Source organism: Pseudoalteromonas rubra (genome assembly GCF_000967655.1).
In the GTDB taxonomy this organism is placed as follows: Bacteria; Pseudomonadota; Gammaproteobacteria; order Enterobacterales; family Alteromonadaceae; genus Pseudoalteromonas; species Pseudoalteromonas rubra_A.
This window is the reverse complement of the sequence record NZ_JXYA01000026.1, coordinates 1-57,671: the sequence shown is the minus strand read 5'-3', so window position 1 is coordinate 57,671 and position 57,671 is coordinate 1. Positions and strand designations below refer to the sequence as shown.

Here is a 57,671-nt window from a genome sequence, read left to right as displayed (position 1 = left end):
TACCTCTCAAGCTGGCCAGCCGGGGCCAGAAGTTAAGTCGCAGACCAAAGCGTTACTCGATGCCTATGATCTCGATAGCCTCTCGCAAATGGACATTATTCTGTCCTGTCAGGGCGGAGACTACACTAAGTCAGTTTATAACGGGCTAAGAGAAACTGGATGGAATGGCTATTGGATTGATGCGGCGTCTGCACTGAGAATGTCATCAGACAGCATCATTGTTCTGGATCCGGTAAATAAAGATGTCATTGAGCAGGGGTTAGAGCAGGGGGTTAAGACCTTTGTGGGCGGTAATTGTACTGTGTCATTGATGCTGCTCGCACTGGGCGGTTTGTTTGAGCAAGACCTGATTGAATGGGTTAGCCCCATGACTTACCAGGCTGCATCGGGCGCCGGTGCGCGAAATATGAAAGAACTCATTGCTCAGATGGGCGATATCCATGATTGTGCAAAAACCCAGCTTGATGACCCGGGAGCTGCAATTTTAGAAATTGATAAGCTGGTTGCACAAAAACTGCAATCAGACAGCTTACCAACCGATCAGTTCGGCGTGCCGCTGGCTGGCAGTCTGATCCCCTGGATAGACGTGCCTATGGAAAGTGGCCAGAGTAAAGAAGAATGGAAAGCCCAGGTTGAAGCGAACAAAATCCTTGGTTCAAGTAAACAGCCCATTCCGGTCGACGGGATCTGTGTAAGGATCGGCGCAATGCGTTGTCATGCGCAGGCCTTAACTATTAAGTTAAGAGAAGATGTTTCCGTTGAGAAGATTGAGGAAATATTAGAAGCACACAACGAATGGGTTACGGTTATTCCAAACGACCGAAAAATCACTGAGCAAGAGCTTACACCAGTCAAGGTTACTGGCACTTTGAACATTCCAATTGGCAGAATACGTAAACTCACCATGGGCCCGGAATATATCAGTGCATTCACCGTAGGAGATCAGCTGCTTTGGGGCGCGGCCGAGCCACTGCGCCGTATGCTTAGGATCATAGTTGAGCAATAAGCTTTGCTTAAGCAACACATCCCAGAATAAACAAAGCACGCACTCGAACAGCGTGCTTTGTTTATCTAAAGGTCACGTTAAAGCTTGAACTAAGAACGATTACACAGATAATAGTCATACGACCACCTACATAACAGCACTACAAGCAACATCCTATAATTTATATTATGTTAAATGGTGTGTTGTTCTAATCTCACACTTCTGATGGGCTTACCTATTGCTGGTTTCATATGCCCGTTTTTGCCACCTTTACCCGTCGTATCAATAAACCGTTTGCTTAGTGCCCAGGTTATATCTTGGCTGGTCTTTTGGTAGTACTTAAGATATGCCTAAACCTCGTTGTTTCACCAAGCTTCCTTCAGTGGTCTTTTTGTGTTTCTTTGTCGGGTCTGGGTAAGGCTTTTCAAGTTTGTATGTTCTTGTAATTCGCTGGTTCTGAGCACTTGCCATAACTGTCGTTTCAAAAAGACCGATACTAACCAGTATCGGTCTTTACTGTTTTGTGAAACAAGATTTGTTTACCGCCACTGAGTACACAAACGGAATTAAACTTGAAAGAATGCATATACCTATTTAGTATATGTATATTCCTGTATGCTATATAATAAATTAGGTATAGTTATAAACAAACTTTAAACTAGAGAGAGCTATGACCAGCGTATTCAAGTTTCGAGCAGCGACAGAAGACCACGACATTGACGCATTAGTGCAAGGGTATTTATGGTTTTCTAAACTAAAGAACCTTAACGACCCGTTTGAAGGAGCTTATTATCTGAACCATCAAGTCTCTAAGGGTTTACTGTTCAAGTACCATGCGAACGCATTAGCTAAAAGGCCCTTACGGTCTATATCTCCAGACGACGAAGTCGTTGAAATGTATATAGACAAGGAAGTAGGAAGTCCTGGAGGTTATGAGCAATGGCTTAAGCAGCTCACAATGAAAGAAATTGATGAAGAGCTTTCAAAATTACGCGATGTTTATAGTATCTTTAGCTGTTCTTTGTCAAAAGAAGATCATCCCGTCTGGCCAGCTCCATTAAACAATATGTCTATGTGGGGTTATTATGCAAATGGGCTGAAAGGCTTTTGCATAGAATATCATTTGGATACTCTGGTGGAGAGTCTCAACCAAAAGTATGGTTGTTTTGATAAAGCCCCTGTCAACTATGTGGAACAGGATAACGCGCCAGAAATCTGCTTGGAAGACGTATTGGTAGATGCTATAGAAGGCACGTCCCACACGCATAGGAGCCTTCTCACTGCTATGACGACCAAATGCAAAAACCCGTGGGATCAGGAAAATGAGTTACGGATTGTGGGTGAATGTCTAGACGGGAAGTATTTTCATTCTTTAGCAGCTATCAAAGCTATATATGTTGGTTCTAAAATGGAGAGCGTGAAACTAAAAAGACTTGTCAAATTCGCTAAAGAAAACACCATACCTATAGTTCGAGTGCACAATGCTCTCCATAACAAACGATACGGATTTGGCTATGAAGAACTGAACCAAGTAGTGGCCTAGCGAATGTTACTACCGAGCGTTACAAAACTAGAACTGTTCACGGTTTTAATTAGCTTACAAGAGCCGTAAAACATGAACAAACCTAAAACATCATACAAGTTTTATTAGCGCATATATTAAGGGTTAAGCAATGACAAACGGTGCAAATCACGAAGATAAACAGGGAAGAGATTGCCTGGCTTATATAATCATAGGTTTATTCGTTCTTGCCGCGATTATTACCGTAGGTGTGTATGTTAGCACCTTTGGATTTGATTTAAAAAATCGTGACTTTGAACTATGGGAAAGTGTGGCTGTTTATCTTAACAACATACTCTCTCCTATCCTATTATCAGCAACTGCATTTTTAGTTTATAAAACCTGGACTACTAGCAAGACCGAGCTGTTCGAAACTAAGGCTCTAATCAAGAAGCAAGTGGATCAGCAAAGAAGTTCATTTCAATATGATCTCGTGATGAATAAGGTAACAGAGCTTAAATCCTTAACTCAAAAAAAAGTTTCTGATGAACTCGCAACAGAAATTGCGTTTGCGTTTGATAAGAAGCTTTGTTCTCTTGAGCCACATAAGCGGAATGAAATGATTAACCAGCTCTTCGATGCAAATAAGATCCCATATGACTTAGTGGCGGTCAAATTGAAGGAAGTTCCTTTCGATGATGTACCTTTGAACATGGAAATACGAACTAGAGTATTCTCTTTGTTTCATCACCTTATTAAAAGGCCAAAGTGGAGTGACGTTCTGGATGCACAGAATGCGTATATGATAAAGCATAGAGACTTTTTTATCCAACTAGTTAGACACCCTGGTCAGTTTGATGTAGCAGTGCAATTAGCTCTTTGGAACCGGTCAATCGACCCAATAGCAGATAAGAACATGTTGGAAAGGTCTATTTATCTTAACATTAATAGTATAAGAAGAAACTTACTCTCATTAGATAAAGCGATTCTCGATTTGGTGGTCGATGAAGTTAAAGACCATTTTACAACCCAAGAATTAACAAACTTGGTGCACTACTTCATAGATGAAGAAAATATTTCAGAAACACTGAAAATGTTAAATTTAGAAAACTCATAACATCTTCAATACTGTTAAACGTTTTACACCTAAAACCCTACTCCATAATTTTGTACTCGCTGCCACAGCAACCGACGAGCGATGAAAAGCTAAGGAGCAATTGCTGCTACCAAAACCTTGTATATTCAGGTAAGGCCAGAACGCGCCAGAGGTCTATGACAGTGAAGGCACGTACTGGGAGTTTGAACTCGAACTAACCAACGTCCGTGAGGACAACGCATTGGTGCTGGATGCGTTCTTGGCCAAACTGCGTTGTTAGCTTGGCAAGTTTGCTATGCAAGACTTCAAATCTAGAAAAAGAGCTGCTATTGACCGAACTTGTTACAACCCAAACTTATCGCTTGTATCACCAACATTACCACCAAAAACAATCCATTAACCTTCTTTTAGGCACGCCTGCCCTGCTTCTCCAAAAAAACAATTATGCAAAATGTTAAATTATACTGTATACAATATAATTTCATTGGTGTAAGTTACATCTAGCTTTTGTATCGGATGAAAATCCACCAGCGATCAGTTGTTCCACGCTAGGAGACTGATAGTAATGGATTTTGATGTGGCCTGGGCAAAGCTCAAAGGTACTTGGTGTACCAATAATAATAACACTACAAGTTAACTCGGCTGTGAGCAGCACGCGCTTATCAACAAAGCTTGTTAACAAATAAATAAACAACAGGAGAGCATCTATGCCTTTTGCTAAACGTGCGTTGGCAAAACTATTTGCCAGAAAATCACTGTGTCGGGCGAGCGCGATTGTACTGACTACACTGTCATCTGGCGCGGTTTTAGCCGGACAATCCCTGGAGTCAAACCAGCTTATGTCGAGCGACTCACTGCTGTTAAGTACAGCATCGGCCAGCCACAAACATGCTGGGCAGATCTGTGGTACTGACCACAATTCACAGGACTGGTCGGCTATTCAAAAAGAGAATGCTCGGCAACGCTCTTTGAGTTCCAGTTTTGCAACGCACATTATGTCTGAGCTTGCGAGTCAGGATGACCTGGCGGCAGAGAATGGCAATGGTGTTCCGGGACGGTACTATATTCCGGTCGTGGTGCATATATATGGTGACAGGTACAACTGTGAGTCAGGGACCTATTGCTTAACCGAACAAAAAGTGATTGATGGTTTGAACAAATCAAACCAGGATTTTCTGGGGTTGATCACTGATGACGGCCCTATCGCGCCGGAGTTTCAGGCGATTCGCGAAAATCTGAATATTGAATTTGTGCTTGCCAAAAAAGATCCAAATGGTCAGCCTACCAATGGTATTGTGCGCCATCCGCAAAAAGCAGGCTACGGTAAAGGCAGTGGTGTTGATGACCAGATTGCCGCAGACGCCTGGGATAACTTTAAGTACATGAACATCTATATTCAGCAAGACCTGTACGATGATGGTTCAACCAATAATTCGGGTGTTGCCTGGTATCCTCAGCTAAGCATGTCGCAAAATGGGCTATCGCGCGTTGTTTATAATGGCGACTATGTGGGTGCCAACACCAGTGAAAATTTCCGCTCTGTGTTAACCCACGAGTTCGGCCACTGGCTTAACCTGCCCCACACCTTTGACGGCGATGTCTGTACTATTCATTCTGAAGCGTTTTGTAACGCCACCGGTGATGGCTCGTGTGATACGCCACAAATGAGTAGCAGCATTTTACAAAACAATGCCAAAAACTGCCTGGGCCAGCCAACAAACACAGAAAACTTTATGCACTACTCTGATAACTATGCCATGTTCACCAGTGATCAGGTAGAAAGAATGACCGCTGCCCTGCATGGTCCGGCACGTGCCACGCTTTGGTCAAACGCCAACCTTATCGCCGTTGGCCTTGAAGAATATACCAGCAATGCGGATCACCCCTGGGATGGCACATCTGGCGCGGTATTGCCACCGAAGGGCGACGTTATTCAGTCGTTTACTAATCTGTCGGGTCAAAAAGGCGAAGTAGATAACTATGAGATCTCGGTGCCTGAAGGTACTCAGGCCGTTGCCTTTTATCTGGACGGTTACGATGAAGACCCGGACATGTATGTATCCAAAGGCAAAGCCCCGGTTAAAAATGGCGATAACTGGGAGGCCGACTTTATTTCGTTTAGAAGCGCAGGTTCACCAGAGCTGGTCACGATTTCTGCGCCTTCAAACACTGAGTCGTATCATACGGCCATCGATGCCTTTAGTGCCTATTCTAATGCGACTTTGAGTGTGATCTCTGGCACAGACGATACGCTGTGTGCGGGTTGTGAGCGGGTATTTTTAGCTGAGATCACGGACCTTGAGTCAGCTAAAGGCGCTGAACCCAAGACCTATCAGTTTAGCGTACCTTCTGATGCATTACGCACGGTTGCCGTTATACCGGGCGGATATCAGGGCGATCCCGATGCTTACGTGAGCATGAATTCGGTGCCTACATCGGACAACCACGACTGTGGTCCGTTCAGTGCGCCAAGACACAGTGAGTACTGCGAATTCAATGCAGGCGGCGGTGAACTGAACGTTATGATTGATCCTTTCCTTGAATATAGCGGGGCGTCATTGGTTGTTTATTACGAACGAGCCGCAGACTCACAGCTGCCCGTTGCCCAGGCGAATGGCCCTTACAGCGCTGTGCTGGCAGGCTCAATTCAGTTTAGCAGCAGCGGCTCAAACGATTCCAATGGCAGCATAGTGAGTTACTTCTGGGAGTTTGGCGATGGCAATACCTCTACGGCTGCAAACCCGGTCCATACTTATCAAAATGCCGGCGTTTACACTGTAAAACTCAGCGTAACAGACAATGACGGTAATATTGCCAGTGACACGGCGATTGCTGAAATAAAAGCAGAGCGTATTGCTCCCATAGCACGAGCTAATGGCCCCTACTCTGCAAGGCTCGGTAATGCAGTTAGCTTCAGTAGCGCAGGCTCTGAGGATACGGATGGCAATATTGTCAGCTACTTATGGCAATTTGGCGATGGCAATACGAGTACCGAAGCTAACCCGGTTCATAGTTATTCAGAAGCGGGAGACTATATTGCGTCACTTGAGGTTACTGATAACGACGGGCTGCGTCATAGTGCACAAGCTACAGTCACGATTAACACACTCGAATATTGTACCACCAGCGGTAATACTAAGTATGAGTGGATTGCGAACGTACAAAGTGGCGCATTCAGCAACCCTTCTCAGGCGAACGGCTACAGCGATTTCTCGGCTCAGACTATCAAACTGAATGAAGGAGAAAATCAGTTTACATTTACGCCGGGCGGAAACTACACCGAACACTGGGTGGCCTGGATTGACTTTAATAACAACGGTCAGTTTGAAGAGTCTGAACAGGTTATGTCTGATGTTTCTGGTAAAGGTGCTGTGACGGGGACAATCAATGTGCCCGACAATATGGCTGGCACTCAAGCGAGACTGCGTATTGCGATGAAGTATAACGGCGCGCCATCAAGTGCCTGTGGCTCGATTGGTGATGGCGAAGTTGAAGATTATACTGTAGAAATCGTCAAGCAAGATAATGTCGGCACAGTGCCCAACGCGTGTGCTACGCAGCAGCCTATCAGCGGCGGCCGGCTGGAGCCTGGCAAGGCCCAGTGTCTGGGTGGAGATGGCACCTTATGGCTGTCGATTGGTGATATCACCTCTACTCAAAATGTGGCGATAACAACGGCACACGGCAGTAGCAATTTGCACATACTTTACAAAAACGGTGGCTGGCCAAGCGATAATGACAAGGATGCCGAGTCAAACTCAGGCTCTACTACTGAATGCATTCAAATTGCGGCCGGAGCTGATTACTGGTCTTATTTGAAGATCTCAGGTAATGCAGAAAACACCAGTATTGTTGTAGATTTTGATGCCCAGCAATGTCGTGAACATGAATAAGTTACGTGAAAGCACAAAGCAGCATCTAAAATAGATGCTGCTTTGTGCTCATTACGCGCTTTAAGTCTGTTCAGGTTTGTTTTTGGTATAAGCAAACTCCATTCAGAGTTTTTAGCAAGATAGTAAAAAAGGATTGGAAAATAAGCCACATAACTAAGCTTACCTGACGCATAACAGCGCAAACCTTGTTTTCATTGATGCTCATTCTGTACAGATTAAAGGCTCAGGCAGCCTATTTAGTCTAATATTTTATCACTAGCTGTTTACATTCATTTACATGAAAAATATATCATAACAACCTTCCAAAATATGAATTAATTATTACAAATCAACATTTTGTGTGAATTTTGTTCAAGCCTTATGCTCAAATCAATATGTTATATAAGCAAAAGTAATTTAAACAATGGGTAACTCGGTGTTTACATTTCAAGTGCCTTCTGTACGGAATCATGGACGGAAGGAACAACAACTAATCTAGGGAAAAACTATTATGACAACTAATAATCTAAAAATCGGCGCTATCGCACTGGCTATTTCAGGCATGTTTGGCGCATCTAATGCAATGGCAAACAGCGTTGAAGCCATCAATAACGGATTAAACGTGGCGCAACTTAGCCAAAAGATCCAAGGTCAAAACACTGCAGGTACTCAGTTTATCATTAAATACAAGGACAACAGCAATCAGCTTATGTCTGTTTCAGAGGCTGACATGTCCCCTGCTATGATGAACTCACGCGCTCAGAGCTTTGTTAAAAACTTCAAAAGTAATAATAAATCTTCACTTAAAACAAGCTATGTACGCCAAATGGCGCTGAGAAACCATCACGTCATGCGCGTCGACAAAAAGCTGACTGCGGCAGAAGCGCAAACTCTGATGCAGGAAATGGCGGCAACCGGCAACATCGAGTACATCGAAATTGACCAAATGCTACAGCCATTCGCAACGCCAAACGACCCGCGCTATTCAGATCAGTGGCATTACTTTGAGAGCGCGGGCGGTATTAACGCACCAGCAGCCTGGGACAAAGCAACAGGTAGCGGCGTAGTCGTCGCAGTACTTGATACCGGTTATCGCCCTCATGCGGATTTGAATTCGAACATTCTGCCAGGCTACGACATGATCTCTAATCTGTCTGTCGCAAACGATGGCAATGGTCGCGACAGCGATGCACGTGACCCGGGTGATGCTGTTTCCAGAAATGAGTGTGGTTACACGCATAGTGCGCAAAACTCAAGCTGGCATGGTACACACGTAGCGGGCACGGTTGCGGCCGTTTCTAACAATGGCGAAGGTGTTGCCGGTGTTGCATACGATGCGAAAGTGGTCCCTGTGCGTGTACTTGGTAAATGTGGTGGTCTGACTTCGGATATCGCAGACGGTATCATCTGGGCATCAGGTGGTCCAGTATCAGGCGTGCCTTCAAACGCAAACCCGGCTGACGTAATTAACATGAGCTTAGGTGGCAGCGGCGCATGTAGCTCAACTACTCAGAGCGCGATTAACACGGCGCGTGCTAACGGTACAACCATTGTAATTGCAGCAGGTAACGACAACGATAACTCTGCAAACTACAATCCGGGTAACTGCTCCGGTATCATCAATGTTGCTTCTGTAGGTCGTAACGGCGGCCGTGCTTACTACTCAAACTACGGTTCAAACATCGACGTAGCAGCACCAGGTGGCGCACAAAGTTTTGCAAATGATCCGGAAGGTATTTTGTCAACTTACAACTCTGGCAGCAACGGACCTTCAAGTGACAGCTATGCCTATTCACAAGGTACGTCAATGGCGGCACCTCATGTTGCAGGTGTAGCGGCACTTATCAAGCAAGCTAAACCTTCAGCGTCACCCGATGAAGTAGAAAGTATTCTGAAGAGTACTACTCGTAGCTTCCCTGCAACTTGTTCAAGCTGTGGTACTGGCATCGTCGATGCTTCAGCTGCGGTTGATGCTGCATTGAATGGGACAGGTAGCAACGAACTACAAAATGGCGTCGCAAAGACAAGCTTGAGTGGTGGTACAGGTAGCGAAACATTTTATACATTTAACGTTGCCAGTGGCGTGAGCAAAGTAACCTTTACTATGAGTGGTGGCTCAGGCGATGCTGACTTATATGTACGTATAGGCGCCAAACCTACCAGTACAGTATTCAATTGCCGTCCTTATAAAAACGGCAATAACGAAGAATGTACATTCAACAGCCCTTCGGCAGGTACTTACCACATCATGTTGCAAGGTTACAGTTCATATAGCGGTGTAAGCCTTAAAGCGCAAACTAACTAAGGTATAACTTTAAGCTGTATTGTTTACAAGCAACTTAAAGTGACAATGAACCAACCGGGGCAACACGATTTTGATTCAAAAGGTGTTGCCCTGTATCTAAAATTCTAAAGTTATGGTTTGACAAGCGTAATGTCTCACTTGGTTTTTCACAAAAAATGCAGACTAACGCTATAAACTGATTTTGCATCACCCTTGTGTCAGAAAACTAAAAATTACTGTGAAATAAAGTTTAGTTTTACCGGTCTTCTAGGGACACTGACTATTTTGGGAAAACGATGTCTCACTCAACTAACCATAAAATAATTACCTATATCCTGGCTGTAACCCTGATTGTTATCGGCAGCTCTTTTATCCTTGGCGGACACACCCGTTATATTGAAAATGCATTTGGCTTTTACTCAATGACAGGTATGTATTCGTCTAAAAGCCTGGGGTTATTTTGGGGAGGGTTCTGTTTGCTGACCGGAATAACGCTGGCAGCCGCGCCCTATCTCTCAGCGCTTCGCAGACCTCAGTTTGGCCTGCTCATACTGCTGAGTGCCATTATGCTTTTAACCTTATTTGATTCTGGCCGTTGGATAGCTGAGCATGGCGGATTTCCCGTTATTGGTTCTGGTCAGGGTATCATCAAGTATTTTGCACTTTTGCCACTGGCATTTTATCTGTGTTTTGGAACTCGCTTCACTGAGCGTACACATGCACTGATGAATTATATTCCAGTCGCTATTGTGTTGTTCTGGATAGGTGGTATGAAATTTCTCGAGCTAGAAGCCAAAGCAATAGTCCCTTTGGTTGAGACTTCGCCGTTTATGTCCTGGCTATATACCTTGTTTAGCGTACAAACGGCGTCTGACTTGATTGGTATATACGACCTTGTTTTTGCGATTCTACTCGGTGTCGGGATCTGGCTTAGAAAGCGCTATATAGTACTTTTGGGAATAGCAGCTACCGGTGCTGTGTTCATTATGACCCAGACATTTTTGTTTTCGGCTCAGGGCGGTTTCGCCGATACAACCTTAATAGATGGCTTGGGCCTATTTATCATCAAGGACTTATGGTTTATCTGTAACCTGTTCATCATTTTTGAGTACGCCAGAGGATGCGAGGATACCGCTGCAGAGAAATAACGGCTGAGATTGACGTGTTTTCTCGCTTTACTGAAGTCTGGCCGTTGCATTCTAAGGGTGCATAGGTCAGAATAAACCACTGTTTAAATAATCAGTGTTATACACCTTATGACGCCACTCGTTGATACACTAAAGCAACTCAGGTACTTAGTTGCGCACCTTGAAGATAACACGCTTGCGACTGAATACCCTGATATCGCGCAATTTATGCAGGATGAGGTCTTCGAACCGCAAAAGTGCAAAGATGAATTGGCGTTCCTTTATCAGTTTTTGTATGTGTATGGACGCAAATCGGAGGCCACGTTTAACCGGTTTCGCAATGAAATAGAGCGCTTTTATCTTTGGGCCTGGTGTGTCCAAAAAACATCTGTGTTCGAGTTAAAACGCGAAGACATAGAGGCGTATGTTGAGTTTGTTGTAGAAACAAGCGATGACTGGGTGGCCGCCTCTGTACAATGGCGATTTAAAGACAGTAATGGCTTCAGACGTGTGAACCCTAACTGGCGCCCCTTTGTTCATAAGGCTAATGGGGTTAGTCAGCAAACACTAGCATCTATGTTCACAGCCTTAAATGTGTTTTATAAATTCGCAATATTAGAGGAAAAAACCTTCGCCAATTTTGTGCCTGTGGTGAAAAAGAATTGCCCCTACCTGGTTGTTCAATCCCAAATTAAACTGCCAGATACGTTAAGTGACTTGCAGTGGGAATACGTTTTTGGCGTAACTAAAGACCGTTGTGAGAAGGACCCCAAACTTGAGCGAAACTTGTTTACCCTCGCCTGTTTAAAAGGTCTTTACTTACGGATTTCGGAGCTTTCCGACAGACCACAGTGGGCACCTGTTATGAGCCATTTCTGGCAAGATCAGGACGGGTTTTGGTTTTTGCGCATTATGGGTAAGGGAAATAAACTGCGCGACGTGACATTAAGCGAGGACTTTATTGACTATCTGAAGCGTTATCGCCTCAGTCGCGGGCTGACGTCCCTGCCCCGGGTTGATGAACCACACCCCATCATTCACAAATTACGAGGCAGCGGCGGAATGAATGTCAGACAGATACGCCGTATTGTTCAGGAAAGTTTCGATCTGGCCATTAAAAAACTCAATGAAGATGGCTTTGTGGAAGAATCCGAAAACTTGCAGGCTGCGACATCACACTGGTTAAGGCACACCGGTGCAACACACGATGCACAGCATAGACCGTTAAAACATTTATCTGAAGATCTGGGCCACTCAAAAATCGCGACGACCGATCAGATATATATTCAAACAAACATCAAAGAACGAGCCAAATCAGGGATCAAGAGAAAACTTTAAGGAGTCACTTGAAGTTTTCAAGCTCAAAGAACACATCATACAAAATAGGCGTGAACAGTCAGGTCGGCGATGGAGTTTTTTAGTAGCTAAGTTAGTCACCAGGCAGATATAAGAGCGGTAAGTTATGAGAACAGAAACTTTTTCAAACAATGCGAGAATGCACTTCAAAAGTGGCTTTTTAGACATGTAAGCAAATTAGACTCCAGAGAGTCACCTGAAGGTTTGATTACTACATGTGAATTTAGGCTTTAATATTTATAACAAGTGCTTAACTGGCGCTGGGGGTGGCCCAATTATGAGGCCTCCCAATTTGATGTATCAAGCGCACCAGCTTGGTGAGCAACAGTTGATTGCTATCGAGCTTTAAGCATAGTATATTTAATTTTACTTTCGGTAATTTTATATATGTGTCCGTCATTAACTATCGAAGATATTATTGATATTAGAATGATGTATCTCTAATCGATTATTCAGATGCGTATTAATTGAAACATTGTCAAATTCGCTATTATATATTTTGGTCTTATGGCCAAGTTTGACCACCCTTCTGAATGTACAATTGTAACAAGTAGCCATAGCTTGAATTGTTGTATTTTCAAAAGTCGCATTTCTGAAAACAGTATCGCTACCTACATTTAGCTACCTGCCTGCCCCTGAAATACTCGTATAGTTACCGCCAAATACAGTCAGCACATTACGAGAGATCCTGGAAAATGCTCCTTACCAAGTTCATAAGGGAACTCTGTAAGAAAACTAACAAAGAACACATCTTACAATTTTAACAAACAATGGCCAACTTAGCATCTGTGGCAGCAGTCAACAAAATATTACCAGAAGAATCCCGGAATTGGGCGAATAAGTAGTTATGTTAAATTGAGTATTTTTAGGGGTGGTTAGATGAGTTGTAGGGAATTGTAAAGCAGCGACGCGAAAATACGTCGCTGCAGACTTATCTAAATATTTTTAGCAATGAACTCAATCGGGTGCATTGGCTTTTGATCTTCGTAACGCTTCACCTGGCAGCGGCATGAAAAGCCGGTCGCCAAGATAGTTTCACTGGCCATATTTTTAGTATGGTGCTGCCAAGACATTTCATACAGGTTTCTTGAATTCTCCTGATGATCCGTTTCGTGTCCATACGTTCCAGCCATGCCGCAACACCCTGTCGCTGGCGTATTCAATTCTATTCCTAGGTTACTGAATATCTGGCTCCAGACATTTTTGCTTTGCGGCATCGCACTGGTTTCAGTACAGTGACTCAGTAACTTAACCGACTCGTGGCTTTCTATCCGCCCTATCGAGTTCCAGTCTTGTGTTGCGAGCCATTCATGCGCAAGCTGAACCTGAAAATCTAGTTGATCTTTATTAAGTATTTTGAGGTATTCGTCTCTGTAGCAAAGTACTAACGAGGCATCCAAACCAACCATCGGTCTCTCATAACTCGCGATGCGAGAAAGAAATTCATTGGCCGAAGATGCTGTGGATTTAAATTCCTTCAGAAAGCCTTTCACATGTTGTGCTTTACCATTAGGTACAAATGGCAATAATATCGGCTTGTTACCTAGTTTGCTGATCAGAGTGATAAACGATTCAACCAACTCTGCTTCATAGTAACTGGTAAAGGGATCCTGCACGATAAAAACAATATCGGACATTTCTTCTTTAGATAGCTTTGCAAATTGAGCTTCGTCATACATCTGTGCACTGTTAACTCGTGAAGCTAACGCCGGCACACTGAGCTTTGGTGTATCAACGTAGCCAACAATATTTTTCAAAGCTGATTTGACCGGTGGAAGATTAACGAAAAAGTTGGTTAATCTTGGTACCTTGGCCATCAGGGGAGTTGTTTTCTCGACGCCAGCTACAAGGTGATCCTTTAGCGGCCGGTTGTATTTGCTATAGTAAAGATTCAAAAATCTCGCCCGAAAACTCGGTACGTCAACCTTGATTGGACATGCCGTAGTACACGCTTTACAAGCCAGACACTCGTCCATTGACTCTTTCACTTCGTTCGAAAAATCATAAAAGCCTTTTTGCTTTTTCTGCGTATTTCTAAAACGTTCCCACCAGGTGGTATCATTTTCTTTTTCTATGAGTGTTTTTTCCGTTGCCAACAGATCAACGCCCTGCTCTTCTTGCAAACGGAACCATTCGCGTATTAAAGAAGCGCGTCCTTTCGGTGAGTGACGGCGATCTTTTGTCACTTTGTATGAAGGACACATTGGTGAGTCTTGGTCGTAGTTAAAGCACAATCCATTACCATTACAATTCATCGCGTTTTCAAAACTCTCGCGTACTTGAATATTGATCGACTTATCAAACCAAGCGCGTTTTTGGTCATCCACACTGACAAGACTATCTGCACTTTCTAGCGGCGTACAAATTTTTCCAGGATTAAGGCGGTTGCTTTTGTCGAATATGGTTTTTATTTTTCTGAGTTCAGTAAAAAGTGCATCACCAAAAAATGCTGGGCCGTATTCACTACGATAGCCTTTACCATGTTCGCCCCACATTAAGCCGCGATACTTAGCCGTAAGCGCAACCACCTGATCTGAAATTTCTCTCAGTAACTTTTCCTGTTCTGGGTCACACATATCCAAGGCCGGACGAACATGTAGTACGCCTGCATCAACGTGACCGAACATACCGTAGTGCAATCCTTTACTGTCTAACAACTCACGGAACTCTAATATAAAGTCTGCTAAATTTTCTGGCGGTACTGCGGTATCTTCGGCAAACGCCAGCGGCTTTTGCTTGCCTTTTGTATTGCCCAGCAGACCGACGGCCTTTTTCCGCATCGCGTATATTTTCAGAATATCTGACTTGTCATTGGTGAGCTGGTATCCTACGACGCCGGCTTCTTTGTTTGCTATCAGCTGGTCAAGCTGATCACATAGCGACGTGACTTTACCTTCAATTTCTTCCGGGGTTTCACTATTGAACTCAACCATGTTGAGTCCCTGAACATCAACGCCCGGAACATCTGGGATTAAGTCCGATACTGAATGCCAGATAACATCTTGTTTTGCCAGGTTAAGAACTTTACTGTCGACCGTTTCTACAGATGTCGCATTGGCCGCGACTAAAAATGGAGAATTTCTGAGTGCCGATTCAAACGAGTCGTATTTTATATTTATGAGGGTTTTAAATGGTTGGATACGAGTAACGTTTAACTTCGCTTCTGTCACTATGCCTAAAGAGCCTTCCGAACCTGTGATCACTCTGCTCAGATCAAAGGTTGTCATGTCGTTGTCGAAGACATTTTCCAGATCGTAACCCGTCAGGAATCGATTCAGTCTTGGGAATTTTTCAAGCACCAGCGCACGATTGTCTCTGCAACTGTTTAATACAACATTATAAATTTCGCCAACTCGATTGGTTTGTTCGGCAAGGACTTGTGCTTTTTCTAACTCAAGTTTGCAGGTGTTTAGTTCCGTGCCATCCACAAGAATGGTTTTTAATTCAAGAACATGATCGCTAGTTTTTCCATAGACAAGTGACCCTTGGCCAGAGGCATCCGTATTGATCATTCCGCCTATCGTTGCACGGTTACTGGTAGACAGATCGGGAGCAAAAAAGTAACCATAGGGTCTTAAAAAATCATTAAGCTGATCTTTTATCACGCCGGCTTGTACTCTGACCCAGCCTTCTTCTTCATTGATTTCGATGATTTCACGCATGTAGCGTGATAAATCCACAACAATACCGGGAGTCAGTGACTGACCATTTGTACCAGTTCCGCCACCTCGTGGGCCAAAACTTAAAGACAGAAATGGATCCAGAGATGCAACCTGCATTGCTACCTGAACATCTTTGGAGCATTTTGGATAAATAACAGCCTGAGGGATCTCTTGGTAAATACTGTTATCTGTAGCCGTAACTATTCGGGTAGCATAGCTTGTGTCGGTATCTCCACTAAACCCCTGACCGGTAATCTTTTTTATATAGTCGTTTAGTAACGTGTTGGCAGAATCCTGCTGGGTAATTTCGGCAATCATGACGGTAATAAATTATTGCTTTGTGGTTATTGTACCATGTTGAGTGGCATTACAAATCCGGAATTTTTCGTTTTGTTACATTTTGAAAAAGCTTAGGAACCGAATTTAGAGTAGGCTTTATATGAAACGATAAAAGTGAGATACGTATGAAGAAGACTTTATTAAACCTGACAGCTGTGATGTGTGCCTTATTGGCTCTGGTGTTTATCGTTGTGCCTGGTCCTTCCGTTATTTTCTTGCTTGGCGGATTACTTTGCTTATCTGTTAATTATTCCTGGGCAAGAAATTGGTTAAGGAAAACGCAGACTGCATTCAAAAATATGTGCGTTAAACTCGACCATCGTCTTCGTTAGTGGAGCATTAAAAAAGGCCTGTTAAAACAGGCCTTTTATATATCTTAGGTTGCCTTATGCTTTGTTTTGCTCAGCAAGGTATAACCATGTTTCCAGAACTGTATCTGGGTTGAGCGATACTGAATCAATGCCTTGCTCTACTAGCCAAGCTGCAAAATCTTCATGGTCCGAAGGACCCTGACCACAAATACCAACATATTTGCCTTTTGCTTTAGCGGTTTGAATTGCCATTGATAGTAGCTTTTTAATAGCCGGGTTACGTTCATCAAACAGGTGCGCGATCAGACCTGAGTCACGGTCAAGACCTAGAGTAAGCTGAGTGAGATCGTTTGAGCCGATTGAGAAGCCATCAAAATACTCAAGGAATTCATCTGCCAACAGTGCGTTTGAAGGAAGCTCACACATCATGATGACTTTCAGTCCATTTTCACCACGCTTAAGACCGTGTTCTTCAAGCAATTGGATTACTTGTGCGGCTTCTTCAAGAGTGCGCACAAATGGGATCATAATCTCAACGTTTTCCAGACCCATTTGGTTACGCACGCGTTTGATTGCTTCACACTCAAGCGCAAAACACTCGCGGAAATCTTCTGAAATGTAACGAGAAGCGCCACGGAAACCAATCATTGGGTTCTCTTCTTCCGGCTCGTACTGCTGGCCGCCTACTAGGTTGGCATATTCGTTTGACTTGAAGTCAGACATACGAACGATAACACGTTCTGGTGCAAATGCCGCACCCAGAGTTGAAATACCTTCAACCAGCTTTGCAATATAGAATTCTACCGGAGATTCATAACCGGCGATGATTTCTTTTATTTCAGCTTGCAGCTCAGCAGATTGCGTGTCGAAGTTAATCAGTGCTTTTGGATGCACACCAATCATGCGGTTGATAATGAATTCAAGGCGCGCAAGTCCGATGCCGGCATGAGGTAGTTTAGCAAAATCAAATGCGCGATCCGGGTTACCCACGTTCATCATGATTTTCATTGGAATTTCAGGCATTGAATCAATGCGCGATGAAATTACTTCAAAATCAAGTTTACCCTGGTAGATATAACCTGTGTCACCCTCTGCGCAAGAAACAGTGACTTCATCACCATGTTTGATGGTATCTGTTGCATTACCACAGCCAACTACCGCTGGAATACCCAGTTCGCGTGCGATGATTGCAGCGTGACAAGTACGACCACCACGGTTAGTAACGATAGCAGCAGCACGTTTCATGATAGGCTCCCAGTCTGGGTCTGTCATGTCGGTAACCAGAATGTCGCCCTGCTCTACTTTATCCATTTCGTCGATGGAGTTAAGTACGCGTACTACACCGCTGCCAATTTTGTGGCCAATTGCACGGCCTTCGCATACGATGCCTGACTTTTCTTTAAGCTGGTAACGCTCCATAACGTTAGCATCTTCGTTTGAGCGAACGGTTTCTGGACGCGCTTGTACAATGTACAGCTTGCCATCGTTACCATCTTTGGCCCATTCGATGTCCATTGGGCGGCCATAGTGTTTTTCGATGATAACGGCTTGTTTGGCTAGTTCCTGTACTTCGCTGTCTGTGATAGAGAATTTGTTAGACAGCTCAGGTTCCATATCAACGATCTCAACTTGCTTGCCGTGAGATTCATCGCTTGAATAAACCATTTGAATGGCTTTGGAGCCGATGTTACGTCTTACAACTGCTGGTAAGCCTTTAGCCAGTGTTGGCTTGTGAACGTAAAATTCGTCTGGGTTAACAGCACCCTGAACGACCATTTCACCAAGACCATAGCTTGAGGTAACAAATACTACGTCTTCGAAACCTGATTCGGTATCGATAGTAAACATAACGCCTGAAGAAGCCTTATCAGAGCGAACCATGCGCTGAATGCCGGCTGACAGTGCAACACCACGATGGTCATAGCCCTGGTGAACTCGATATGAAATCGCACGGTCGTTGAACAAAGACGCAAATACATGCTTGATGGCAACCATCACAGCATCTATCCCTTTTACGTTCAGGAACGTTTCTTGTTGTCCTGCAAATGAGGCGTCTGGCATATCTTCTGCTGTGGCGGATGAACGCACTGCGAAGGAGACATCGTTGTTGTCATCACCATGAAGTGATGCATAGGCGTCGCGAATTGCTTGGTCTAATTCTGGCTGGAAAGGTGTGTCAATAACCCACTGGCGGATTTGGGCGCCGACTTTGGCTAGTTCGTTGACGTCGTCAACATCGAGGGAATCGAGAATAGTGTGAATTTTCTCATTTAGGCCTGATTGCTCGAGGAATTCATTAAAGGCGTCTGCCGTTGTTGCGAATCCACCGGGTACTTGTACACCTGCATTGGCAAGGTTAGATATCATTTCACCCAGAGAAGCATTTTTACCACCAACTCTAGGTACGTCTTGCATACCTAATTCTTGATACCAGAGAACGTAGTCTTGCACGGAACTGTCTCCAAAAACAAATTGTATTTAATGTGAGAGAAAAATTGACCTTCCTATAGGTCGAAGGCATTCTACAACTTAAAGCATAGCGACGTAAACCGCGACGCGAAAAAATACTAAAAAAGTAATTTAAAGGTTAAAATGAGAACTGCATTTTATATATCAGACGGGACGGCGATTACATCAGAAGTATTCGGCCACGCGACTTTATCTATGTTTCCTGTGGATTTTAATCATAAAACAATACCATTTGTTGAAACAGTCGATAAGGCACAAAAAATCAAAGAGTTAATTAACTCAACAGCAAAGTCTAGCGGCGAAAAACCGCTGGTTTTTTTCACTTTTGTGAATCCTGTTTTGTCAGATATTATCTTGTCGTCTGATGGTGTTTGCTACGACTTTTTATCCTATTCGAGCGAAATCGTAAAAAGGGAGTTAAAAGTTGCACCTGTGCCAAAAGTACACAGAACGCACAGCATTCATGAGGCAACATATGATTTCAGGATTGATGCAGTTAACTATGCGCTGGCCAATGACGATGGCGCGAATGTAAAGGACTATGAAAAAGCCGATATCATTTTGGTTGGCGTAAGTCGCAGCGGCAAGACACCAACCAGTTTATACCTGGCGCTACAATATGGCATTAAGGCGGCAAATTACCCAATGACAGAAGATGACCTTGAAAAAGGTGCGTTACCTAAATGTTTATTGCCCTTTAAGCATAAAATTTTTGGCTTAACGATAGACCCAGAACGCTTGTCAGCTATCAGACAAGAGCGTATGGCAAATTCGCGGTATGCATCTATCCGCCAGTGTAGAATTGAAGTTCGTGAAGTCGAAATGTTGTTTAAGAAAAATAAGATAGCGTATTTAAATTCTACTAAATTTTCAGTCGAAGAAATATCGGCAAAAATAATTTCAGAAACGGATCTGGAAAGGCGTAAATATTAAAAAAGGCCCTGTCAGGGCCTCTTACTTTTTATTCTAGACTCGATTTCTCGCGTCTTTTAGCAGATCGGCAACCAGGAAGCCCAGCTCTAGTACCTGATCAGCGTTTAAGCGTGGGTCGCATTGCGTACGATAGCGTTGTGCTAAGTCCTCATCTGACAAGCCATAGGCACCACCAATACATTCGGTGACGTGCTGACCCGTCATTTCAAGGTGAACGCCACCTGGGTAAGAACCTTCGGCCTTGTGAACGGCAAAAAACTGGCTAATTTCGCGCAAAATGTTATTGAAACTACGTGTTTTATATCCCGTGCTGGCTTTTTCAGTATTACCGTGCATCGGGTCAGAGCTCCAAACTACTTTGCGGCCTTCTTCTTGCACTTTTCTCACAAGCGCAGGTAGCTTTTCAGGTAGAACATCGGCACCCATTCGCGTGATCAAAGTAAGTCGACCCGGGATATTGTCTGGGTTTAATGCGTCAATTAGCTGGATCAGTTCGTCAGGCTTCATGCCTGGACCAACCTTTACGCCAATTGGGTTTTTAATCCCTCTGAAAAACTCAATGTGAGCATGATCCAACTGTCTTGTACGCTCACCAATCCAAACAAAGTGCGCTGAACAATCGTACCAGTCTCCACTAAGGTGGTCACGGCGAGTGAGCGCTTGCTCATAGCCTAATAACAGAGCTTCATGGGATGTATAAAGGTGTGTTTCTTTCAGGCTTGGTGCCACCGTAGAATCAATACCACATACTTCCATAAACTCTAGTGCTTCCTGGATACGGTTAGCCAGTTGCTGGAACTTTTCTTTCATTGGGTTCGCTGCAACAAAGCTCATATTCCAGCGACTCACCTGATGCAAATCAGCTAAGCCACCCTGAGCAAATGCGCGCAGTAAATTAAGTGTTGAAGCACTGTGATGATAAGCTGTCAGCAATCGCTTAGGATCTGGTATACGTGCCTCTTCCGTAAACTCAAAACTGTTTACAATATCCCCTCGGTACGAAGGCAAGGCGACACCGTTAATGGTTTCGAAGTTTGATGAACGAGGTTTGGCATACTGTCCAGCCATTCTCGCGATTTTAACTACCGGGCATTTGCCGCCATAAGTAAGTACAACGGCCATTTGCAGTAAGGTTTTAAATGTATCTCTGATACTGGTTGCACTAAAGTCGGCAAAAGATTCTGCGCAATCGCCACCCTGAAGCAAGAAGGCTTTACCTTCACATACATCAGCAAGGCTTTTGTAAAGACTTCTGGTCTCTTCTGCAAAAACTAAAGGCGGTGCTGCATTAATTTGCTTTTCGACTGTTTCCAGTTCTAGTTTATCCGGGTATTCAGGTTGCTGAACTATCGGGTGATCTCTCCAGCTATCTGGACTCCAAGGCTTCATGTTTTTTCCTCATTCCTCATTAGTTACCTCAAAGGCAAGGTACCTTATAGACGCACTAGCTTCAAGGATATTTCGAAGAATTTAAAGGATAATTCAATGAAAGGGAACACATCATACTATACATCATTTTCATATTTACCTCAGCATCTTATTTTAATTTACGAAAAATAGCTTACAAACAACTAAGATTTTGGGTGCAGGTAATTTCAAGGAGACACATCCTGCTGTAGCGGGAGATAAGGTAACTTACTCAGAAATTGCATTATGTTAAATGTGCGGTAAACCTATAGAACAATGATTCTCTACCTCAATTGTCTTGTGGTTAACGATTAGCACTGTGCTTAATTCCTTTATTTAGGTCTGCTATTCCACACATCGAAGAACTTACACAGTTTTGATTATTCTCCCATAACTTACTCCTAAGATTACTTCCGTAACATCGTGCTTTCGGTTTTTGCGCTGATACTTTGGAAAGCAAAGCTGCACAATTTTATGTAGCACTTTCATCATCTCTTCGGTATGCTGCTGGTTAATACCCTTTAGCGGCGTATCCGATACATTATTTTTGCGCCAATGAAAATTGGCGCTAGCTCATACACTTTCTGCTCCGTTCTCACCTGGCTGTAAGGACATATTGTTTGAGGCCACTACTAAATGCTTTTTTTCTTAGGCTCTTGCTCAATTGCCCTGGTATCTTTCGTGCCAACTGCTTTATGAGCTGTTCTTCCTACGCAATGGACTGGCCTGAGTAAGTAGCCCTGAACTTTTGGAGCAGTTTATTAGGGTTTTGGGCAACTCAAGATTTGTTGCGTAATTACGTCAAAGATTATATGTAGCTTTCGCCATGTCAGGCGCTTAATCGCACCCTGTTTTCTGGCCAACTAGATGCAATTACGTATGCAGTCAAAACAATTGTCAATCAAGACAGCGGACTAAGATAAATGCCGGTTTGGTATTACGCTTTCCTAAGCAATTACAAGTTTTTTGCTCTAACCCGAATGTATTCATTGATCACTAACAAACGCAATTTTAGCTTGAAGAGAAAAGAGAAATACAACTCGCAAAGTCAGGCAGGTTTCAACCGCCCTTTAGAAACATAAGTTGGGGTTCGTATCTAACGAATATGACTTTGTGATAACCGCGTCGGTTAGAGTTAGTATTTTTCAAAATTACGTCTCTGTGCCTACTTTTGAGATCTGATAATACAAGGCTAAGTTCGCTCTATTATTTAAATAAACAACACCTGATCGGAAAGGTTGATACAATTTTCTGACTCACCGCTCTTGCTTTGGTGACCTTAACTCACCAATATACGAATGGGCTTTATCGTTTTTTAAGCCTTGTTTTTTAGTGGTTGAGCAAACTGCTCTCCATAGTTACAATTGTGCATGAGAATAAAACTTAGCTTAGTCACAACATTGTTTGTGGTTTTTTACAGAGTAGAAATTTTAAAACCTTCTTTTATTCCATCTATGAGTCAGAGCGAAAATATTAGAAACAAATGCTTATTTTTAATCCACTGGCTCATAAAAATGTCACAGGACAATAGTTGTCTTTCAAATTCTGATGAGTGAGCACCATTGAAACACTTCTCTCTTAATTAATTACATAATACTTTTATAAGGCTTAAGCACTTAGGAAGTAATGCGGAAATTTTAGAAAGTCACTTTCTGAGAGAATACTTATAACAATTTCACCTTAACAGCCATTACTAATCCTACCCTTTACAGAGTACTCTTCATCCTAACTGTATAAAAGTGAACGCTCATTCACTTGCATTAAAGCGGAAACTTAATTAAAATAAAAGGAACACATCATACTTTTAAATGAATATCATTAAATCTTCAGCTACAGGTTTTCTATATCAAAAAGCTGACAGTCGATCATTTATTAATTTTTAAACTAATAACATGTATAATGACAACTTATGTAACACTGGTTTTGCGCTATGAAAAACAAACTTTCAATACGTTCTCATTTTGATTATCTATTTGACCAGGTATCTCTGTTATGTGAAGAAATCAAGAACGCTGACATAACAAAGGCGTACTACTATAAACTTCCTCCAGTCCAGAAAAAAGATGAGCTTTCAGCGCCAGAAAATATCCATGTAGAAAAAATTACCGGTGATTTGGCTTTGGCTAACTGTATTGCTTCATACAAAGACCTTTTCATTGAAAAAAAAGAAAGCGGAAAAGTATTAACCAGACACCCCGGTATCATTCTCGTTAATGACCCCAATGATGAGTTGAAAAACAGGCTTGTCGAAGTAAATCTCGCGAAAGAAGCATTTAAAGAACTTGTTCTCGAAATTGCAAATAATGACGCTCGATTTGAAGCCGTTCATAGCGCAGTACCTGGTCTGGTTACTCTCGCCGCATATAGAAAGATCCATTTTGAACACTCTATTCCATACTCTGTTCGTTTTACATGGATGACTAAACACTCAACTAAATCACTTTCAAAGAAAGCGGCCTTAGAAATACTCCAAAGGTCTTCTCAGTACACAAACCCAAGAGCAATTGACCAGCAAAGTTGGCAAACACTACTAGAGCAAGAGAAAATCCGAGTTTCAAGTTTACCATCAACTTCGAAGCTAAGAATAAGAAGACCAACTAGGGTAAGTCCAGAAGTGAATGTCCGTTTTAGTGCTAAAAATAGATATCATGTGAGTGGCGCACTTCCTTTTGTGTTATTAAATCCACAGGAGGAGACTAAAATAGGTGAGCTTAAAAATTATATGCGAGACGATAGTGACCCAAGGAAAAAAGAGTACAACTATCTAATTGAAAGAATCTATCTCGAAGAAGCTGAAAACTGACCAAAAGAGATATAGGCCGAATGACAGTTGAGTTAGGATTCACGGATTAAAAACCATTACTTTACTCTGTGATTTTCTTTCTGTCGATGGACATCGATATTTATGTATAAAAAAGTGCTTTCTTTTACTAAGCCCCATTTACATATTATTCTATCTCTTGCTAGTTTAAAAACGAACCCAACAACCGACTCGAATCATATAGTTCTAATTCAACCATGATTCTAAGTTTTTGCCCATATGAATACCCCGCCTGAATCTACACCAATAAAACAATGTAGATTCAGATAGCCGGGATGCTCTTACGATAAGACACTGTCATTTGGTTTATACCCAAAAAAGGCCAACTTAGGAACACATCATTAATCAGTAAGAAGTACTCTAAACTACGTGCGAAAACAAAGCTACTGGACTGCAACTGTAAAAGAAGCTAATCAATCGTCCAAGGTAGCTATCATCAAAACATAGAAATAGCCACTAGATACTCATTAGCATCCCTACAACAAGAACACATCATAAATATGACAAAATCGCAATCCATGCAGAGCGCACTCTACTGAGTCATCATCTTTCAAAGCTCCTTCGTGTTTCTCGCTTTATCAGATCTGCAATCCTGTGAGCAAGTCATTACATAACCAAACAGAGAACACATCATAAATATAAGTTAATCAATGACTTCCAAGTCGACATAAAAATAACTCTCTCACGTCAATGTTTTTCAAGAACATACCCTTTCTTTTGAATCAGCTGATCGGCAACCCTAGCAACAAGTCACTACTGAATTCTATACGACCATCATCCAAACTAAGAACACATCATTGAACTGGATAAAAATGTATCTCCTTGAGATTAGATGTACTCAAAAACTTGGTTGTTTGGCAGCTTGTTTTTGACATACAAAATGTTTGCCGAGGGAAGCAATAAATTGACTTTCTGTACGATGTGTTCTCATTTATTAAATTCTTCGAAATATCCTTCCTGTATAACCCAAATTCACTCAACAACTTTTCTTCCAAGTTTTTACATTCCTTTTAATCAATTTGATCAGTAACACTGGCAGCAAGTCACTACTGAATTCTTTGCGGCCATCACACCATTAAAGAACACATCATTAACTAGTGAAATCGTACTAATCTCAGTCCGTGCAACACTCATCCGACTCATGACCTTTCGAAACTCCTCCCTATCTTCTGCTTTAGCAGATCCGCAAATCACCAGTAAGTTCCGTAAGATCATCATCCATCGCAAGAACACATCATTAAAATAGTGAAATCAAAGTAATCTCGGTTTGTCTAACATGCACTCATCCGACTCATGGACTTTCAAAATCCCTTTCTGTCTTCCGCTTAAGCTAATCTACAAGTTACCACCAACTTCTGAACGACCACCACCCAAATTAAGAACTCATCATTAGAATAAAATAATCTCAATCCGAGCAAACTGTACTCATCCAAGTCATAGCCTTTCGAAACTATTCCCGGCCTTTGTTTAAGCAGATCAACAAGTCACCAAAGAGTTTATACGACCATCACCCAACTCAAGAACACATCATTAATATAGTAGCATCGAAGTGATTTCAATTAGTGAAAATGGACACATCCGGATCAAGGCCTTTCAAGGTTCCTTCTGATCTGCACATCACCCCCATGATTTTTACGACCGCCACCCAAATTAAGAACACATCATTAAATTGAGCAACCTAGATAATTCAAATTTATTCAAAGATATTGTTGTCCCGACTCTAGCACTCAAGGAGGTGCCCCTCGTTTTGACTGAGCTGTGCGATAACCCTGGCACACGTCACCACCCAATTCTATATGACCACCACCCGGTAAAGAACACATCATTTAAAAATGATAAACCTAAATAACCCAGATGCATACAAAAATATCGTTATTCACTTTGTTGCCTTACAAATAGATACCTTTTAGTTTGATTGGGCTGATCGATAACCTTGCCACTCAGTTTTATATTGCACATCACCACCATGCTTTTTACGACTGCCACCCAAGATAAGAACACATCATTAAAATATCTAAACCTAAATAACCCAGATGCATACAAAAATATCGTTATCCACTTTGTTGCCTTACAAATAGATACCCTTTAGTTTGATTGGGCTGATCGATAACCTTGCCACTCAGTTTTATACTGCACATCACCACCATGTTTTTACGACTGCCACGCAAGATAAGAACACATCATTTAAATGGTAAAACCGCAATTACCTCAATCTATGAAAAATGTACTTGTTCCAGTCATCACCTATAAAAACTCCTTCCTGGCACCCGCTTGATAAGATCAGCAATTCTGCAAGCAAGTCAGTACACAGCTCATTTAGAACACATCATTAAATTGAGCAACCTAGATAATTCAAATTTATACAAAGATATTGTTGTCCCGACTCTAGCACTCAAGGAGGTGCCCCTCGTTTTGATTGAGCTGTGCGATAACCCTGGCACACGTCACCACCCAATTCTATATGAGCACCACCCGGTAAGGAACACATCATTTAAAAATGATAAACCTAAATATCCCAGATCCATACAAAAATATCGTTATCCACTTTGTTGCCTTACAAAGAGATACCCTTTTGTGGATTGGGCTGATCGATAACCCTGCCACTCAGTTTTATACTAACCATCCCCAGTTCGAGAACACACCATTTAAATGGTAAAACCGCATATACCTCAGTCCATAAAAATGTACTTATTCCAGTCATCATCTATAGAAACTCCTTCCTGGCACCCGCTTGCTCAGCAATTCTGCAAGCAAGTCAGTGCACAGCTCATAAAGAACACATCATTAATATAGTAGCATCGAAGTGATCTCAATTCGTGAAAATAGACACATCCGGATCAAGGCCTTTCACGGTTCCTGCCTGCCTTCAGCTGCGCGATAAGCCTGGCACGCGTCACCACTCAATTCTATATGACCACCACCCAGTCAAGAACACATCATTAATTTGAAGGTATATCTAGAATCTCAACCAATGCAAAAACCAACTCATCCAGATCTAAGCCTTTCATAGAATCTACTCGTCGCCTTATTCATCGAGTCATCACACAATTCTTAAAGAACACATCATAAAAAATTTGATAAAACAATATTGCAGCAATAGATGTATAACTATAAAAGTAGTCACCGATTTTACATAATCGGTGATTACTTATTGAAAACTAGCAGTTAAAGTAATTCGTTTCCTAAGAGCGTTGATACACGCTCTCGTTAGGCAGGTTTAAGTCGATGTGTTATTTCTTTACGATTTCTTCAAGCGTATCTTCATCAATTATTTCGGCATTTTCCACAATACGCTTACCACCCTGTATTTCAATGCGCTTATTATGTTTATTTAATGCTAATATTTCATCACAGAACTGTGCAGACGGGTGCATTTCATACACATAATCGATAATTTTCCCGCTCTTATCATCTTTTACATTGGAAATATGATACTCAGAGATAGCCCCTTTTTCGATCAGGTCTTTCATCGTTGTTGTCATATCTCTTCTTAATGCTTTCAACTTATTGTCGGTTATTTCATCATCAGGATAAATAGAACCATATTTTTCCATGATAGATAGTAAGCGAAAATGATAAGTTTTACCTGGCGCAGCATATCTCCACAAGTGGTACAAGCGAAGCATCATCCAACGGGATAAACCACGTTTCAATTCTTGTGCACTGTTGAAGTAGTAGCCTTTGTACTCCAAGTTATCGATCATGTTATGAACAAAAGCATTAAGGCAAGCAACACATTTAACGTTACCACCCTGGCCTTTTTTCCCGCTGAAGTGTAATGAAGATAAGAAGTTCATATTAGACTCATAAAAAGAGTCGTCTATATCCGTGCTTTTCGTATCTGTAGCGCGATATTTAAATGATAACTTTGAGCCTTGAAGCGCCTCTAAAGATTCTTTAATTTGTGGGTAAGGCATTGATTGGCCAACAGCTTTTAGCTCCTGAGCCAACTCATTCATAGAAAAAATTACGGCATATTGAATACCGGACTTAAAATTAATTTTTACTATCTTACCCTTTGAGGCTAACCGAATAAGTGCGCGCTCTACTTTTTCTTCTCTGTCTGATGGCCAGACCAAAAACTCAGCCTCTTCACCATCCTTTTTGCTGCTCACAACTGCTGGCGTAATTTTTAGTTCGCCATCGTATACAATTCCATCAACTTTTTCAGAAATTCTTCTCGAAATGATGGTTTTCTTTGGCGCTTCTTCTAGCGGTAACTTTTTATAGCCAGAACGAACAAACCGTCCCCAAAGGTCATAATGATTAAAGGTATTAGAGTAGGCTCTTAAACCATGAGTCGCACTTTCGAGTGAAACACGAACATCTTTGTTGTCTGTAAACAATGCTAAGCTTTCATTGTCGGTTGCACTTTCGACACCATGGATCTGACCTCTAAGGGAATCAGGTAAATTATCAACGGAGATGTTTACCTTGCGGCTCATTTTATTACTTCCAGAATTTTGTGACAGTTAATGACAACACATTCACGATCAAAAGTTAATTGTTTAAGTTAGTAAAAAACTGATCTGGACTAAAAAACACGGAGAGATCACATTTTTACTAACAAGTGCACTTTTCTAGATCAATATTATACCAACTGACTAAGAAAATCGCTGTACAATAGCAAATAGGAGCGCGGATTTCCGGCAGTTATCACTCGTGGCACTAGTTATTGTGGATAAACAGAGATCTTGCTAGTAAGGATCCGATCCATTCCAAGTAGAGATCAGATCTATACCAATTAGATCACCTCTTAAAATTTAAAAAAGTGTATAACTACATGAAATTACTTAGTAAAATATGGATCCACAGGCATGCAAAAGTGGATAAGGCTGTGCATAAACTGTGGCTAATAAAAGTTCTGAAGATGGCGTAGGTAAAAACCCGATCCGCGAGTACAGAAGGATCTGATCTAAACCAAGTATTTTATTGATCCAAAATATTTAGCAATATTCAATTAAAACATTAGCTTAGGCATAATAAGTTTACCCTTAGCCTTTAATACCTATAGATCTAACCATTTCTAAACTTATTTATTTATACCTTAGGCAAAGTGCAATGTATGATGTCTTTGTTTTTTTATGTTTACTGCCAAAGTAATGGACATTATAATAATAGGCATCATTTGAAGGAAATAACGTATGTCTATCAATAGCAATGCGCTCTCAACCTACCGGCTGCTTAAAGCAACAGCTGAGGTAGCAGAAAAATCACTTGAAGGCCGAATTCAGCATTATCGCGCACACCTGAAAAGTGAGGATAAAGAACTTCGCACTTATACGCAAAAAGCAGCAGCAGACTTATTGGGTGTAAATAATAGAACCCTTAAACGACGACATGATCAAGGTGACTTTGATCATTTAGCTATCCAAAAAGGTGCTAACGGTCATTATGCCTATACTTTGGCCAATATCTTCTCTATGGCTGAAATTTTAGGGATCAATGCAGATCACAGAAAGCCATCTGATAAACTTCAGGTTATCGTGATCAACAGCCTCAAAGGTGGATGTGGTAAAACGACCAGTCTGGTAAACATTGCTGCAGCGCTGGCTACAACAAATATTAAAAGATATCGAATTGGGATCATTGATTTGGATCCACAAGGATCATCATCAAGCTTCTTTCCTTCACAAGATCCTGAGCCGATCACGGTTGGCGATCTAATGCGTGATTGTATTGAACTTGATGAAGGTGAAACATGGGAGCAACTCGTATCAGATGCCTTCAGAGAAACACATATTCCTAATATCCGGGTATTGCCCTCGGGTATGGATGATTTCTATTTTGAGCACGAAACAGCAACTGAATTAAAAGAGTCATCAAGCTATGCGCAAACACGGCACTATCATAAGCTGAAAGAGAAGGTCATAGACCCAGTTTCAGAGCAGTTCGACATTATCCTGATAGATACCGCGCCTTCGCTTAATTTTATGTTCTACAACGCACTGATGGCGTCTACGGCTATGTTGATCCCAGTCCATCCGGAAGCGGTAGACTTTGACGCAAATAACAAGTATCTCAAACGCTTGGGTGAGATCTATCATACAGTCGCTGCGCTTGGCCATGAAGGCTGGGATTTCATGCAGTTCCTGGTGACCAATTACGTCAAAGGCAACCATTCACAGCGCGATATAGTTAAAGATGTTCGCAGTGCTTTTGGTCGTCAGGTTATGAGTTACCCGATTAACCATAGCTCCGCAATTACGGCAAGTTCATCATCATTCAATACGATTTTCGATCAGAAGACATCGGATTCACTCGCCAGTCGAGAGTCTCTCATTAAGTCGCAGGAAAACATTAAAGATGTTGTCGATGAGCTCGAAATGTTGATCCGTTCAAATTGGCCTTCAACGCAGTCATCACTCGATCAGTAAGCAGGTAAAGAATTTCATGGCTAGAAAACGTAAAAACGACACACGCATAGATCCATTTGCAACTCCCGTTGAAGGAAGCAGTCTGGATGATCTTTTAGATCAGGCTAAAGTTGGTGATGTGGTGACCATGCCTGCACCAAGCGATCCAAACAGAATGATCACCTTGATCTGTAAGGTGATCAAGCATAATGAAATTTCGCAAGTCACAAAGGTCTATGGTGACAACAGACGCGATCAAACATTACTCAATGAGCGCTCAGTTGCTGATATTCTTCCAGCTATTGAAGTGGACAAACGCAACCTTCACCCAGCGTTGTGTTGGGATAAAGGCGCAGTACACGAGGTACTGTCAGGCTCCAGACGCAGAAAAGCCTGTTTGCTCGCACACGCTGATTATGTGATTTTAACCTCTGCAGATTTTACGGACGAAGATGCTAAAGTACTCTCTGTATCGTCAGATCAATACATTGCACCGAGCTTGTGGGAGCAAGGCAAAGCGTTTTCACAAACTAAGCAAGCACTTATCAGCCAAGGTAAAAAAGGCTCTTATCGTGAAATTGCAGCCATTGAAGGCTTATCACACACCGCTATCGCAGACTCTTTAAAAGCGTATGAGCACATTCCACTTGAAGTGGTGAGTTTGTATCCAACCGCAAATCATCTGGGCCGGGAAGCAGCTAAAAAGCTCATCACAGCCATTCAGGAACACAGTGAAGCATTTAAACAAAAAGTCGCACAATACAATGCTGATAAACTAACATCAGAACCAGTCAGCGATGAAAAGCGAGCCGTGTTGTTGACCAATTATCTGACTACATTCGCAAAGGCTGAGTCCAGAAACGTTGCATTACTTGAAAACGACTATGTGAAGGTACAAAAAAACATTAAAAGCGGAGCCATCACAGTAAAAATTGATGATCGCGTGATCACTGAGAAACGCCTTGAGCAATTAGAGAAATTACTCGCAAGTTTCAATTAAGCATAACGGCCGGATTTCCCGGCCGTTTTTCGTACTTTATCGACTCACTTGTCATCCAACCAGTCACTTTTTCCCGATTTATCGCCATTTGCCCCTTTAGCTCAAATACGTAATTTCATATACTGCTCTTTTACGTCTTTTTTATTGTAAACGAATGTCTTCGCAGTTATCTAAAGAGCAACTTCTAGCACTATTTGAGGAAATTAAGCAGGAACAGTCGACTCAGTTCCCATTGTCAGAGCGGTTCCTCAAACAGTATTTCAATGCTGCCTTGTTAAGCAAGGCCAAACAGTATTTGCATGACGAGCAGATCAGCTTTTTGGATCATTCCGACGATTTTACAAAAATTGACGCCCAGGTAATGGGCAATTTTGGTAATACCTTTACTCAGCATATCAAAATTGAGCAAGTCAAAGGCACGCCTTCCGTTGAGGCGCAGTGTACCTGCTCAAACAACCCTAAGTGTCGCCATATTGCCGCGGTACTGCTGAAACTCAAAATTGATCACTCGGGTGGGTTTGGCGAGTCTTATCTGGTCAACGATTGGTTTAATGAGCTTGCTCAGTTACAGCAAGCCAATGACCTGGATGTGACTAACGTACTGCTGTTCGTGCTCGAATTACGCGGCAACGAGTTATTGGTTAACCCAAAAACCACCCCACAAAAGCCCGATGGTATCTATCCGCTTGGACGCGCTCTGACCGAGCATCAACTAAATAGTCAGGTGCCGCCCAAGGACATACTGGAAAGCGATTTCAGGCTGTTCTCCTGGATCCGCTCGCAAAATACGCCTGGTCACTTTGAGCTTTCCGGAAGCTGGGGATTTTCGGCATTGCAGCAACTGGTTCAGAGTAAACGCTGCTTCTACCAAAGCAGTCGCAAGCCGCTTACTTTTGGACACAAGCAACACCTTGAGTTTAATTGGCAAAAAGAGCGTGACGAATACCGCTTAACCAGCCATTTAACGGGCGTAGAGCAATGGCAACTGATCAAAACAGATCCGCCGGTGTATCTTGATACCGAGAACATGATCCTGGGTCGCATTGAATCTGAGTTAAGTGCGCAGGAAATTGCCCATTTACACACCATGCCTTTGATCAACGCCTCAAAGATCGAAGCCGTGATCAAACGTTTTCAGGATGTATTTGCCGACAATATCGTGCCGCCACCTCAGGGGCATGAGCATCTGGTTAACAAGGACAAACTGGTCGCTAAACTGAGTATTGAGCCCGGCTCGCCGCTGAAGCTGGCATTGTCCTTACTCGATAAGGAAGGCCGATATTCAAAAGCGAAGCAACTAAACCGCTGTGAAAAAATGCTTAACGGACTTGGATTCTCCGCGCAGCAAAATCACTTTGTACTCCCCCACGACGATGATGTTACCTATCACTGGTTTAACAGCGAAGTCCGCCCTTACTTACAGAGCAAGCTCTGGCAAGTCGACGAGCTGCAAGGCGGTCGTCCGGTGTTAACACCTAAGGTAACGCTGGTACTGAAACGAGATAAAAAACACCATGTGATTGGCCGCGTCATGTTTGATGACAAGCTGGTCACTCTGGACTGGGATAAAGTGCCTTCTCATGAGGTTAACTCATTGGCCAATGTCTATCAGTACATCAACATTGCAGAGCAGTTTTATGCCATCCCTAAGGCCGTTTATGATGAACTGTTGCAGCTGAAAGCCAGGTTTAGCTATTATCTTTCCAGCTCGCAATTTAAGTTCCCGCTTTCTTATGCCAGCAAGTTGTTTGAACTGACTGCGATTGAGAGCGTCTCTGATGATGCTCGCCTGCTTGACTACCTGGATGAGCTGAGCAGACCTGAGCCGACTGGCACTGCGGTCACATCGGGAGAGAGTGAGCATTTTACCCTGCGTGATTATCAGGTGCATGGCGTTGACTGGCTAAGGTTTTTGAATCGTCATCAGCTGGGTGGGATCCTCGCCGACGATATGGGCCTGGGAAAAACCCTGCAGGTGATTGCTTACTTTATCTCTCAGCATAACACCCTGGTGACAAAACCTTCTTTGATAGTGTGCCCGACCAGTTTGGTTGGTAACTGGCAGAACGAATTCCGTCGTTTTGCACCGCATTTGCCTTTATTAACTGTGCATGGTGCGCAGCGTGATAAACAGCTCAATCAGGTTGCCAATGCGCGTTTTATTATTACCACTTATCCGTTGCTGAAACGCGATTTGGCGCACTATTCAGAACTTGAGTTTGACTCTATTGTGCTCGATGAAGCGCAGTACATCAAAAATGAAACCGCGCAAATTTCCAAGTGCGTAAAACAACTATCCGCCGAGTTTAAGCTGTGTCTCAGCGGCACGCCTGTTGAGAATAACCTCTTAGAGCTTAAATCTCTGCTCGATTTTGTGATGCCAGATGTTCTTGGCACCAAGCAGCAGTTTAAACACTACTTTCAGCAGCCCATTGAAAAAGAAAACGATACTCGTCGCGCCAAAGAGCTCCAGTCTTTGATTGCGCCTTTTATTCTGCGTCGTACTAAGTCCGAAGTCGTTCGGGAATTGCCGGCGAAAACCGAGTTGGTGAAAAAGCTTGAATTCAGTGGGGCTCAGGCAGATATGTATCATCAGGTGCAGGCCAAGATTGAATCTAACCTGGTTGATTTGTTCAAAGAGCAAGGCGTGGAGCGAAGCAAGCTGGCATTTCTTGATGCACTGTTAAAGCTGCGCCAGATCTGTTGCCACCCAAGCCTGGTCGACAAAACACAGGCATTTAACAGTGCCAAATTTGACTGGCTTTCAAGCCACCTGCCTAACTTCCTCAAAGAAGGTCGTAAGGTGATTATTTTCAGTCAGTTCACCAGTGTGCTGGATATGATAGCCAGTCACTGTGATGGCTTAGACATTCCATTCACTATGCTGACCGGGCAAACCAGGCAGCGAGATAAAGTGATTTCGCGGTTTACTGAAGGCGAAGTGGATGTTTTTCTGATCAGCCTAAAAGCGGGTGGAACCGGCCTAAACCTGACTCAGGCAGATACCGTGATCCACTTTGATCCCTGGTGGAATCCGGCGGTTGAGAATCAGGCAACCGACAGAGCGTATCGAATAGGCCAGGACAAGCCTGTATTTGTCTATAAGCTGATCATTGCCAACTCCATAGAGCAAAAAGTCTTTCAGATGCAAAAAGACAAACAGGCGCTGGTTGACGCCCTGTTCGCTGATGCGGGCGTGAATTTAACCCAGTTCAATGAAGCACAAATGCTCGAAATGATAAAAAACTAATTTTTTTCTGAACTTTTCACAACACCCGGGGGTCTATCATTATGCTTGTTGTTAACGCCCAGTTTGTAGTAAGCATATTGTTGATTTCCCCCTATTAAATACAAGTATTGTATCGAGCCGGTTCCCAGTGAACCGGCTTTTTTTTGTGCGTTTTTAAGCTGTTCCATATTTGATCCACAATGTTCGACTTTAATAGCTATATTGGCGAATTAGGAAGCAATGGACTCAAGGGGCGAGCTATGTTGTGCTACGAAAATGCAATTTCACAGTTAAACTTTATTGAACCTCAGTCACAGTGTGATTATGATCTACTGAACGAGGTCGCCAGTTCAGAAGATCTGGCAAGCATTCTGACCATGCTGCTGTTCGATGAAACATTATCGGATAAACTAAAAGGTCAGGTTAAAAAGCAGCTTTCACAACTTAAGGCTAAATCGAGAGGCTAAATGACATCTAAGCACCATATTCTTATCGTTGAGGATGATTACGATATTGCAGAGCAGGTAATGCTGTTTTTCAAGGCTTCTGGATTCGATATTTCTCATATTGCGGATGGTGCTTTGGTGGTCGACTGGGTCAGAGAAAACAAACCCGAGGCCATTTTGATGGACATCATGCTGCCAAATCAGGACGGTGTAGAGTGTATGCGCCAGATCCGAGAGTTCTCTATGGTGCCAATTGTGATGCTGACGGCAAAGGTCTCAGAGGCCGACCGCTTAAAAGGCCTAGAGTTTGGAGCCGATGATTACGTCTGTAAGCCATTCAGTGCTGCTGAGCTGGTGATGCGCATCAAAGCCATCTTACGTCGCTGTCAGGCGGCGCCCAGCGCGTCTCAGGAGGCTCCAATAGTCGTTGATGTTGAGCAACTGATTGTGGCTATCAAGGGGCAGACCCTGTCTCTGACCAAAGTTGAGTTCGACGTATTTGCCATGTTGTACCAGGCGCCAAACCGGGTTTTTTCACGCCAGCAGATCCTTGATCATATTCAGCCAGATAACTTTGATATTTCCGACCGCGTTATCGACAGCCACATTAAGAACATCCGTAAAAAAATTAAACAAATCGATTGCTCGCCCAAAATTGTAGAATCGGTTTACGGTGCGGGCTATCGTTTTAACGAGCAACAGCTCGACGCATAAGAGACGGCGCATTAGCGCCGCGACATCACCGCAATAAACCCGAAGAAAAGCACAATATAATAGGCATTTAGGCTATGTAATTGATATTATCTAAACATAGCAACAGCAAGAGAATGCCTATGTTTTGGTCCAGTTTAGCCTCCCTTTCTCCCACACATATTTTGACCCTGCTCAGTGCCGGTGCTGTGTTATCTTCCTGCATCTTTGCTCCGCTGTATTTACTGTTTCGGCAAAAAAACCACACTGCCCAGGCACAACTGACGATGCAAAACGAGCAACTGCAAAACCAGCTGACACAGCGGGATGATGAGCTTAAACAGGCCCAGGCCCAACACTGGCAGCTACATGGCGATTGCCAACAGCTGCAGGCCAGGCTTGCGGAAAAGCAACGCCAAACCAGTGAGTTGCAGGATCGCTGGCAAAAAGCGGAAGACATGGCTCAGGACACACAGGCTTATGCGCATCGCCTGGAGCTGGAACTAACCGATGTGAAAACCACGCTGACGCAGAAGCAGCAATCTTTTGATGCGCAACTGGCACAGCTGGAGCAATCAAAATCTATTTTGAAGCAGGAGTTTGAAAACCTCGCGACACAAATCTTTGAGGATAAAAGTGAAAAGTTTGCCCGTCACAGTCAGGATAAAATTTCTCAGCTGCTACAACCGGTGCAGGGCGAGCTCAAGGGTTTTCGGGATAAAATGGAAGCCATTCACAGTGAAGAGTTAAAGCAACGGGCAGCGCTGCGCACCGAGTTATTGCATTTGCAGGCCAATAACCAGGCCATCACCGAGCAGGCGCATAAGCTGACAAACGCGTTGCAGGGCCAGAAGAAAACCCAGGGCAACTGGGGTGAACTGATGCTGGAAAATGTGCTCGATAGCGCGGGCTTACGTCCCGGTAATGACTATCAGCGAGAGGTGAGTTTTTCGACCGACGAAGGTAAATATCGCCCCGATGTTATTGTTTACCTGCCTCAGGAGCGCCATTTGGTGGTAGACGCAAAAACTTCACTAAACGCCTATACCCGATATGTAAACGCCGAGCAGGATAGCGAGGCCAATCAAGCCATTGTCGCGCATGTCGAGGCCGTTAAAGCCCGGGTGAAAGAGCTGGGAGACAAATCGTATGAACGTTTGCCTGGATTAAATTCTCCCGAAGTGGTGATCATGTTTATTCCGGTCGAATCTGCATTCGTTGAAGCCATTAAATATGCACCCGATTTATATCAGTACGCCCTTGAGAACAAAGTCTTAATTGCAACGCCCACTACCCTGCTGACCAGCCTGAATATCGTGAAACAGTTGTGGCGATTTGAAGAGCAAAGCAAACACAGCAAAGAGCTGGCGCTGCGAGCGGAGAAGTTCTACAGCAAGCTGAATGCATTTTTACATAGTTTGGAAGGTGTGGGAAAACAACTGGATAAGGCTCGGGAAGGGTACGATAAAGCAATGGCTCAGCTCTACAGTGGCAAAGGCAATTTAATTAAACAAGCCTCGGAGTTTAAAGAATTGGGCGTTTCTGTAACTCGCGAGTTACCGAGTGAACTAACCGAAAAGGCAAAACTTGAATTAGAGTAAGGGGCAACCTCTAACGCGAATATTTCTGCAGGACGAATATTCGTGGTTGTTTCCTGCAGCAGGTAATACCTTTTGGAGTCGCAATACTCATTGTTGAGTTTGCGACTCTTTACTTTGCAACCTAACGATCTTTGTACATTTCATTGGCTTTAAAGGCTTCAACTTCCAGTGGGGAGTTGTTATAGCCATACTCGGCCAGATCAGAAAAGTGCTGCGTCACCATGGCTTGCAGGCTAGAACGCTCAATCTGCAGGACGTGAACAAGTTCATGTGCCAGCTTAGGCGTAGTGAGTTCAAACCCGTGGCGAACATAGATGGAATAGCCAAATACCTGGGCGTTATTGATAATGCCTTCTCCCACAAAACCAAGTGCCTCGCCCAGTGTTTTCAAGGCAAAATTGTCATGAGGAAAAGGGACTTCATCGACATAGACTATTCTCACTTTTTCCGGTGATTGTATACCTATCTCTTTTGCAATCGCTAAGTGTTTTGTATCCAGGGGCTTGCCAATCTGACGACCTTGCATATCAGTTTCTTCAGCCCAGCTAATATATTGGGGCAAAAGTACAGAAGATATCAGTGTCTGATGAAAGAAAACGATACCCAGGGTAGCGGCAAACGTGATGGACAGGAGTATTTTTATTATTTTCATTGTTGGTCACTCATTTATTTTATTGATTTTCCTTAGTTGGTAAAACAGGCAGGAAGCTGATAAGCAGATTGATAATACACTACTAAGCAGCGATTATCATTTTTAATAAAGCGCAGCTAACTTGATGATTATTTAGACGAGGCGTTGTAAACGAATGGCTGACAATAAAAAAAGGGGCCATCAGGCCCCTTTTTATTGTCGTATGATCAGCTGTTACACAGGGCGTACTTGCCTCTGCGTGGCATGTCTGTATACAAGTAAATATACATATCGTTATTTTGCACATCCTGCCAGACACGATTGCTAGCAGCCGGGCATAATGAGTTACGAATATATTCTTTCACTTCATAATCAGACATTGCCAGTTTGGTCGGGATCTGAATAAACACATTCAGCTCACCATTTTTAAAATCAATGTTGTTGAATTTCCAGCTGCCCATCATGAACTGCTTAGAAAAATAGCGCGTAATGCGTTTTTGGGCGCTCGAATCAATTGCTGCAATTTGCACCTGTTCAGATGAGCTATCAACAAAGTAGGTCCACGCAGCTGAAAGTATGATAAAGCCGCCTAACAACATAGACCAGATTGGTAATGTGGTTTTTACTGTCGTATTTTGCTTTTTCTGACGATGTCTGGATTCAACAATTTTTACCCATTCATTGTGTTTCATAGTTCGCTGTGTCATAGACCATTCCTCCCGTGTATATGGCTTATTAAAACCAATCATTGTGGAAAGAAAATGGAGGCGATTGTGTATCGTGCCTGATCGGAGCAGTTATTAGCCGATTTTTATTGAGGTCGGATCTGTAAAAGTTAGAATAATTTAATCGCGTGTTTTGGCTGTTAATTACCCAGTTTGACTTGAATATGTTCTGTTTAAAAAGGTGCGATTCGTTTGACCGAATAAAAGGCGGTTAAAGTGCCCGACAATATGCCTGGCACTTGCTGTACTAACTGTGTGATACCGTTTGTGGTACTTTTGCTGCAGGTGTTGTTGAAGCGGCAAATAGTGTCACCCGAACCGACAGCCCGCCTAACCTGCTATCTCTAAGTTCAATGTCACCAGACATGGATTCGACCAGGCTTTTACACAGTGATAGCCCCAGGCCTGAGCCACCGGTTGCCCGGCTTCGTGAGCTTTCTACCCGGTACAAACGTTCAAATAGACGTGGTTTTTCGTTGTCCGACACGCCCGGTGATGAGTCTTCCAGCTGAATGATCAACCCCTCACTGTTTTGTCGGATCTTGAGTTTTACCTGGCCTGGTTTGTCGGTATACAGGCAGGCGTTTTTTGCCAGGTTGTCTATGACCCTGTCCAGTTTGGGTTTATCGATTAATACACTGGCATTGGTGGGGATCGAAATGTCGGCACTAAAGTGTAGCTCATTGCTTTGCACCATACGTTTGATGTCGTAGCAATAACTGTCAGCCAGTGTACGGGTACAGTAAGGCTGATTATTGACTACCATAGCCTGGTTATCGGCCTGAGACAGTTGATAAACGTCCGAGATCAGATGATTAAGCTGGGATATTTTTTCATTGATCTTGCTGTAGGCCAGGGTGTCGTCGTCCAGCAGGTTATATTCTAATGCTTCAATGTGCAGCTTAAGTACACTCAATGGTGTTCTCAGTTCATGAGAAATATCGGCCAGCATCTGATCTTTTTGTTTGAGGTTTTGCTGGTAAAGGTTGGCTTTCAGGCGTGCGGTTCTGTTTTTACTGAACAAGATATAGCTGATCAGAATACCCAGCAGCAGGCAAGTCAGGGCTACAAACAGCCACATGCGCTGCATCAGTTGTGCATTGCGCAACTGGCTTTCTGTTAGCTTACGGTGATGCTCTGAGTCATCTATGCGTTGCTGTTGCATCACTGTGTCTATGGTACGCTTGTGCGTCAGCGCCTGCTCTGAGTTGGCTTTTTCTATATTCTGTGCAAAAAAGGTGTTGGCCTTGCTTAGCGCTTCGTAGGCTTCCTGATGATTGCCTTGTTGAAAGTCATATTTGGCTTTGAGGTTATAATACACCTGAGACATGTGAGAGTTCTCGTCGTCTTCTGCCATAAAGCGTGTTAGCCACTCATAGTGGGGCTGCGCCAGTTCAGGTTTTTGTTGATACAAATAAGCACGGGCCATAATGACGTGGGCATAGAAACGCTGTATCTGGTTATCAGTTTGAGCGGCGTAGTGCATCGAGAGTTTGGCATGCTCCTCGGCCTTTGCTCCTTTTTCCAGCTTAAGATAGGCCTGGCTGATCAGCTTGTGGGCTCGCGCCAGGCCAACATTAGCCGGAATTTGTTCAAGCAGCTCAATGGCCTCGGTGGTTTTCTCAACCGCCTGTAAGTAGTTTTTGCGTTTGAATGTGACCTGAGCCAGCCTCAGGGCGGTGCCGGCAATATTGTTCAGTTCACCCGACTTCTTATCGGCGATCAGCGCTTTAGTAAAAAAGAACTCGGCCTGCTCCAGGTCGTTGAAGCGCATGGCCATATCGCCCAGATTATAAAAGTTGTTGGCGACTACTCCATGAAGCTGGCTGTCTTTAAGTGCATCCCTGGCTTTAAGCTGAAACTGCATGGCCATCGCCATTTCATTTTTGGTGTCATACAAGGTGCCGAGGTTGGAATAACTTTGACCTATAAAGTCATTATTATTCAGTGCTTTAGCGGTCTTTAAAGCGTGCCTGTAGTTGTCTTCAGCGTCATCCAGCTTGCCCATGCGGCGGTAATTTATCCCCAGCTCCTTATAAAGGCGGTACTGGTTGTTGGTATCCAGCTGAAATTGCTTGGTTAGTCTGTCTAACGCATTAATAGCTTGCTGATGATTACCCTGCTTGCGATAGATTAGTGCTTCAACAAAGCGTGCGTCTAGCTGCTTTTTTAGGTCGTCATGGCTATAAAATGGGGTCAGGCCACTGAGTGCTTGCTCGTAATTGCCCGACAACTCGAGCTTCTTGATTTCATGTAGTGTTAACGTCGAGTTGGTTGCCTGCGCATTAACAGTAACTATACTGAGTAACGCAAAAGCAGATGGGAGCAGTATTTTTTTCATAATTTTTTCGTGGCACATCAGACTTTTTTCAGAGTATGCAATAATTGTGGTGCAATTATGGAGCTGTAAAGGGGGTTTACAGCTTACTGAGTTGGTAAAATGATGGTTTGTAAGGCTACCTAGTTAGTAAAATTCTGTTTTATCCGCTGCTGACTTAGTAAAATTTTGGTTTATTGACTTCGGAGTTAGTAAAAATGTGGCCTGAGCCGTGTTTATTATTGCAACTAGTCGAATTTTCAAGCCAATAGCAGGCGGATTTTTCCGAATTTTAAGCCAAAATCTTATGGTCGTCCTCCTTTTTTGCCGTTTACGCCCTTTTCTGTCATTAAAAGCGCCTCAGCTGATAAAATCCTGATCTGACATTCGCAGGCGGGTAAAATCGTGATCCGGTGCTAATCTGGTTGAGATTAAGGAGGCCGAGCCTGTCGGGTCTGGCAGCAGGCCATCGACTTTGTAGATTGGAATATGTGTTGGCGGTAATGTGCTGGTAAAAAACTGATCTAAAAAGGGCCCGCAGGCCCTTGTAGATGTAGGAACTTTATGACAATTAAAATTGGTTCATGGTGTTGGCTTCACCACCTGCTTTCAGCGCGTTTTCACCACTGAAATACTCTTTATGTGTATCACCAATGTTGGAGCCGGCCAGGTCCTGGTGCTTCACGGAAGCCTGCTCGCGGCGAATTTCTTGTCTCTGAACATCACGTACGTAGGCAAGCATACCCAGGTCGCCAAAGTAACCTTCCGCCAGAATATCTGTGCTCAGCGCAGCTGTGTGATAAGTCGGCAAGGTGATTAGGTGGTGGAAAATACCCGCCTGAGCTGCACCATCACGCTGGAAGGTACGTACTTTAGCATCGGCTTCTGCTGCCAGCTCTGATTGATCCAGCTCTGGAGACATCAGCGCTTTAGGATCTTGAGTTGGATCTGGGTAGGTCGACAGATCTTTGCCCTGCGCCTGCCACTCTGCATATACCTGCTCACGGAACTTCAGCGTCCAGTTAAATGACGGTGAGTTGTTATATACCAGCTTGGCATTGGGCACCTGCTCACGGACTCGGTTCACCAGTTCTGCTATTTGCTCTACATTGGGCTTTTCAGTTTCAATCCACAACAGATCGGCGCCTGATTGCAAGCTGGTGACACAATCAAGTACAACGCGGTCCTTTTCAGTGCCTTCTCTGAACTGATACAGGCCATTATCAAGGCGCACAGGCTTGCACAGCTCACCATTTTGTTTAATGACCATGTCACCTTCATTCAGATCCGCAGCGCCAGAGATAACGGTGGTGTCGAGGAATGCATTGTATTGGCTGGCCAAATCGCCAGGCGTTTTAGAGACCGGGATTTTCTGCGTCAGGCTGGCACCAAGAGAGTCGGTACGGGCGACAATAATGCCATCTTCTACGCCCAGTTCCAGGAATGCATAACGCACCGCATTGATCTTGGCTAAAAAGTCTTCATGAGGCACGGTCACTTTACCGGCCTGGTGACCACACTGCTTGGCGTCCGATACCTGGTTTTCAATCTGAATGGCGCACGCACCCGCTTCAATCATTTGTTTTGCCAGCAGGTAGGTGGCTTCTTCGTTACCAAAACCGGCATCAATGTCGGCAATGATGGGCACAACGTGAGTTTCGAAGTTATCTATTTGTGCTGTGATTGCCTGTACGTCACCACCCTGTGCTTTGGCCTCATCCAGTGCCTTATAAAGGTGATCAAGCTCTCGTGCATCTGCTTGTTTTAAGAAGGTGTAGATCTCTTCAATCAGCTTAGGCACGGCGGTTTTTTCGTGCATGCTTTGATCCGGTAGTGGTCCAAATTCAGAGCGAAGCGCGGCAACCATCCAGCCACTCAGGTACACGTAAGAGCGTTTGGTGGTCTTATTATGGCGCTTAATGGCCATCATCATTTGCTGAGCAGTGAAACCGTGCCAGCAACCCAGCGACTGCGTATACTGGCTGCTGTCGGCATCGTACGCAGCCATATCTTCACGCATTACCTTCGCGGTGTATTTGGCAATATCCAGACCCGTTTTAAAGCGGTTTTGTAAATGCATTCTGGTTGCAAATTCAGGGTTGATCCCCTGCCAGGTATTGCCCTGAGACTGGCACAATGTAGTAAAACGATCAATTTGAGAGGTATAACTGCTCATAACAAAATTCCTTCGAACGGGTTTAAGCTAACTGGTTTATGTTTGTCTGCCAGAGAGCGAGTGTGAGAGTGCTGCCTGGCGCTTAAATAAACACTAGACCGACCAGTGTAATTTTTTAAATTTATAGTTGTTATTGCCAGTATATTTATTGTGAATGGGTAAAGGGGTTTGTTTTTAGTGAAATTGGCTTATTTTAAAGTGACCCGTTCAAACCCGATCAAGGATCACTCACATGAGTTCTCACATTTTACAGGCCGGATTGCGTATCGATACCCGCCTGTTTGACTTTGTCGATCAGGAGCTGCTGCCTGGCACCCAAATTAACGCAGACGACTTCTGGTCTGGTTTTTCTAATATTATCCACACTCTCACACCTAAAAACCGGGCGCTGCTTGCCAGGCGCGATCTATTACAAAAACAAATTGATGACTACCACTTAGCGAATCCGAGCTGGGATGCTGAAAAGTATCGGACATTTTTAACCGAAATAGGTTATCTGGTGCCCGATGTTGCTGCGCAGCCTATCACCACCGAGCAGGTTGAGCCTGAAATAGCCCGTATTGCGGGTCCACAGTTAGTGGTGCCGGTTAGTAATGCGCGATTCGCGCTAAACGCAGCCAATGCGCGCTGGGGCTCGCTTTATGATGCACTTTATGGCACCGACGTGTTGCCAGAAGAAGACGGCGCTGAGCGCGCAAGCGGTGGTTATAATCCGGTGCGGGGCTTTAAAGTGATGGCCTATGCGCGCCAGCTACTGGACCGTATTTTGCCGCCGGCACACGGCTCTCATATCGAAAGCACCAATTATGCGGTGGTTCAGGGTGAACTGATCATCACGCTTAACGATTCAAGTCAGGTTAAACTGGCGGAACCCGCGCAGTTTGCCGGATATAACGGACAGCCACAGAGCCCGTCGGCGTTACTGTTTAAACACCATGATCTACATTTTGAGATCCTGATTGATCCCCAGGATCCGATCGGCCAGGCAGACAAGGCCGGGATCAAAGACGTGATCCTGGAATCCGCGCTGACCACCATCATGGATTGTGAAGACTCGGTTGCAGCTGTGGATGCCGAAGATAAAGTACAGGTTTACCGCAACTGGCTGGGCCTGATGCAGGGCACACTCAAAGAGCAGTTTGAAAAAGCCGGTAAAACAGTAACCCGTTCACTGAATGCCGACAAAACTTACCTGACACCTGATGGCCAAACGCTTAGCCTTAAAGGCCGAGCTATGATGTTTGTGCGCAATGTTGGCCACCTGATGACCACGCCCGCCATTTTGGATGAGCATGGCGAGGAGGTGTTCGAAGGGATAGTCGATGCGGTGATCACCGCAACCGCCGCGCTACACGATCTGCATGGTGATGGGGCGCTTAAAAACTCCACGGCGCAGAGTGTGAATATCGTTAAACCCAAAATGCACGGTCCGGAAGAAGTAGCCTTTACCGGCGAGTTGTTTAGTGCGGTAGAGCAGCTGCTGAAATTACCCGAAAACACGCTAAAAATGGGCATTATGGATGAAGAGCGCCGTACATCTGTAAACTTACAGGCCTGTATTAATGCGGCTCACGCCCGCGTTGTATTCATCAATACCGGGTTCCTGGACAGAACCGGTGACGAGATCCACACGTCTATGCTGGCCGGCCCGGTGTTACCCAAAGGCGAGATAAAAGCACAGCCCTGGATAGCGGCGTATGAAGATCGTAACGTAGACACAGGCCTGGCTTCGGGTTTTGCGGGTAAAGCGCAGATAGGCAAAGGCATGTGGCCGATGCCTGACAAAATGGCGCTGATGATGGAGCAGAAGCTGGCACATCCTAAGTCGGGTGCTAATACCGCCTGGGTGCCCTCTCCCACTGCGGCCACTTTGCATGCTATGCATTATCACGAAGTTGAAGTGGCGACATTGCAGCAGCAAATTGCCCAGCGGCAGATGGCAAGCCTGGACGACCTGCTGACACCGCCATTGCTGGGCGCACGTCAGTTAAGCGATGATGAAATTCAAACTGAGCTGGACAATAATGCCCAGGGGATTCTGGGTTATGTAGTGCGCTGGATAGATCAAGGGATTGGTTGCTCAAAAGTACCCGACATCAACCATGTTGGCCTGATGGAAGACAGAGCAACGTTGCGTATCTCCAGCCAGCACATTGCTAACTGGTTGCATCATGGTATTTGCACTGAGGAGCAGGTTAAGCGTACTTTTGTTCGTATGGCAAAAATCGTCGATGAGCAAAATCGCCATGACGCGCAATACCAGCCAATGAGCGGCGAAAACATCGAAGACAATCTGGCCTTTACGGCGGCTTTGGCGTTAGTGCTGCAAGGCAAGGCACAGCCAAATGGCTACACTGAGCCTTTGCTGCATGCCTATCGACGTCAATACAAGGGCCTTGTTCAGTAGTTTCTCTGATTAGTCTGGGCAACAGAGTGTAAAGGGGCTTTACGCTCTGTTTTACCCCGCAAAATGTCAGTAGATGTAAGTTTGCGTCAGATTTATGTAGTATCCCGTTGTATTCTTTAAGCGCCCTGCATACCCTTATCTAAAGTAATAACTATGGATAATAATGACTATGTTGTCAGGGAAATATACATTACTTGGGAGCAGCGCCTTGCTGTTTTCGGGGTGTGTTTTTGTGCCGCACACCGAAGTCAGTTTTGATGAATACTGCGGCGTTTACAAAGAATCGACCAGTATAGATATGGCGCCTCGCGCTGCCAGTAACCTGGTGTTTCATGAACTAGAACTGGTTGGTGGCCTGGCACTGGCCTTGTCCAATGGGGTTGTAAAAGCCCAACAACATCAAGCCTACAAAGAAGCCTGTCTGGCAAACGGTATTGATATTGATGCCGAAGCAAAGCTAAGTGCCGATAGCGCTACATCTCAAGTTAAACAGTCACAATACTGCGACAATCAGGCCTCTGATCTCTGTGAGATTGAACGGCGCCGCTGATACTCCCTCTTCTTTTGCACACCTGTTTGAGAGTAATAGGGTGTAATAGGAATTTCTTTTGTCGTGAACTACTTTTTATAGGCTCTGCTGCTGTGAAGTAAACCACAGGCAGCAGGTTACCGTCACGAAGGAGCAAGTTCATGAACGAACCAATTAACAAAGACGTATTGAGCGGGTTGAAAGAAATCATTAAGCCCGAACTCAGAATTTCAAAGCAACAAGAGCAAGAGATAAAAGCGCGTAGCGTTGATTACAAGGCTGCTGATATCTCGTGTGTGAAAGCCATCGCGCAGGCGGCTATCAACGTTGAGCTATTTACCATTCCTCTGTATATGACCGGCCTATACTCCATTTATGGGATGCACCAGATTGGTGACAATTCCGGGTTATATCCGGGACGTTGGTGGCCTGGTTTGGCAGCAACAGCTGGTACGGTGCCAAAGGGGCGATTCGATGAATATGACGCCGTAGTTAAGCCGACACCGACGGATGTCTTAACAGTCAACGAGCAAGTATTCAATGGTGTATACAGCGTGTTTGTGGAAGAAATGCTGCACCTGCAACTGGCTTCTAATATGGCCAGCAAGATTGGACTTACACCGACTTTTACCAGTGAGGCACTGATCGATAAGAAATATGGCTGGCAGTGTTACAACAATCAGACCATGATCCCGCACATTCTGGATTTTAAAGACTGCGATAGCGATCTGAATAAGCTGAGCCCTGAAGTCAGGGATTACTTTAAAGCCCACTTTAAGGGTGAAAGTTTGCAGGACCTCAGGGTGAATGCTACGGAGCTTAACAAAGAGCAGGCGCTGCTGTTTTTATTGATTGAAGAAACCGAAGAAGATGCGCAAAAAATTATTGCGCCCCAGTACCTCAAGCCCGGTGCAGATGGCCGTCCTAAGTACTTTGAGAATGCCCCGTTTGACTGGTGGCAACCCAGCTACACTGAAACCAACCTGCCGCTGTTTGGCTCAATCGGCCATATGTACCTGTGTTACTGGAACTACCTGCAAATCCAGTATGACGATGGCACATCTTTGCTCGATGCGCTGTTAGGGTCAACGCCGGTGCAAAGAGACTACTTTAACGTCCGTCCTGGCGATGACGAGTACCAGGCACAATTTCCTGGTGTTGACGGGTCTTTGAATTCGCCAGAATTGGATGATACTCGCCACGATGAGCTCAAAGTTAAACTTATCAACAACATCAATGCCATTACCGATCAGGGCGAAGGTCAGGGCGTGGTGGAAACAATCTGCCAGCAATGGAGCCATGAAGCCTGGGCACAAAAAGCCCTGAGCACTTTATTTGCGCAAAAGACTGAAGATACGCATACCGTGCAAGAGAAGTATCAGCCTGATGAGAACGCACTTAAAGCGGATTATCCGGGAGACCCCGTCTCAGGATCGGCGTGTGCACGGATCATGAATAAGCGCAAAGATCACTTCCTGATCTTTAAGCAAACACTGGAATTGATCGTTAAATACAGTGATCCCAGTTACGAAGATAAAGAAAGATACCTAACCTGGAAAGACTGGCATGCCGAAGGCAAGCGTTGGAACAGGGAAATGCTGAATCCGGGTACCTGTGATAAAGCAAAAGAGCAGCACCCAGACTTACCTGGGGTTGATGAAATCGTTTCTGCACTAAACAACTTAAGCCGCACAGAAAAAAGCAAGATGGAAACCCACCTGCTGTTCAGTCAGTCGGCAGTCGGTACTATTAAAGGCCTGACAACCGCGCTGGACCGCTACTGGTCAGGGAAAACGGATGAGTTTCCCGGTCCTGCTATGGGTGGCTCCGGCGACCGTGTTTCTATTTGCTGGGCCACGACCGGGATGGCACCGGATCTGGTAACTGGCATTGCACCGCAGGAAGACGGCGTCTTGTATCATGCCTGCCAGGGTATGAGTTATAGATCGGAGGATGCAGGACTACCACCAGCCCAGGTGTTCCATAGCTGCAAAGGCTCAAACGATTGTAAAGCCCAGGGCGGCTGTGGTTTTGTTCACAGCACTACACCGGGTGGCAGTTGCGGTGCCAGTGGCGCGAAAGGCATTAAGAGTGCCCCGGCCGACAACAAGTGTAATAACCTGGGAGGCTGTGCTGTGCCTATTTCGGCCTCGCAGTTATTCCCTTCCTTACCTGCCGACGACAGCGACGGCTATAAAATGCAGCTGTTTAGTTTTGATGAATACAACAACTTTACACCTATCAGCTACATTACGCCTGATGGCGGCGATCCACAGCAGGATTGCACTGACACTACGCCGATGCCGTACAAAGAAGGGGACGCGGTGTACAAAATTGCCTGGCAGGCTTATTGTAATGCCAACGATCTGGTTAATAAGCAGACCGGTGAAATCCCTGCGCCACCAGAAGTGGATGACATTCGTCTGGCACTGCCGCCTTCAACATAAGGAAGCGCCATGTCGGATAATTATAATGGAGAGGCGCGGCGTAATGCCGCAGCCTCTTTTTCTCATACTGGGAGCCTGGGGTTTGGGGTTGGCTTGCGCAGCCAGCATTATCCTGAGCTGATGAGTATTGACCACGACACGGTAAAAAAGCCGGTGGACTGGTTTGAGATCATCAGCGAAAACTACATAGACAACTTTGGCTATGGCCGTCACGTGCTGGAAACTCTCAGAGCATACTACCCTATGGTGATGCATGGCGTGTCGATGAACATTGGCAGTATCGATCCGCTTGATTTTACCTATCTGAACAAGCTCAAAGCACTGAGCGATTTTGTGCAGCCTGCGTGGGTGTCGGATCATCTGTGCTGGACAGGGGTTGCCGGGGTAAACAGCCACGACTTGTTGCCCATGCCGCTGACCGATGAAAGTCTCGACCATGTTATCCGCCGGGTTAAGCAAGTGCAGGAAGTGCTGGAGCGCCCGATTGTGCTGGAAAACCCGTCTACCTATTTGGAGTATTGCCATTCCAGCCTGAGTGAACCGGCTTTCTTTACCGAGCTGGTGAATGCTACCGGCTGTGGTATTTTGCTCGACGTCAATAATGTCTTTGTCAGTGCGTTTAATCATGGCTTTGATCCTGAGGCGTATATTCGTGCCTTGCCCCACCAGCAGATTGTGCAGATCCATTTGGCGGGCCCAAGCGATTGCGGCGACTGCCTGATTGACACCCACGACCAGCCAGTACCGCAGCAAGTCTGGGCGCTTTATGCATTGGCGCAACAGCTGACCGGCGGCGTGTCGACCTTACTGGAATGGGACGCCAATATTCCGCCATTTGACACTCTGGTGGCAGAGCTGAATAAGGCAAAGCAGGTACTCAATGGCGAGATGCCCGTACAGGCCGTGTACCAGAGCGATATGGCGAAATTTTCAACGCCCGTGGTACGGGAAATGCATCAAAATACAGACCTGGCACACAGCTTAAAACCGGTAGCAAAATGACGTACTCAACCCCACAACTCAGCCAGTTGCAAAACTGGTTGTCTCACGTTTTAATTTCTCGTGGCGACTTACCCGAAAAGTTGCTTACAGCAGGTCAGCGTGATGGCCTGACACTTGAGCAGTGCGTTAAATCGACCCCACAGTTGCCTGCCGAGCGTCGGGTGGATATTTATGCCGCTGGCTACGTTATGCGACTGGTGGAATGCTTAAAAGGGGAATTTGCCCTGCTCTGCGCTTTTATGGGCGATGACGTTTTTGAGGTATTTGCCAAGGCGTATATCGTGACCTTACCGTCGCGGTCATTCACTTTGCATACGCTGGGTAAATCGTTTGTCAGTTTTCTGGCTAATACCCGGCCTCAGGGAGAGTTCGACGACAAACAGCGTGCGATGTTCGATGTGCCCGTGGAGCTGGCCCGATTCGAGCGTGCCAAAGCGGAGGTGCTGCTGGCCGAAGGACTGGAAAACACACCCCCAGCCGAGTTGGTATTGAATGAATTTGAACTGCTGGGCGGCGGCGCATCGCTCAACCTAATAGTGCCACCGTGCCTGCGTTTACTGGTCAGCGACTATGATCTGCTGCCCATGGTTGAACAGTTAGAAAATGCCCAGCCGCACACCCTGCCTGGCAGAGAAACCCGTTATATCGCCCTGACCCGGCAAAACTACCGGCTGATCACCCAGCCGCTCACCCACTGGCAGGCGGATTTGCTCAGCCACTGTAGTCAGGCTATGTCGTTTGAACAGGCACTAATGCACAGCGCCCGCCGTCAGGGCATGGAACCCGCGCTACTCAGAGCCCGGCTGGCCATGTGGCTACCTGCCGCCGTCGCTTGTGGTCTGCTGGTGGTCGAACGCGCTAAGCGCCCGGCCACAAACACCGAAGATGCCTCGCACTACTTATAAGCGCAACGCGAGGGGTGAATATTCAGCTGCTTATCTTTGCGCCTTGCAAGCTGCGATTCAAACTTACTGGCGAGTTGATGGCGCCAGTACGGTGCCATCATCTCTTTGTTCGGCGCTTTAGGCCCGAGCGTCACGTACTCAATCGGCGCCAGATGATCGTCTCTGTGCAGCTCAAGGTATAAACGCGGCGCAGTGCCTGTGGCAAAATCAGGAGCAGAGCTTTGGATCTCTTTTGCGCCATAGTCCAGATGCGTGACGATTACTCTGTGTTCCTGCTCATCCTTATAATGGGCGTCTTTTAGCAGGTAGGGCAATGGGCCGAGTAGCCAGGCAAGCGTTTGTAATTTTTCAGGGGTCGGTTTCTTGCCGACAAATTTATCGACTTCTTTCTTAAGGTCTTTGAAGTAAGTTTGCAGTTCTTTGGCACCCTCGCCCAGTATCTTAAAATTATCTTTGAGATACACAACCCGATAGAACGCAGCGCTTTCCTGAGGAGACTGGCCGGTGTTGGTAAATGACGGCATCCTTTCCTCTTGCTCTGTGTGGTTGCCCTGCTCTTCCAGTAATCGATAGTCAAAAAAGCGCTCTGTGTTAAACGTAATAGCGCAGCCGCAGGCATCGTCATTTAAATGGTTTTTACTGTAAAAGCGCCACATGTTCAGGCTGTCGCTTTCCGGTAAAAAGCAGCCGATAAATACCGGGTTGCCCTCTTCCGGCTCGTAACCTAATTCCTGCCAGAGTAACTTTCCCTCATTGGGGTCATTGACTGCATTAATATGCCCCAGCCTGAATGGGCTTTTTTCCAGTAAAATGGTCTGTCCAACGTCAAATGAGGTGTAGTGAGTCATCGTACGATGTTTTTTGACTTGAAGATGAGAGAGTATCTTCTCTCTCAAAGTACTTATTGACTCTGATTTTTCAAAACGCTCAGCTCTGTCGTGAAGTTCATAGGCTGCAAAGCTTAGCTGTGGGTCTTTGAACACTTGTTCACACAGCGCTTTGGCCTCTGTAAAATTTTGAGCAACCACCAGCCCTACAAAATAACAATGAGCCAGAATGAGCTGAGCTCCGGCGTCTTCTTGCTTTGCAGCCAACTGGTAGCATTCAACCGCTTTCTCATCACTTTGCGCTACGCCTTTTCCTTGCCTATACATAAAGCCCAGGTTGCATTGGGCATCGACATGTCTCTGCTCTGCGGCCAGCTGGTAATATTCAACCGCTTTTTCATTACTTTGCGCTACGCCTCTACCATTTCCATACATCACACCCAAATTGTACTGACTATTTGCATCACCTTGTTCTGCGGCAAGCTGGTAGTACTCAACCGCTTTCTCATCACTATGAACTATGCCTTTTCCTTGTTCGTACATAAAGCCCAAGTTGCATTGGGCATCGACATGTCTCTGCTCTGCGGCTAACTGGTAGTATTCAACCGCTTTTTCGTCATTGTGTGCTACGCCTCTACCATTTCTATACATCACACCCAAGGTGCACTGAGCATCTGCATCACCTTGTTCTGCGGCAAGCTGGTAGTATTCAACCGCTTTTTCGTCATTTTGTGCTACGCCTCTACCATTTGCATACATCACACCCAAGTTGCACTGAGCATCTGCATCACCTTGTTCTGCGGCAAGCTGGTAGTATTCAACCGCTTTTTCGTCACTGTGTGTAACGCCTCTACCATTTGCATACATCACACCTAGACTGAATTGACCGCGTGCGTTTTCTTGAGCTGCTGCCAACTGAAAGTACTCAACCGCTTTTTCATCACTTTGCGCTACGCCTCTACCATTTCTATACATCACACCCAAGTTGCATTGAGCATCTGCATCACCTTGTTCTGCGGCAAGCTGGTAGTATTCAACCGCTTTTTCGTCACTGTGAGTTATGCCTCTACCATTTGCATACATCACACCCAGATTGCATTGACCGCGTGCGTTTCCATGAACTGCTGCCAACTGATAGTACTCAACCGCTTTTTCATCACTTTGCGCTACGCCTTTTCCTTGTTCGTACATGAAGCCCAAGTTACATAGGGCACCTACATTTCTCCGCTCTGCTGCTTGTCTAAACCAGTCGGCTGCTTGGCCATAATTATGTTCTACTCCTACACCATAATAGTAGGCATCGCCCAACTCATTTTGCGCCTCTGCATCACCACTCTGGGCTTTCTTAATCAGTGCTTCAATCTCTGGAGTTAGTTCGGGGTTATGTTCTGACATCAATATTCCTTTTAAACTGCTTAACCCCGGAAGATTCTTATGTGGGGTTTTATATCCTTATTAAACGGTATTTTATGATGGCTGACAATGGGATAGATTTTACCCAGTGAGTACAGTTTGCCTGCACGAGACCCAAAGCCTTAAGCAGTATTGGCGCTGGCGAAGTGAGAAAAGCCTGAAAAACGGCCCACCGACTCGTCAGCGGGTGGACCTGTGGGTTATCCTCGCGGGTTATTTAATTGGCGTCTGGAAGCCTTTGGGCTTAATGGCCAGTACGGAGCACTGGGTTTGCTCCAGAATGGATTCGGCGGTGTTGCCGATTATCAAACCCGGAATGCCGACACGGCCTACGGTACCCATCACGATTAAGTCAATCTTGTGTTTTTGGGCCAGCAGAGGGATCTCTTTACTGGCTTTGCCTTTGACCTGGTGCAGTTTGGGTTGCAGGTACTGAACGGCTGACTTGTCGAACAGTTGGTCCATTTTTGTCACCAGCCGGGCCGGCTTAGTGGCACAGTCTCTGCGCCCCTGCTCTACATAATCATCCACCTGTTCGTCCGACTGATGCGCAAAGGTGCCGTAGCGCAGCCTGTCTTCGGCGTAGGCATCCCAGGCACTGCCCACATGCAGCTCAGACAGTTCGGGCAGGCTTAACGATACGCTGTATTCCATTACGGCCTGATTGAGTTTGTCCTGTACTTGTTCATCATCCAGCTCTCTGAAGCTGTCGTTCACGTCGATCGTAGCCAGAATTTTACCAAAAGCATCGAGCTAAAAAGCCGACAGATGGATAAAACTTAGGTCGAGCATTGCACCTCCTTCTTCACGTTCAATGGCTTACAGCTTTACCTTAGTGGTCGCCAGCATCACAACTCCCTACGCAAAAATCAATCTAAGTTCTGTGGATCTTCGCCGACCATGTTCTACATCAAAATAGCAGCGAAAAGGCGCCGTGGCATGCGTTTTATAGTATGAATTTACCGTATTTATAAGCAGTTATACTCGAAGTGTTGCGTGCTTGATACCTCGTGCAAAAAGTGCTGTACGTGACTCTGAGGGTGAATTCTGTTTGATAATGATATTTGATTATTTTTAGTGGAATGAACGGTGCTGGGCGATTAAGGCTGGACCTATTTGAGGATAAATTAACTATTCAGCATTGAAATGATTAAGTTTTTGTGACTATATGTTGTTGGCTTTTCAATATTATAAAAGGAGATTTTATGAAAAAGTTTACAATGACGGGCATTGTCCTTGCTTTGTCACCCATGTTGAGTGTTGCGAGTTCAGACCTTCCTCTGCCAAGCGGATTTTCGGATTCACTGGAAAGGGGGAATACGGTCATTCACAGCAATCGGCAATTAATTACAAAAAGCGAAATGCGTGCTGCTTCTGCCACAGCTTTTGCTGAAACGGATCAACAAACTACGGCTATTACGCTGCGTTGCCCGACCACATTAAACATCAATACTAGCTATCCACTTGGTGGTGCGCAGACTGGCGGCTCAGATTGCTTTCACTTTAAACTCAACAATCCGAGTAAACTATATGCCTTTGTGACGGCACAAAATGCACAAACCAATGTGAATTTGACGCTGATCCGCCACAACCCGGACGATACGCTGACTGTGATTGGCGCCTCATCAAATGAGGGAGGGCTGGATGAGCTGATCACGACGGTTTCACAAGCTGGTGATTACTATTGGTTATTGGAGTATGTTCAAGCGGATGGCGGTGAGTTTAATTTTGGCGTGATGACCAGTGAAAGTATTGATAGCAACGAGCTAAATGATACGATTGCGGAATCAACAATTTTACCGGATCAGCTCAATAAAGTTGTGGGTAATCTGGACAGTATACTTGATGTTGACCACTATGCGTTCGAAGCGAAAAGAGGGCAAGAGGTCCTGTTAAAATTTCTGGACCCGGGTAATACCGGTGAGTTTGTACTTGAGCACTTAGAGGCCGGAGCCTGGGTAGAAGTACCACTTGCAAAAGGTAAGCTAATTACTCCTGCACAAGCTGGCGAGTATCAAATTGTACGGGTCAGACCAAACTATAGCCTACCTAATAACCCGGCGAGCGCTTATCAACTTACTTTAGGTTCTAATGTTGCGTCATTTTCGCAGCACTCAATTGAAGGTGAGTCGAATGTTTTACGCGTACCTTATGCTGCTCAAAGCTCTCCTTACATGACTACACAGGCTTATCAAAAGTTGAAATGGAATGTTACTTTGCAAGACTCTAAGGGACATCCTGTACCTGGAGGACAGGCATTATTGTTCTTATGGCGTGATTATTATAACAGGACTACGTCCAACTTTGAGCTAACTCCCGCAGTGGCTGATGCTCAGGGAAAAATTTCTCAAGTCATTGACTTGGGACGTTGCGTGTCCGGAAATGGTGAGGCTTTGCATACTGAATATAGTGGTGGCTACACTAATGAGTGGTACTCCCAGTATCAAATCGGGGCTTGGCGAGTAGAAATTCCAAGTGGTCTTGAAGGTTCTATAGGCATTGGTGGAAATCGGCATCCGATTGTAACCTTGGGTCATATTTGTGATCAGGATCTTCTGTCAAGTACTCGTCAGTAACGCGTCTTATAGCCGGAATGCGAAGGCCTTCCGGCTATATACGGTTCATTTTGTGAAAACGGGCGCTGCTCTGGCGCTGAGCTGGTCGGATATATTGAATGTCCAATCCCACTTGTTGAGCAAATAGCCTGTTTTCTCTCTTTGGATCTCGTTGTTGCTGCTTTGTGTGATCATCTCTTTGAAATCGATGATCTCCGCAAAGTTGTCTTCGTTGACATCATATTTTCCCCAGTACTGGCTCGTGCCGGAGCTACCCCGCTCAATCTCCAGCCCTTCTAAAAAGTTGGCTTTAAAGTCTTGTGCGGCACTGACTAGTTTGTCATTACTATTCAAAACTCCTTCCACAAGTTTTTTATCTGCCTGACTCAAATGGCCTGTTGCAACCAGTTTGCCCGTGTCATCAATTGAAAAGCCCCAGCTTTTATTCTTTAGCTGTGGGTGTTGTTCATACAAGCCTGCAGACACTTTTTCATATTCTTCTGCTACTCTGTCCGCGGCGGCTGGGGTGTCGTGTAAATACAATTTGCTTGTGGAGTTTGCAACACGCTCAATGAGATCTCGGTGTTCTTCAAATCTGGCTGGTAGGTCCAATTTACCGTTACTGGTATAAGTGATTACTGTCAACTTGCCATCGCCAGATTTTGCTCGCAATTCTTCAGCAGAACGTGACGGCTCGGTATTGGTTAATTGTGTGGCTGAGTCTACTGAGGCTACCTTTTTACTGCTTGAGGCAGTAGCTCTGGTTTCATCACTAACCTGGTTGTTTTTTGCATGCAGGTGTTGACCCGCACTTGCGTCAATCTTCATGTCATTATCCTTATTACACGCTTCACTCATAACTGTATCGGCTGTATGGTGAATTAATTTAACAAAATTTACACTTATTTTAATCTAAATTGAGTAGATAACCTATGGTTGACTCAATATTTTGAGGCCAGGCCCATGCATAAAAACTGAGTCTGACGGGTAGAAACCTCAAATGGTCCTGAAAGCACCGCTGTATTGGTGGAAATTGGCATTTGGCGACAAGGCCTATTTTGCAAAAGTTGGCTGTGCTTTTGCCTGTAACTGGTCGGCTATATTAATCGTCCACTCCCACTTATTGAGCAAATAGCCCCTTTTCTCTCTTTCGATCTCATTATTGCTGCCTTGTTCGATCATTTCTTTAAAATCGATTATCTCCGCAAAGTTGTCTTCGTTGACATCATATTTGCCCCAATACTGACTTATACCGGCACTACCCCGCTCAATTTCTAGCCCTTCCAAAAAGCTGGCTTTAAAGTCTCTGGCGGCACTGACTAGTTCGTCATTGCTATTTAAAGCCTCTTCAACAAGTTGCTTATCTGCCTGATTTAAATGGCCTGTAGCAATCAGTTTTCCCGTGTCATCAACTGAAAAGCCCCAGCTTTTATTCTTTAGTTGCGGGTTTTGTTCATACAGATCTGCAGACACCTTTTCATACTCTTCTGCGATTCTGTTCGCTGCGGCCGGGGTTTCGTGTAAATACAGCTTGCTGGTGGAGATGATGGCACTCTCAAGTATGCCCCTGTGCTCTTCATATCTGGGGGGGAGGTCGAGTTTGCCGTTAGCCTTATAGGTGATCACGGTTAGCTTACCGTTGTCAGACTTGGCCTGAGTTTGCTCAGCAGGATGTGTCGGCTCTGAATTGATAAATTGTTTGGTTGGGTCGACCTTGAACGCCTCTTTGCCGTTTGAGGCGACAGTTTTCATTTCATCACTAACCTGGTTGTTTCTTGCATGCAGGTGTTGGCCCGCATTTGCGTCAATCTTCATGTCATTATCCTTATTACACGTTTTACAGTTAACCTTATCGGTTACGGGAAAAATAAGTTTAACTAATCCTTAAAAAGGCCCATTTTTTAGATGGGAAAGTATGACGTGGATGAGGCTTGTAGGGAGACAAGATAAAACGATGAGCGAGCTGAAAACAAAAAAGCCGCCCTTTCGGGCGGCGGGTGGGAATTCAACAATGTAATACAAGGAAAAAGGGAGTGAGTGTTTTATTTGCTCTCTAGTAACTTACCGGTGCCAATCTCAATCTTTCTTGGCTTTAACGCTTCCGGTACTTCGCGCTCCAGGTCAATCAATAACAAGCCATTCTCAAGCTCTGCGCCTATCACTTTGACGTGGTCGCCCAGCTGGAATTTGCGCTCAAAGTTGCGCTCGGCAATGCCCTGGTGAATAAACTTACGGTCGGTTTTGTCTTCTTT

At 44.6% G+C, this 57,671-nt stretch carries 36 protein-coding genes (1 of these 36 running past the window's edge); 22 read left to right on the top strand and 14 right to left on the bottom strand.

Features of this window, described 5'->3' with window-relative positions:
* The 7 genes from asd to TW77_RS11760 all read left to right on the top strand — a co-directional run.
* Nucleotides 1-1,006: the 3' portion of an aspartate-semialdehyde dehydrogenase gene (asd, locus tag TW77_RS11790; protein ID WP_046005180.1), read on the top strand. The gene continues 107 nt to the left of window position 1, outside the view; only the last 1,006 of its 1,113 coding nucleotides appear in the window; its start codon lies beyond the left edge, outside the window; the stop codon is at nt 1,004-1,006.
* Nucleotides 1,007-1,655: 649 nt separating this feature from the next.
* Nucleotides 1,656-2,528: a DUF2971 domain-containing protein gene (locus TW77_RS11785; RefSeq protein ID WP_046005179.1), complete on the top strand. Its 873-nt coding sequence runs from the start codon at nt 1,656-1,658 to the stop codon at nt 2,526-2,528.
* Between the two features lie 130 nt (nt 2,529-2,658).
* Nucleotides 2,659-3,603, top strand: coding sequence for a hypothetical protein (locus TW77_RS11780; RefSeq protein ID WP_046005178.1), 945 nt, complete (start codon nt 2,659-2,661; stop codon nt 3,601-3,603).
* 686 nt (nt 3,604-4,289) lie between these two features.
* Nucleotides 4,290-7,475 carry a M43 family zinc metalloprotease gene (locus TW77_RS11775; RefSeq protein WP_046005177.1) on the top strand — a complete coding sequence of 1,062 codons (3,186 nt, stop codon included), beginning with the start codon at nt 4,290-4,292 and terminating at the stop codon, nt 7,473-7,475.
* A 490-nt stretch (nt 7,476-7,965) separates the two neighbouring features.
* Nucleotides 7,966-9,759 carry a S8 family peptidase gene (locus TW77_RS11770; RefSeq protein ID WP_046005176.1) on the top strand — a complete coding sequence of 598 codons (1,794 nt, stop codon included), beginning with the start codon at nt 7,966-7,968 and terminating at the stop codon, nt 9,757-9,759.
* Between the two features lie 275 nt (nt 9,760-10,034).
* On the top strand, nt 10,035-10,886 hold the full coding sequence (locus tag TW77_RS11765) for a DUF417 family protein (protein WP_046005175.1): 852 nt from the start codon (nt 10,035-10,037) through the stop codon (nt 10,884-10,886).
* A 108-nt stretch (nt 10,887-10,994) separates the two neighbouring features.
* Nucleotides 10,995-12,203, top strand: coding sequence for a tyrosine-type recombinase/integrase (locus TW77_RS11760; RefSeq protein ID WP_046005174.1), 1,209 nt, complete (start codon nt 10,995-10,997; stop codon nt 12,201-12,203).
* A 953-nt stretch (nt 12,204-13,156) separates the two neighbouring features.
* Here TW77_RS11760 and ydiJ read toward each other — a convergent pair.
* Complete coding sequence (gene ydiJ / locus TW77_RS11755) at nt 13,157-16,201, bottom strand: D-2-hydroxyglutarate dehydrogenase YdiJ (RefSeq protein ID WP_046005173.1); 3,045 nt, start codon at nt 16,199-16,201, stop codon at nt 13,157-13,159.
* Between the two features lie 146 nt (nt 16,202-16,347).
* Between ydiJ and TW77_RS24790 the strand changes: the two genes are divergently transcribed.
* Complete coding sequence (locus TW77_RS24790; protein WP_082078914.1) at nt 16,348-16,554, top strand: PGPGW domain-containing protein; 207 nt, start codon at nt 16,348-16,350, stop codon at nt 16,552-16,554.
* A gap of 54 nt (nt 16,555-16,608) precedes the next feature.
* Here the strand turns inward: TW77_RS24790 and ppsA are convergent, their stop codons facing one another.
* Nucleotides 16,609-18,984 (bottom strand): phosphoenolpyruvate synthase, encoded by a 2,376-nt coding sequence (ppsA, locus tag TW77_RS11750; RefSeq protein ID WP_046005172.1) that lies wholly within the window; start codon nt 18,982-18,984, stop codon nt 16,609-16,611.
* 141 nt (nt 18,985-19,125) lie between these two features.
* Here ppsA and ppsR point away from each other — a divergent pair, with 141 nt between their 5' ends.
* Entirely contained in the window at nt 19,126-19,935 is an 810-nt protein-coding gene (gene ppsR, locus TW77_RS11745) for a posphoenolpyruvate synthetase regulatory kinase/phosphorylase PpsR (RefSeq protein ID WP_046005171.1), read from the top strand.
* Nucleotides 19,936-19,968: 33 nt separating this feature from the next.
* Here the strand turns inward: ppsR and TW77_RS11740 are convergent, their stop codons facing one another.
* Complete coding sequence (locus TW77_RS11740) at nt 19,969-21,324, bottom strand: class II 3-deoxy-7-phosphoheptulonate synthase (RefSeq protein WP_046005170.1); 1,356 nt, start codon at nt 21,322-21,324, stop codon at nt 19,969-19,971.
* A gap of 1,948 nt (nt 21,325-23,272) precedes the next feature.
* Here TW77_RS11740 and TW77_RS11735 point away from each other — a divergent pair.
* Nucleotides 23,273-24,145: a DNA replication terminus site-binding protein gene (locus TW77_RS11735; protein ID WP_046005169.1), complete on the top strand. Its 873-nt coding sequence runs from the start codon at nt 23,273-23,275 to the stop codon at nt 24,143-24,145.
* A gap of 3,248 nt (nt 24,146-27,393) precedes the next feature.
* Here the strand turns inward: TW77_RS11735 and TW77_RS11730 are convergent.
* Entirely contained in the window at nt 27,394-28,608 is a 1,215-nt protein-coding gene (locus TW77_RS11730; RefSeq protein ID WP_046005168.1) for a hypothetical protein, read from the bottom strand.
* 699 nt (nt 28,609-29,307) lie between these two features.
* On the opposite strand from TW77_RS11730, the gene TW77_RS11725 reads away from it, so the two are divergent.
* From TW77_RS11725 to TW77_RS11715, 3 genes are all read left to right on the top strand, one after another.
* Nucleotides 29,308-30,540, top strand: coding sequence for an AAA family ATPase (locus TW77_RS11725; protein ID WP_046005167.1), 1,233 nt, complete (start codon nt 29,308-29,310; stop codon nt 30,538-30,540).
* Between the two features lie 16 nt (nt 30,541-30,556).
* The gene (locus TW77_RS11720; protein WP_046005166.1) at nt 30,557-31,519 is read left to right on the top strand and encodes a transcriptional regulator; all 963 of its coding nucleotides are present in this window, start codon (nt 30,557-30,559) and stop codon (nt 31,517-31,519) included.
* Nucleotides 31,520-31,673: 154 nt separating this feature from the next.
* The gene (locus TW77_RS11715) at nt 31,674-34,769 is read left to right on the top strand and encodes a DEAD/DEAH box helicase (RefSeq protein WP_046005165.1); all 3,096 of its coding nucleotides are present in this window, start codon (nt 31,674-31,676) and stop codon (nt 34,767-34,769) included.
* Here TW77_RS11715 and TW77_RS25170 read toward each other — a convergent pair.
* Nucleotides 34,766-34,936, bottom strand: coding sequence for a hypothetical protein (locus TW77_RS25170; RefSeq protein ID WP_156158656.1), 171 nt, complete (start codon nt 34,934-34,936; stop codon nt 34,766-34,768). The two genes, TW77_RS11715 and TW77_RS25170, sit on opposite strands and share 4 nt — an antisense overlap.
* Nucleotides 34,937-35,008: 72 nt before the next feature.
* Between TW77_RS25170 and TW77_RS11710 the strand changes: the two genes are divergently transcribed.
* The 3 genes from TW77_RS11710 (at nt 35,009) to rmuC (ending at nt 37,485) form a co-directional block, all read left to right on the top strand.
* Nucleotides 35,009-35,215, top strand: a complete 207-nt coding sequence (locus TW77_RS11710) for a hypothetical protein (protein ID WP_046005164.1) — start codon at nt 35,009-35,011, stop codon at nt 35,213-35,215.
* Entirely contained in the window at nt 35,216-35,908 is a 693-nt protein-coding gene (locus TW77_RS11705; RefSeq protein ID WP_046005163.1) for a response regulator, read from the top strand.
* Between the two features lie 119 nt (nt 35,909-36,027).
* Entirely contained in the window at nt 36,028-37,485 is a 1,458-nt protein-coding gene (gene rmuC / locus TW77_RS11700; protein ID WP_046005162.1) for a DNA recombination protein RmuC, read from the top strand.
* 121 nt (nt 37,486-37,606) lie between these two features.
* On the opposite strand, the gene TW77_RS11695 is transcribed toward rmuC, so the two are convergent.
* The 4 genes from TW77_RS11695 to TW77_RS11680 form a co-directional block, all read right to left on the bottom strand.
* Nucleotides 37,607-38,137, bottom strand: a complete 531-nt coding sequence (locus TW77_RS11695) for a hypothetical protein (RefSeq protein ID WP_046005161.1) — start codon at nt 38,135-38,137, stop codon at nt 37,607-37,609.
* A gap of 206 nt (nt 38,138-38,343) precedes the next feature.
* Entirely contained in the window at nt 38,344-38,823 is a 480-nt protein-coding gene (locus TW77_RS11690) for a hypothetical protein (protein WP_046005160.1), read from the bottom strand.
* Nucleotides 38,824-39,088: 265 nt separating this feature from the next.
* Nucleotides 39,089-41,182, bottom strand: a complete 2,094-nt coding sequence (locus tag TW77_RS11685; protein WP_046005159.1) for an ATP-binding protein — start codon at nt 41,180-41,182, stop codon at nt 39,089-39,091.
* A 547-nt stretch (nt 41,183-41,729) separates the two neighbouring features.
* The gene (locus TW77_RS11680; protein ID WP_046005158.1) at nt 41,730-43,334 is read right to left on the bottom strand and encodes an isocitrate lyase; all 1,605 of its coding nucleotides are present in this window, start codon (nt 43,332-43,334) and stop codon (nt 41,730-41,732) included.
* Between the two features lie 232 nt (nt 43,335-43,566).
* Here TW77_RS11680 and TW77_RS11675 point away from each other — a divergent pair, with 232 nt between their 5' ends.
* The 5 genes from TW77_RS11675 to TW77_RS11655 all read left to right on the top strand — a co-directional run bounded on the left by TW77_RS11675 (nt 43,567) and on the right by TW77_RS11655 (nt 50,624).
* Nucleotides 43,567-45,741 carry a malate synthase G gene (locus TW77_RS11675; RefSeq protein WP_046005157.1) on the top strand — a complete coding sequence of 725 codons (2,175 nt, stop codon included), beginning with the start codon at nt 43,567-43,569 and terminating at the stop codon, nt 45,739-45,741.
* A 163-nt stretch (nt 45,742-45,904) separates the two neighbouring features.
* Nucleotides 45,905-46,291, top strand: a complete 387-nt coding sequence (locus TW77_RS11670) for a hypothetical protein (RefSeq protein WP_046005156.1) — start codon at nt 45,905-45,907, stop codon at nt 46,289-46,291.
* A gap of 140 nt (nt 46,292-46,431) precedes the next feature.
* The gene (locus tag TW77_RS11665; protein ID WP_046005155.1) at nt 46,432-48,717 is read left to right on the top strand and encodes a ferritin-like domain-containing protein; all 2,286 of its coding nucleotides are present in this window, start codon (nt 46,432-46,434) and stop codon (nt 48,715-48,717) included.
* A gap of 9 nt (nt 48,718-48,726) precedes the next feature.
* Nucleotides 48,727-49,719, top strand: a complete 993-nt coding sequence (locus tag TW77_RS11660) for a DUF692 domain-containing protein (RefSeq protein ID WP_046005154.1) — start codon at nt 48,727-48,729, stop codon at nt 49,717-49,719.
* Nucleotides 49,716-50,624, top strand: a complete 909-nt coding sequence (locus TW77_RS11655; RefSeq protein WP_046005153.1) for a DNA-binding domain-containing protein — start codon at nt 49,716-49,718, stop codon at nt 50,622-50,624. Before TW77_RS11660 ends, TW77_RS11655 begins: the two co-directional genes overlap by 4 nt.
* Here the strand turns inward: TW77_RS11655 and TW77_RS24785 are convergent.
* Entirely contained in the window at nt 50,615-52,846 is a 2,232-nt protein-coding gene (locus tag TW77_RS24785; protein WP_082078912.1) for an SEL1-like repeat protein, read from the bottom strand. The genes TW77_RS11655 and TW77_RS24785 overlap by 10 nt on opposite strands.
* 231 nt (nt 52,847-53,077) lie before the next feature.
* Entirely contained in the window at nt 53,078-53,581 is a 504-nt protein-coding gene (locus TW77_RS11640; protein ID WP_052713160.1) for a universal stress protein, read from the bottom strand.
* Between the two features lie 488 nt (nt 53,582-54,069).
* Here TW77_RS11640 and TW77_RS11635 point away from each other — a divergent pair, with 488 nt between their 5' ends.
* On the top strand, nt 54,070-55,440 hold the full coding sequence (locus TW77_RS11635) for a hypothetical protein (RefSeq protein ID WP_046005152.1): 1,371 nt from the start codon (nt 54,070-54,072) through the stop codon (nt 55,438-55,440).
* A gap of 45 nt (nt 55,441-55,485) precedes the next feature.
* On the opposite strand, the gene TW77_RS11630 is transcribed toward TW77_RS11635, so the two are convergent.
* The 3 genes from TW77_RS11630 to TW77_RS11620 all read right to left on the bottom strand — a co-directional run.
* Nucleotides 55,486-56,247 carry a hypothetical protein gene (locus TW77_RS11630; RefSeq protein WP_046005151.1) on the bottom strand — a complete coding sequence of 254 codons (762 nt, stop codon included), beginning with the start codon at nt 56,245-56,247 and terminating at the stop codon, nt 55,486-55,488.
* Nucleotides 56,248-56,472: 225 nt separating this feature from the next.
* Nucleotides 56,473-57,234 (bottom strand): hypothetical protein, encoded by a 762-nt coding sequence (locus TW77_RS11625; protein WP_046005150.1) that lies wholly within the window; start codon nt 57,232-57,234, stop codon nt 56,473-56,475.
* Nucleotides 57,235-57,461: 227 nt separating this feature from the next.
* On the bottom strand, nt 57,462-57,671 hold a 210-nt coding region (locus TW77_RS11620; RefSeq protein ID WP_046005149.1), incomplete at its 5' end, for an Hsp20 family protein.

Bases quoted from the DNA above. Each gene is read 5' to 3' on its own strand.
- TW77_RS11775 (WP_046005177.1), top strand. From the start codon at position 4,290: ATGCCTTTTGCTAAACGTGCGTTGGCAAAACTATTTGCCAGAAAATCA.
- TW77_RS11705 (WP_046005163.1), top strand. From the start codon at position 35,216: ATGACATCTAAGCACCATATTCTTATCGTTGAGGATGATTACGATATT.
- TW77_RS11730 (WP_046005168.1), bottom strand. From the start codon at position 28,608: ATGAGCCGCAAGGTAAACATCTCCGTTGATAATTTACCTGATTCCCTT.
- TW77_RS11670 (WP_046005156.1), top strand. From the start codon at position 45,905: ATGACTATGTTGTCAGGGAAATATACATTACTTGGGAGCAGCGCCTTG.
- TW77_RS11695 (WP_046005161.1), bottom strand. From the start codon at position 38,137: ATGAAAATAATAAAAATACTCCTGTCCATCACGTTTGCCGCTACCCTG.
- rmuC (WP_046005162.1), top strand. From the start codon at position 36,028: ATGTTTTGGTCCAGTTTAGCCTCCCTTTCTCCCACACATATTTTGACC.
- TW77_RS11655 (WP_046005153.1), top strand. From the start codon at position 49,716: ATGACGTACTCAACCCCACAACTCAGCCAGTTGCAAAACTGGTTGTCT.
- ydiJ (WP_046005173.1), bottom strand. From the start codon at position 16,201: ATGATTGCCGAAATTACCCAGCAGGATTCTGCCAACACGTTACTAAAC.
- TW77_RS25170 (WP_156158656.1), bottom strand. From the start codon at position 34,936: ATGGAACAGCTTAAAAACGCACAAAAAAAAGCCGGTTCACTGGGAACC.
- TW77_RS24785 (WP_082078912.1), bottom strand. From the start codon at position 52,846: ATGTCAGAACATAACCCCGAACTAACTCCAGAGATTGAAGCACTGATT.
- TW77_RS11675 (WP_046005157.1), top strand. From the start codon at position 43,567: ATGAGTTCTCACATTTTACAGGCCGGATTGCGTATCGATACCCGCCTG.
- TW77_RS11765 (WP_046005175.1), top strand. From the start codon at position 10,035: ATGTCTCACTCAACTAACCATAAAATAATTACCTATATCCTGGCTGTA.
- ppsR (WP_046005171.1), top strand. From the start codon at position 19,126: ATGAGAACTGCATTTTATATATCAGACGGGACGGCGATTACATCAGAA.
- TW77_RS11685 (WP_046005159.1), bottom strand. From the start codon at position 41,182: ATGAAAAAAATACTGCTCCCATCTGCTTTTGCGTTACTCAGTATAGTT.
- TW77_RS11665 (WP_046005155.1), top strand. From the start codon at position 46,432: ATGAACGAACCAATTAACAAAGACGTATTGAGCGGGTTGAAAGAAATC.
- TW77_RS11660 (WP_046005154.1), top strand. From the start codon at position 48,727: ATGTCGGATAATTATAATGGAGAGGCGCGGCGTAATGCCGCAGCCTCT.
- TW77_RS24790 (WP_082078914.1), top strand. From the start codon at position 16,348: ATGAAGAAGACTTTATTAAACCTGACAGCTGTGATGTGTGCCTTATTG.
- TW77_RS11760 (WP_046005174.1), top strand. From the start codon at position 10,995: ATGACGCCACTCGTTGATACACTAAAGCAACTCAGGTACTTAGTTGCG.
- TW77_RS11780 (WP_046005178.1), top strand. From the start codon at position 2,659: ATGACAAACGGTGCAAATCACGAAGATAAACAGGGAAGAGATTGCCTG.
- TW77_RS11630 (WP_046005151.1), bottom strand. From the start codon at position 56,247: ATGAAGATTGACGCAAGTGCGGGTCAACACCTGCATGCAAAAAACAAC.
- TW77_RS11710 (WP_046005164.1), top strand. From the start codon at position 35,009: ATGTTGTGCTACGAAAATGCAATTTCACAGTTAAACTTTATTGAACCT.
- TW77_RS11770 (WP_046005176.1), top strand. From the start codon at position 7,966: ATGACAACTAATAATCTAAAAATCGGCGCTATCGCACTGGCTATTTCA.
- TW77_RS11625 (WP_046005150.1), bottom strand. From the start codon at position 57,234: ATGAAGATTGACGCAAATGCGGGCCAACACCTGCATGCAAGAAACAAC.
- TW77_RS11635 (WP_046005152.1), top strand. From the start codon at position 54,070: ATGAAAAAGTTTACAATGACGGGCATTGTCCTTGCTTTGTCACCCATG.
- TW77_RS11740 (WP_046005170.1), bottom strand. From the start codon at position 21,324: ATGAAGCCTTGGAGTCCAGATAGCTGGAGAGATCACCCGATAGTTCAG.
- TW77_RS11785 (WP_046005179.1), top strand. From the start codon at position 1,656: ATGACCAGCGTATTCAAGTTTCGAGCAGCGACAGAAGACCACGACATT.
- TW77_RS11725 (WP_046005167.1), top strand. From the start codon at position 29,308: ATGTCTATCAATAGCAATGCGCTCTCAACCTACCGGCTGCTTAAAGCA.
- TW77_RS11720 (WP_046005166.1), top strand. From the start codon at position 30,557: ATGGCTAGAAAACGTAAAAACGACACACGCATAGATCCATTTGCAACT.
- TW77_RS11715 (WP_046005165.1), top strand. From the start codon at position 31,674: ATGTCTTCGCAGTTATCTAAAGAGCAACTTCTAGCACTATTTGAGGAA.
- TW77_RS11735 (WP_046005169.1), top strand. From the start codon at position 23,273: ATGAAAAACAAACTTTCAATACGTTCTCATTTTGATTATCTATTTGAC.
- TW77_RS11680 (WP_046005158.1), bottom strand. From the start codon at position 43,334: ATGAGCAGTTATACCTCTCAAATTGATCGTTTTACTACATTGTGCCAG.
- TW77_RS11690 (WP_046005160.1), bottom strand. From the start codon at position 38,823: ATGACACAGCGAACTATGAAACACAATGAATGGGTAAAAATTGTTGAA.